The sequence below is a fragment of the Streptomyces sp. NPDC052396 genome (genome assembly GCF_044593195.1).
Lineage (GTDB): Bacteria > Actinomycetota > Actinomycetes > Streptomycetales > Streptomycetaceae > Streptomyces.
Map to the genome: position 1 here is coordinate 172,280 of NZ_JBIUAW010000010.1, position 56,753 is coordinate 229,032.

The following is a 56,753-nucleotide window of genomic DNA, read 5'->3' on the forward strand; positions in this document are numbered from 1 at the left end:
GGGTGCGGCCCCGACGTGTGTGCTGCCGGCCTCTTCCACGGTCTTTACGGGCCGCGTGGCACGGGAACCGCCCTCCTCTCCCTCAAGGACCGCGACACACTGCGCGAAGCCATCGGCCCGCGTGCCGAGGAACTCGTGTACCTCTACTCTGTGCTCGACCGCAGCAGTGATCGCCTTCGTCCCGGGGGCGTGCTCAGGGCAAAGCTGCTGGGCGGCGGGAAGCCCATCGACATGGAGGCGGGCCTCGCCACCACCGTCTTCCTGCTCGCGTGGGCAAGTCTCCGTGAACAGGTGCCGGAGGTGGCGCTTTCCCCCGGCGAGATCGAAGAACTCCTGGCGCGCCTCGAACTCTTCGACGCTTTCGTCCCCGAGAGCGCGGCACGGGACCTGCGGTCGACCTTTGCGCAGTGAAAGCACTCGTTCACCTCGCCCTCGGTGAGGAGTTCGCGCGTCTTGTCCATGGCGCCCATGGATGCCCTGGCGGGACCCGGGGCGTCACGCGCGGCCTGCGCCCGGCCTGGTAATGAGCTCGTGCAAGGTTGGCTGTGGCGTGTTGGCGGAACCGCTGAGCTGTTTCAGCGTGGCTACTGATCGGGTGAGAGCGGTGGTGTCCGCAACGCACGATGCTCCGGTGCCGTTAAGGGAGGTGCTCGAAGCCTCAACCCACCGGCACCGCCGCTGCGAGCTCCGCCGGCCCGGTCGGCCTTAGGCCCAGTAGGCCCAGTAGGCCCAGAAACGATGGCTCAGTCCGCCGTCGGTTCTCCGGGGGCCGTCAGGATCTCGCTGAGGTCCATCGGTTCCGTGAGGTACAGCTCCGAGGTGTCCAGCTCGTGCGGCGGGCGCAGGCCCCAGCGGGCCTCGGGTTCCGCCTCGCCGCGCTGTTTCAGCTGCGCCGAACCGATCAGGCCATCGCTGACGTATATCCCGCGCCACAGGACCGTGCTCGGCTCCCGCGACACCGGCCTCGCCGTGAAGCAGGCCCAGTGCCGGCTCAACAGCGTCCTGGACCGGCGCGTCACCGCTGACGGCATCATCGGTCCCAAGATCTGGGCCGCTCTCGACAACTGGTGATGGAACGACTTCAACTGCCACAAGTGAGCGATCGGTGCCGGGGCCGAAGGCCAACCGTGCTTTCGGCCCCGGCACCGGCCACCTCCGTGTCGGGGCCGCCATGCCCTATGCACGTCTCTCATCACCACTCGTACCCGAGGAGTCGGATCATGGCCTCACACCGACGCGCCCTGCTGCCCCTGACCCTGCTGCTTCTCCTCGGTGGAGTCGCCGGTACACCGTCGGCCGCCGCACCGGCCCCCATACCCGCTGCGGCAGTCACCCCCTCCTCCACCTGCAACTTCTACTCCGGCGACGAACCAGTGAAGCCCGGAAAGACCTACAACGACGGGCGGGTGCTCGAAGCGCAGTGCCTGATCAACACCAACACCAGCTACCTCCCACTTCTCACCATGGACGGTATCTACGGCCCTACGACCATCCACGCGGTGGAGGTGATCCAACAGCACGCCGGGCTCCCCTCCACCGGAATCGTGGACCACAAAACCTGGGCGGCCCTGCGAGCCGGCGTCGAGTGGTAGACCAAGTACGGCATCTGCGTTGGAGCGGCGGTCTACACCGCCTGATCCGCGGTGACACTTCCGGCCCCTAGGGGCCGGATTCCGCGCCCAGTGGTCTGATGGCGCGGATCAAGCAGGAGAGCTTTGCGGCGTCCATGGCCGACCGGCGCGTCACGGAGGCATTCGCCCGGTGGTCCACCTGCACGGCCGTGCACGGGTTCCGGGTAGCCGGTCCCGTCCATGCTGCCGACAAGCTTGCCTCCCCCACCGAACCGGCCCCTAGCGGGGCCGAGATCGACCAGGCGAAGGCTGATGTTGCGTGCAAGAACACACAACTACGCCTACGCATAAGCCCGTAGGTGGGCGCCTGGAGGCGAGGCGGCGCGCACACGGCAACCCGTCCTCTCCGGCGAGGCGGCCCGCCTCGCCTCGGTCCGTCCCCAAGTCCGAGCGAATTACGGGAAGTTGCAGTGACCTTCTCCCTTGTCGACTGCCATAATGCGCAACCGAGTAAGGGGGTCGACCATGCCGATCGCGCTTGCGGAGTTGATCGGACAACTGCGTACGGAACTGACCGAGGCGATGCACGCCGGACAGGACACGGACCTCCGGTTCGAGGTGGGCCGCGTCGAACTCGAACTGACCGTCGCGGTGGACAAGGAGGCCGCGCCAGGAGCGAAAGTCCGCTTCTGGGTCGTGGAGTTGGGCGCCGAGGCGAAGAGGTCCTCGAACACCACCCAGCGGATCACGCTCGAGCTGGTTCCCCGCAGCACCGACCGGCCCGGCCAGTCGCCGTTGATCTCCGGCGCGGGGCTGCCCGGCGAGCGCTGAGCACCGAGCGGCGTCAAACACCGCGCGGCGCACGGCAGGTGGCCCGCTCAGCATTCGCATCGCGAGGAGCCACCCATGCCCTGGCCAATGAGGGGCCTGCAGTGGAAGCAGGCCGTGGAAGTGATCGTCACCCGCGAGGACGGCGGCGACCGGCGCGGTTCCGGGTATCTCGTGCGTCCCGGCGTCGTCCTCACCGCCGCCCATGTCGTGGCGGCGGCCCGCCGGGTCCAGGTCCGCTCCGAGGAGGCGGGAACCCTCCGGTGGGCCGCGGACACCGAAGTCGCCTGGTCCGGCGAGGAGATCGACGTCGCCCTCCTCGCGCTGCACGAAACACCCGAGGCGGCCGGGCGCCTGTGCCCCGCCGCCTTCGGCGCGGTACGCAAACGCGACGCGGGCCTGGCGTGCAGCGCCCTCGGCTTCCCGCTGTTCAAGCTCCGCAAGGACCCCGGGGGCGCGTACCGGGACTCCTTCCACGCGATGGGCACCGTCGCCCTGCTCACCGGGCAGCGCGAGGGCGTCCTGGAACTGCGCGTTCAACAACCGGAACCGGCCGCGGACCACCGGCAGGTGCCCTGGCAGGGCATGTCCGGCGCGGCGGTCTGGGCGCACAGACGGATCATCGGCGTCATCGTCGCGCACCACCAGGCCGAGGGCCTTGGCACCCTCACCGTCAGCCGCGCCGACCGGTGGGCGCAGCGGGTGGACGCGGCAGGGCTCGCCGCACTGCGCGCCGTGGGGCTGCGTCCCCGGCTGCGGCCGGCGGCCCCGGCCTGGCGGAACCGCACGGTGGCGGTCGCCGCCTCGGGCGCGGTGCTGGCCGCCGGGGTGGCGATCGGCTGGCCGGAGAGCAGACCCGCACCGCTCCACTTCCGCATCACCGGCTCGTGCACCCGGACCGGTCAGGTGCTGACCAACCGGTCCAGCGGCTTCACCCCAGGCGGCGACTACACCGACGAGATCATCGGCCCCGACGGCAAAACACCACCGGGTGTCATCACCAAGGAGACCGCCAACGGCGACGGATCGCTGAAATGGTTCTGGCCCTGCTCCAGCACCGACCAGCAAGGCGTCTACCGGGTACGGGTGACCGACAACACCACCCACCGACGGACCGGCTGGGTCACCTTCCGGGTCGGTGACGTGGCGCCGTACACCTGCCGCTTCCGGCGCGACGGCGCCCTCTGGTACGCGGGGATCAGCGACACCCGCGACGCCGCCCTCGACATGGGATCCCGCGGCGCGGAGGTGGCCGAGGCCCAGTGCCTGCTCAAGCGCCTCGGATACCAGCTGGGCCCCGGCGACGTCGACGGCTGGTACGGCGCGCACACCCGACAGGCCGTCATGGCAGTGCAGCAGAAGAGCGGCCAGCCCGCCGACGGGCTGACCGGAGCAACCACCTGGCACCTGCTACGCACGGCAGCACCGGACCGAAACCCATCGATCACGCCGCCCGGAGACCGGGAGTGAGACCGCCTGCCGCTCCTCCCGCCGGCCGCTCGCCGCCTCACCACCGCGTTCCTGCAGACGGCGCTGATCCGGCTGGAGCAGGTGCACGGCACGGTGGTCGGCAAGGACGTCGCCCCGGTCAGCCAGCTCACCCCCGGTAGGCAGGAGCGACACGCCTGCATCTGACGGTTCCTCAGCCAAGTCGACATCGGCCCCGCCTCCCCCTGGGCCGACGTATCGCGCCTGCCACGACAGGCTCGCCGGATCCCCCGCAGCCGGGCCACCGCCGCCGAACAGGACTCTTCACCCCGGGCTGCAACGGCGCAATTGAGCCCATCGCGGGGTTCCCGTCAACATCGGCACCGGCCTCGCCGCTCGCCACACTCCAGGAGCGGGAGAGCGCTGTCGCATTACATCTCCAAGCTGGACCAGATCGGATGCATGGCTGGATGTCGCCCCATGTGACAGGTTGGCCGGTTTTAAAGCCATGATGTTGCCGGGGAGTTAACACGAGTACATGATCACTGCTCGTATCAGCCTGATCACTCATCCAGGAGCCGAGAAGTGATACGCAGAACCGCTCTCCGCGCCCTCACCACCGTCGCCGTGACCGCGGCCCTGGCCCTGCCCCTTACCCAGGGGGCCCAGGCGGCCACACCGAACACGGCCGCCCCGGCGACCACCACCCCGGCTGCCGCGGTCAACTCGGACAACGACAACCCCTTCCGCCGGATGGAACTGGACGGCCTGCGGGCCGACTTCCAGTTCATGTGCCCCACCGGCCACTGTGTGGGCTTCTGGTCCCTGGTCCTGACGAAGGACGTCGCCCAACAGGACTTCGATGGCGGCAAGTTCTTCGTCTACGCCCCGGCGACGGGTGAGTTCAGCTTCTTCCTCGACACGGACATCGCCGTGCGCACGGTCGACCACCCCGGCCAAGTCCGCCTGGTCGACACCGAGTTCCTGCGCTCCCACCCGCGCGTCGAGGTCCGCTACGGCAACCCCGGCCAACCGGACCGGGCCCGCGTCGTCGCCTCGGCGACGACCCTGATGTAGCCGATCACCGCCCCGCCCGACCCGGGCGACCGAGTCGCGCCCAGCACGCCCGGCGGCCACCACGGTCGTGACCGGCAACGGCCGCGCCGCCGACGCAGCGGCTCGCCGCACTCGCATGCCCTCGTTCACGAGATTTCATCACAAGGGAGCCATTGATTTTCATGCGCAAAAATCAGAGATTTTTCACCTTCGCCACTGCGAGTGCGGTCATATGCACCGCCGGATTAATGCCGTCGGTCAGCCAGGCCGCCGGCATCGGCAACGGGGAAGCGAAGCGGTCCTACGCCAAAACGCACGGCCTGACGGCGGACGATGTCGAGAACATCAATGCACTCAACGAAAGAGCCCTGGCTATGGGCCGGCCTGGCGTCGCGCCGTCCTTCCGGGCCCCCAGCTTTTCCGATGACAGGGAAACCCCTCCCGCCGAGCCGCTCGACAGGATGCCCGACGCATACCGGGCCTACGGGGGAAGGGCCACTACGGTCGTCAACAACTACATACGCAAGTGGCAGCAGGTCTACAGCCACCGCGACGGCAAGAAGCAGCAAATGACCGAGGAACAGCGAGAAAAGCTGTCCTACGGCTGCGTCGGCGTCACCTGGGTCAACTCGGGCCCCTACCCGACGAACAAGTTGGCGTTCTCGTTCTTCGACGAGAACAAGTACAAGAACGACCTGAGGAACACCAGGCCCCGGGACGGGGAAACGCAGGCGGAGTTCGAGGGACGCATCGCCAAGGACAGCTTCGACGAGCGGAAGGGTTTCAAGCGGGCACGTGAAGTGGCGTCCATCATGAACAAGGCCCTGGAAAACGCGCACGACGAGGACACGTACATCGACAACCTCAAGACAGAACTCACCAACAACAATGACGCTCTGCTCCACGAGGACAGCCGCTCGAACTTCTACTCGGCGCTGCGGAATACACCGTCCTTCAGGGAAAGGGACGGAGGCAACTACGACCCGTCCAGGATGAAGGCGGTGATCTACTCGAAGCACTTCTGGAGCGGGCAGGACCAGCGGGGCTCCTCCGACAAGAGGAAGTACGGCGACCCGAACGCCTTCCGCCCCGGCCAGGGGACCGGCCTGGTCGACATGTCGAAGGACAGAAACATTCCGCGCAGCCCCGCCAACCCCGGTGAAAGCTGGGTCAATTTCGACTACGGCTGGTTCGGTGCCCAAGCAGAGGCGGATGCCGACAACACCATCTGGACCCACGCCAACCACTATCACGCGCCCAATGGCGACCTGGGCCCTATGCATGTATACGAAAGCAAGTTCCGGAACTGGTCTGCCGGGTACGAGGACTTCGACCGCGGAACCTACATGATCGCGCTCATACCCAGGAGCTGGAACACCGCCCCCGCCAAGGTGGAGCAGGGCTGGCCCTGACAGAACCGGGTAGGGGGGACCGGCTCGCCCGGCCCCCCTACCCCTCCATCGGACAGGCCGTGGGCCGCGGCAGCCGCAGCATGACTCGCACCAGGCAGCGCCGACGGGCGTTCGCTGCCCGAAATCGGCGGCCCGGTCGGGTCATGCTGCAGTGGGACGACGAAGGAAACGACCGACAGGCCGCCCTGGACCTGTTCGACGCCTTCGGCTCCAAGGAGAAGACGCTGCACGCCAACATGGGCGGGCACACCGGCGTCCTGCGGTTCGCGGGGGAAGCCGTGGACCAGTTCTTGACCCGACATCTGAAGTGAGGCCGGGCCAACAGGCTGGCAACAGACGGTAGTTGATGTCGGCCGGCATGCGGCTCATCGACGACAGGCCCCGGCCCTCCGCAGCTCTCCACCCCGTGGGCCGACAGCAGCCAGTTCGCATTCCCCACGTACGGCCAGTTCCCCTTTCACGGACCGTAGTCAGCGGGAGAACGCCGATTGTGTTCCACAGGGCGGACGTCACCCTTGGGTTTGTGCCGAGTGGCGCATACTGCGTCGGGTGGGGTACAGGTCCGTCCCGCCCGACACCGTGCCTGCCCACGCGATGTCGTCCACCGCCAGTCCTGGGTCACCGGCCAGCGTCACCGGAGTCATTCCGGTGAACGCCCCAACCTCCCGGTGGAGATGGGACTGGTCGACGTAACCGCACTCTGCCGCGACCCGGACCGTGCTGTCGCCCGTGGTCAGGCGATGGGCAGCATGCCGGAAGCGGACCAGCGTCGCAGCGCGCTTGGGGGGGCAGGCCGATCTGCGACCGGAACCGGGACCACAGGCGCCTGCGGCTCCACCCGACCTCGGCCGCCAGATCCTCGACCCTGACCCAGCCCCGGCTGACCACGATCCGGTCCCAGGCCCGGGCCACCTCCGGATCCACCGCCGGGCCCGTTTCGCATCGGCGGGTGAGCAAGGCGTCCGTCAGCGTAAAACGGTCCTCCCACGACGGGGCAGCGGCCAATTGTTCCCGGAGCCGGGACACATCCCGGCCCCACAGGCCGTCGAGGGCGACCACGGTATGGTCCAGCTCCGCCGGGCAGACACCCAGCACGGAGTAAGCGACCACCGGGGACAGGCGCACTTCCACGCACATGACCTTCTCGCCCCGCATACGGGCTGCGCCGGGCGCGAGCCCGGCGACGAGGCTTCCGCGGTGCTGCCGGCCGGTGGCGTCGTCGATGGTGAACGGGCCGTCACCGAACTCCAGAACCAGCGTGACGGCCGGGTACGGGACCACCTGTACGGCAACCGGGCCCGCGCCGCGGTCACGGAATCCGGCCAGCCTGACGCCTGCTGTCCGACTGGGCCGCGGCGGCCTCGCAACGTCCCACCTGGCCACCGCCTCGCCCTCGCGCACAAGGGATCGCATCGCCCCATTTTAAGAGGGGGTTGACCGGAACATTTGTCCAAGACATCGGCGCGCGCTGACGGTGACAGTGGGTTCATGAACAGCATCGTCGAGAACGCCTTCCAGGCGTTCGCCAGCAATGACCCGGACCGGATCTCTGCGGTCCTCACCGAGGACGCCGAATGGCTGTCGCCCCCTGGGAACCCCAGTGCCGTCGCGCTCGGGGGGACCCACCACATGGTGGGCAGGGAGGCGATCGTGCGCTTCTTCGCCGAGGACTTCCCCCGTTTGTACGCGCGTGATGTCGCCGTCACCTTCCATGGCGTCTACGTCGACGGTGAGCGGATGGTCGTGGAGGCGACCATGACGGCAACGCTCGTCAACGGCCACCACTACGACAACGACTTCTGCTTCGTCTTCGAGCTCCAGGACGGGCTGATCCACCGGGCCCGTGAGTACGTCGACACAGCCCGTGGGCTCCGCATGGTCCTGGGCGAAGTTCCACAGTAGCCGGCCTCGATCCGGCCGTGAACCGGTCGGATCGACGAACAAATGGGCCGGCGAACCTGCCTCGACGACCCCTGCAAGTGGACGGCAGACCGCCCACTATCGGCAACCACAACGCTGAATGATCGCAGGCGGCCCGATAACTCCCCGCCGACTGGCCGCCTTTGGGGAATCCCAACTGGTCACCAACAGTGGGCCCTTGCTGAACTCTCGGCAGGGGCCTGTGTGGTCTCAGGACTTCCTGGACGGTTTGTCGTCAGGAGATGTTTGACCACCCACCGAAGCGAGCTCAGGCAGTGGTGAGTCCGTCCGGGCCTGGTTGGGGCAGCGCGTCCTGCCGGGTGACGACGACGTCCAGCAACTCTGCTGTTGGAGAAAGGAGTGGACCGTCGCCTTGTAGCCGAGTGCTCGCCCCGCAACCGACGATCCGCCACACGCGTCGCGTAACACGCGGAACGCGAATGGCTCTTCTCCCTCATCCCCCTGACGATCGGCGCGGTCTTTCTCGGCTCGGCGTGCATGGTCTCCGCCGTGCCGGCGCGCTGCGCCGCATAGGTATCGCCGCCGAGGCTCGGATCGTCCGCCACGATGTCCGGCGGGAGGACGACGGTGCCACGTTCTACCACCCGGTCGCGGCCTGGATGGCCCGGGACGGGCGCACATGCGAGTACTCCTCCAGGTTCGGCCGCCGAGTCATTGGAAGCGACTTCGGCGTGGGGGCACACGCCGTGGTCCAGTACGACCCTCAAGCCCCACACCGGTTTGCGATCGAGGGGTGGGACATGAATCGGGTCGACCTGCTGTTCACGGTGCTGGGGTCGATGTTCACCGTGGGCACGGTGACGATTTTGCTCGTCCGGCTGCTCACCCTCTGACCGTGGCCAACCCGCCGACGGCCGCGCAGTCCCTGCCTTCACAGCCGCCGGATCGGTCAACCTCGGCAACCCGCACGCGAGTTCTGTGCTCGACCTCGCGACACAGAGCGCTCGGCTCACCAACTCGACCTCACCCATCGTTTTCATCTGGAGCCGCCATGCAGCTACGCAGTCATTCGCGACGCGCGGAATTTTTCAACTGTTCGCCACGGCGCCGGCCGTTCATGGAGTCCGGTTTGGTCGCCGTCTCGGCGTCGCCCGATTTTCGGCCCTTTTCAATCGGAACTCCCGCCCGCAGAAACGGTTTTCGTTCATATTCCAGCCGCGGTCGAGGAGATTCCAGGTAAAGGTGAGATAGAGAATGTCTGTTCGGCTTCACCGCCCTGCGCGTTTCACCGGCACCCTTGGGCGGTGGGCCGCCATGTCCTGTTTCTCCTCTTCCGAGGTGGGTGGCTCGATAGGGCCGATGTGGTCGAGTTCGCGGTCGGCATACCTTTTGAGCACGGCGAGGAAGAAAACACTGCGGAGCGATAGCCCGACTATAGGACTTTCACGAACGTCTGTATCGGTGTTCTCCGCCCCGCACTTCCAAGCCGTTCATTCACCGCGCACCGGATCGTCAGAGAAACTCACCCGCCGTGACCAGGAGGAGTTCCCGATGACACAGCCCTATCCGCCGCCTCCACCGGGGCCGTACGGGTATCCCCAGCCCCAACCGCAGCCGGGAGCGTACGGGTACTACTACCCGCCCCAGCCACCGCCCGGCCCGTACGGGTACTACCAGCCGCAGCAACAGCCAGGTCCGTACGGGTACTACTATCCGCCGCAGGCACAGCCGGACCCGGAGAAGGAGTACCCGCAACTCACCGCGTCGACCGTAAAGGGCACCGTGCTCGGTCAGGCGCAGGCCCAGATCAGTGCGACGCTCCTCGACAACGACGGTCAGCCCATCAAGGGTCAGCCGATCACCTTCACGGTCTCAGACGGCCGTCAGATCGGTATGGCGGTCACCGACGCGGCCGGCGTCGCGCGCCTTGACAGCGGATCGAACCTGCTTGACCCGCTGCTGTGGGGCCACGCGCTCGGCTCCGGCTACGAGGCCCACTTCCAGGGCAACAAGAAGTTCATGCCCGCGAACGCCCGCGGCAAGATCGAGCCCGCCATCGGCTGAGCGCGACCGGTCCTTCACCGTGTCCCGCATGCGGGACGCGTTCTGCGCCGGCCTCGTGGAGGCCGCTCCCTCGGGAGCGGAGAGGCCGGCGCCCCGCCCCAGGTCTTGCCCGCACCCGCGCACCCGCACAGCCGTGCCAGGCCCCGAACGCGCACCGACGGTTCGTCAACAATCCCCTGGACTGCCCACTCAGCCCCGTGGCCGGTGCCGATACTGCGCCGGGGCTTCCTCCTGCACAGTCCAGGCGAGGGCGAGGCAGCCCCCCGCCGCGGCGAGGAGGAAGCCGATGAGGAGCCCACCGAGGTTGGCGAGGAACAGGCTGCACAGTGCCATGGCGATGGCGAGGGTCCCGGCGTAGTTGCGGTGGGCGGGCTGCGTCCAGGTGCTGAGGCCGGCGACGGTCAGCAGCGCGCTGATGGTCCAGGAGGAGGCACCGGCTCTGCCGGTGAGGCGGATCAGGCCCAGATCCACCCAGGAGATGCCGACCAGCGCCGCCGCTCCGGCGAGCATGAGCAGCCCGGCGTAGAAGGGCCGGGTTCGCCGCCAGTGCCGCCACCGTTGCAGGGTCACTGCTGGTCCTTCTCCCCGGACGACGTCCGCTTCGGTACGGCCATGGCCCAGTCAGGGGTGCAGCCACGGGTGCCGGTGCTCACTTTGATGTCGACGACGTGGACGGTGACCGTGCCGACGGCGAATGCCTGCGGTTCTGCGGTGACGCCCTCGGCCGTGACATGGCCGGCCGTGACCGTGAACAGGCCGATGTTCTTCTCCTCGCTCTGGTCAGGCGTGGTCAGGCCGGCACCGCCGGCGGTGACCTTGCGGGCTTTCACGGCGCCGGGCTGGACCGAGACCGATCCAATGTCGCCCCGGTCGAGCTTGATGGAGACGGTCGTGGCGCCGATCGCCGGTAAGTGGGCAGTGGAGGTGACGCAGGCACCGGTGACGACCGCCTTGTCGGCCTGGGCCACCAGGGCCGGCCGCGGCACGCCGCCCGGGGTGATGCCGGGGGTGACCGATACGCCGGTGACCTCCACCTTGTCGGCATAGACGGTCACGGGCAGCCCTCCGGCGAAGGCGACAGCCAGCGCACCGGTGCCGGCGGACATCAGGAGGATGACAGCGAGAAGGGCGGTGGGCAGGGCGGCGGCCAGCAGGCGCCGTCGGCTGGTGCGGCCCCATCCTCGGTCCGGAACGGGCCCGGTGTCCGGTGTCGTGATGGCGGTATCCCCTTCATTCCGTGGCAGATGTCCGCCTGATGCGAGGGCATCGTTGAACGACTGCCCACCGGAGTACGCCCTATGCGGGCTTCAGGGCATAACCGGCAGAGCGCATATACAGACGGTCGGTCCCCCGTTTGGGCTATAGGGGTATGTTGCCCCCATAGGGCTCTGCCTCTTGGGCAACCTCCACCCCAATGCGCCGATGGGCACGCGCTGTTGAGCCGACATCCGCATGCGCCGGGGGGATGATGAGCATGGCCGGGGAGCCGATCGCCATTTGCGGCATGTCGTGCCGACTGCCTGGCGGGATCCGGACACCCGACGAACTCTGGGAGTTGCTGGCGGCGGGCCGGCACGAAGCGTCTGGGCTCCCGGACGACCGCGGCTGGGACCTTCGCACGCTCTGCCATCCCGATCCGACGCGCCCGGGGGCCAGCCCCGTCCGCATGGGCGGATTCGTGCGAGACATTGCCCAGTTCGATCCCGCCTTCTTCGGCATTGGCCCCCGGGAGGCGCTGGGCATGGACCCCCAGCAGCGCCTGGCGCTCGAAGTGGCTTGGGAAGCGGTGGAGCATGCTCGCCTTGCCCCCCTCTCGCTGCGGGGCTCGCGGACCGGTGTCTATGTGGGGGTCTTCGAGGGCGGTTACCTCACTGGCCACACGACGGACCCCGCCGTCCCGGACATCACACCGGGTGGCCGGGTGCAGCTGTTCATGGGCAACACCCTGAGCGTGGTGGCAGGTCGTATCGCCTACTGCCTGGGGCTGTGCGGTCCGGCTCTCGCCGTGGACACGGCCTGCTCCTCGTCTCTGACCGCGTTGCATCTGGCGGTCCAAGCGCTGCGCAGCGGGGATTGCGAGACGGCGATCGCCGCTGGAGTCACGGTGATGTCCAGCCCGGCCGCCCTCATCGCGCTGGGTGCGGCGGGCGCGATGGCTCGTGACGGCCGGTCGAAGGCGTTCGGTGCGGAAGCCGACGGCTTCTGCCCGTCCGAAGGCGCAACCGCCCTGCTGCTGATGCCCCTGGAACGGGCGCATCGCCTGCGGCATCCGGTGCTGGCGGTGATCCGTGGCAGCGCCCTCAACGAGGACGGGACCGGCGAGGGGCTGGCCATTCCCCACGGCCCGGCGCAAGAAGCGGTGATCGGCGCCGCGTTGTATGACGCGGGGCTCGGGCCCGGGGACGTGGATCTGATCGAGGCGCACGGTACGGGCACGGTGGTCGGGGACCCCGTGGAAGGCGCATCGCTGCTGGCGGCCTACGGCAGCGCGCACACCCCCCAACGGCCGGCGTGGTTGGGATCGGTGAAGTCCAACATCGGGCACACCCAGGCTGCCGCCGGTATCTCAGGAGTGATCAAGGCAGTGCTCGCTCTTCAGCATGAGCGGATGCCGGCCACCCTTCATGTGGAGCGCCCTACGCCCCATGTCGACTGGTCCAGCGGCAGGTTGCGCCTGCTGGAGCGGTCCCGTCCCTGGCCGAGGGGCGAACTGCCGCGCCGCGCAGGGGTGTTGTCGTACGGCATCAGCGGCACCAACGCCCATGTGATCCTGGAGGAAGCCCCCGCGCCTCGAAACCTTCGCCCCACGAGAGGCTCGGACGGGCATGGCCCGTCGGTGACGCCTTGGCTGCTGTCGGCGAGGAGCCCGGTTGCCCTGCGGAACCAGGCAGCCCGGCTGGCCGCATATGTGCGCTCCCGGCCCGAGCTGGGTTTGGCCGATGTCGGCTGGTCGCTGAAGGCCACCCGGAGCGTGTTCGACCACCGAGCCGCCGTCGTCGCCACCGACCGCCAGGGACTGCTGGCCGGACTGGACGAACTGGCCGCAGGACGCCGCCATCCGGCGGCCGTCACCGGCAGGGCACCGGCCGGAGGGCCCCCGCGAACCGTGTTCGTCTTCCCCGGCCAAGGGGCCCAGTGGCCGGGGATGGCGGCCGGTCTGCTGGGCCACTTCCCCGCCTTCGACGAAGCGATGGACCGCTGTGCACGCGCGCTGCGACCCTTTATCGACTGGGACCTGCACCAGGTGGTGAGCGGTGCGCCCGGAGCCGCGGATCTCGAGCGCGTGGACGTGGTGCAGCCGGCGCTGTTCGCCATGTACGTCTCGCTGGCCGCCCTGTGGCGCGCCCATGGAGTGCGACCGGATGCGGTGATCGGGCACAGCCAGGGCGAGATCGCCGCCGCTCACTGCGCGGGAGCGCTCTCCCTTCAGGACGCCGCCAAGGTCGCGGCCCTGCGCAGCCGTGCACTGCGCGCGGTAGCCGGCCAAGGCGGCATGGCCGCGGTCGCCCTGCCGGTGGACCACGTCCATACGCTGCTCACGCGCTGGCCGGGACGGCTGGAGGTGGCAGTGGACAACGGACCCTCCTCCACCACCGTGGCCGGCGAACGAACGGCACTGGAGGAATTGCTGACGCACTGCGAGACCGAAGGGCTCTGGGCCCGGAGGCTTCCGGTGAACTACGCCTCCCACACCGCCTTGATGGAAACGGTCCGTGACGAAGTCCTCGCCGACCTCGCCGGCATCGCGCCACGGCCCGCCGAGATCCCCCTGTACTCGACGGTGACCGGCCAGGTCATCGACATGGCCGCCCTGGACGAGGCGTACTGGTACCGAAGCCTGCGCAATCCGGTCCGGTTCCGGGAGGCGGCCGTCCAGGCCCTCTCCGCGGGCTTCGGCATGTGTATCGAAGTGTCCCCGCGTCCCGTGCTTGCGCCGGTGTTGACCGAGCTGTGTGAGCGCAGCGAGTCCCCCGCCACGGTCGTCACCACGCGGCACAGCGATGACGCAACACCTGAAGGCGTGGTGCGGGCCCTGGCGACCGCCGGCGCACAGGGAGCCGAGGTGGACCTGAGTCCGTACTGGCGCGGCGGTCGTGAAGTCGACCTGTCCACCTACGCCTTCGACCGTCAGCGCTTCTGGGTTCCTCGCCCGCGGCGCCATGACGTGGAGAGCGCCGGAATGCGGCGGGCCGGCCACCCCCTGCTGGTCGCCGAGACCGAGCAGGCGAACACCGGCACACTCGTCCTCTCCGCCAGGCTCGGCCTGGACGAACACCCCTGGCTGGCCGACCACGCCGTCCACGACACCGTGGTCGTGCCCATGACGGCGGTCATCGAGTACGCGATCGCCTCGGCCGACCGAGTCGGCTGTGAAGTCGTGGAGAACCTCTCCCTGCACGCCCCGCTGATCCTCGACGACGAAGAAGACCTGCTCCTGCAGATCACCGTGGCGCCACCCGACTCCTCCGGCACGCACCTATGGCAGCTGCACGCCCGGCCAGCCGACGCACCCCCCGAACATCCCTGGACCTGCCACGCCGACGCACGCCTGCACCCAGCGGACCGAAAGACCGACAACGCCCCGGGGGAGACCACCACTTGGCCGCCCGAGCCGACCCGTCCGGTCCCACTCGACGATGTGTATGACGACTTGTGGAAGCGCGGTTATCAGTACGGCCCCGCTTTCCGCAATCTGCGGCAACTGCATCTGAGCGAGACCACCTGCTACACCGAGGCACGGCTCGACGAGCCCTTCGGCAGTGACGCCGCCGGCTTCGGGATCCACCCGGCTCTGCTGGACGCCGCCCTGCACGGTGTGCTGGCCGCCAGGACCGACACTCCCCTGCAACTGCCCTGTGTCATCGGCTCCGTGCAACTGCTGCTCTCCGGCGCCGGCCACGTCCGCGCCACCGTCACATCATCCGGCACCGACCGCATCGATGCGCTGATCACCGACACCGACGGGCGCACCGTGGCGGTGATCAAGGAACTGGTCAGCCTGCCCGCCACCCCGCAGCACCTGCGTGCCGCACTCAGCGGCACGACCACACTCGGCCACTTGCTGTCCTGGCAGCCACAGCCCCCATCCTCCCTTGAGGACGCCCCCAGGAACCTCGTGGTCATCGGTCCACCGCACGAGCCGGCTCTCGCACCGGCCCGCTATCCCGATGTCGCCGCCCTGTCGGCGGCGGTGGCCGGCGGAACCCCGCCTCCGGATGTGGCGCTGATCGACCACCGGCCCGTCACCCCGCCCCCGCACGATGACATCGACGATCTGCACCGGCGGATTCGCCAACTGACGGCGCAGGCCCAGCAGTTCCTCTCCGATCCCCGGCTGGCACATACCCGGGTGCTCGTGGTCACGCAGGGAGCCCAGGGCACGGCGGTGACCGATACCGTCCCCGACCCTGCCGGTGCGGCCGCCTGGGGCCTGATCCGCTCCGCCGGGCTGGAGTACCCCGGGCGCCTGGCCCTGCTCGATCTCGACGACCACCCCGACTCTCTGTGCGCCTTGCCCGCCGCCGCGGCGACCGTCACCGAACAGGCGGCATTGCGGCATGGGACTCTCCTCACACCGCGCCTGACCGCCGTGAACCCCCGTGACGCCCTACAGCTGCCGGCCGACGGCAAGCCTTGGCGGCTGGCTCCCGACGGCAGCAACACCCCCGACGGAGTGCGCATCGTCTCCACGCCGGAGGCCAGCGTTCCCCTCGGCCCCGGGCAAGTCCGCGTTCGCGTATGTGCGGCAGGCGTGAACTTCCGCGACCTGTTCGTCCTTCTCGGCGTGGTCCCAGAGCCTTTCGGCTGCGAGTTCGCCGGTGTCGTCACCGAGGTCGGCGATGCCGTGACCAGCCTTGAGCCGGGTCACCACGTCATGGGTCTGAGCACGTCGGGGGCCTTCGCATCATCGATCGTCGCCGACGCTCGCATGGTCGTGCCATACCCAAGGCACTGGTCTTTCGAGAGGGCCGCCAGCACTCCCGTGGCCTTCTCCACCGCCTGCCATGCGCTTCATCAGCTTGCGGCTCTCCAGCCAGGTGAACGCGTTCTGATCCACTCGGCGGCCAGCGGCACCGGCCTGGCCGCCGCCAAGCTCGCCGCCGCGATGGGGGCCGAAATCTATGCCACAGCCAGCCCTCACAAGTGGCCGGTCCTGAGATCGCTCGGGATCCCCGAAGAACGCATCGCCCCTTCACGCGGAACAGCGTTCGAGCACCGTATCCGCGCCGTCGCCGGCTCCCGCGGCATCGATGTCATCCTCGGCAGCCTCGCGGGCGAGGCGATCGACGCGTCCATGCGCTTGCTGGCACCCGGAGGCCGCTATGTCGAAATGGGTCACACCGACGTCCGCGACGACACGGCCATGGCCGAGCGCTATCCCGGCCTTTCCTACCACGTGGTGGGAAAGGCGGACTCTGAAGACCTTGAACGGTACATGTCCACGCTCATGGCCTCTCTGTCCCTGGGCGTGACAACCGTCAAGGAGAACGACAGCACCCTGGACCTTCCTCTCATCATCCGGGACATGCGCCAACTCGGCCATGTGATGGGTCAGTTCAAGCTCGGGCAGCACACCGGAAAGTTCGTCCTCACCCCTCCCCGGACCCTCAACCCCGACGGCACCGTCCTGATCACCGGCGGCACCGGCACCCTCGGCGCACTCCTCGCCCGTCATCTCGTCACCACCCACGGCATCCGTCATCTGCTCCTGCTCAGCCGCAGCGGTCCTGACGCCCCCGGCGCCCGCGAACTCACCGCCGAACTCACCGACTTGGGCGCGCACCCCCGCATCGAGTCCTGCGATGCGGCCGATCCCAAAGCCCTGGCCGACACCCTCGCCGGCGTGCCACACGCCCATCCCCTCACGGCTGTCATCCACGCCGCCGGAGTCCTGGACGACCACGCCTTCGAGGCCCTGACCCCCGAGCACCTCGATACGGTCCTGCGCGCCAAGGCCGACGCGGCACTCCACCTCCACCGGCAGACCCTCGGCCTCGACCTCGACGCCTTCGTCCTGTACTCGTCCCTGACCGGACCGCTCGGTTCGCCGGGACAGGCCAACTACGCCGCCGCCAACGCGTACCTCGACGCCCTCGCCCACCACCGCAACGCGCTGGGTCTGCCGGCCGTTTCCATCGCCTGGGGGCTCTGGGCCCCCGTCAGCAAGCTGACCGCCCGCATCGACGACCTCAGCCGTGCCCGCCTGAGCCGTTTCGGGCTGCGCCCCTTCACCGCCCGCAACGGACTCGCCGCCTTCGACGCCGCGCTGCGCCTGGGCGAACCCCACCTCATCGCGGCCGCCATCGACCGCGACCGGCTCCATGTCCACGCCGAGAACCTTCCCGGGCTCCTGCGCAGCCTCACCCGCCGCACCCTCCGCCCCCGGGCCCAGGCCGACACCGGCGACAGCACGGAAGTGCTCACCCGCCTTCGCGCTCTGCCTCCCACCGAACGCCCTCAGGCCGTCCTGGTCCTCGTCCAGACCCATAGCGCCGCCGTCCTGGGCTACCCCACACCCGACTCCATCGACCCCGACCGGTCCTTCCGGGACATGGGTTTCGACTCCCTGAACGCCGTCGAACTCCGTAGCCGCCTGCAACTCACCGCCGGTCTGCCCCTCGACCCCACCGCAGCCCTCAACAACCCCACCCCGCGGGCGCTGGCCCACCACCTCAGCGAGGCGATCGCCGCAGGGGACACCGCGCAAGGAGAGCCGACGGACGAAGTGGCACCGGTCACCGCACCGCCGGAGCCGACCCCCACGAGGCCGGAGGGTCAGCAGTGACCGTCGTCCTCACCGGCGCGACGGGATTCCTCGGCTCCCGGCTCCTGCGGGGCCTGCTGGCCACCGGCCGGTCCATCACCGCCCTGGGCAGGGACAAGGACGGGCAGACGCTGGCCGCTCGCCTCCACCACGCACTGCGCGCGGCAGGAGCCGACCACAACGAACTCGCACGTGCCCAGCAACACCTCACCGCCGTCCCCACCGACATCACCCAGCCCCACCTCGGTCTCACACCCACTCACCACCGGCAACTCGCCGAGCAGGCAAAAGCCATCTGGCACTGCGCCGCATCCGTCTCCCTGGTCGAAACAGCGCACCATCTGGCCCCCATCAATGTGGACGCCACCCGCCACATCACCGAACTCGCAGACCTCTCCCCCACCCAGGCCCCACTGATCCACATCAGCACCCTCTACCTCGCCCCCCACCCGCTCACCGCGCCCGCCACCACCCCACCACTCAGCACAGACACCACGGAACCCGCCGGCGGATACGCACAGACCAAGCGACAGGCCGAAGCCGTCGTGCATCACTGGGCCACCAGCCGCCGACGCACGGCCCTGCTTCTGCGCCCCGGGCTGCTGACCACCGACCGTCCCGTGCCCGCCGACGCACCCCAGCAGCCCTTGAGCACCATCAAAACCGCCGCGGAACACCTGCTCCAGCGGCTCCCGCTCCCCCTGCGGCACGCTCTGGCAGCACCCGGCAGCAGCCGGCACCGGCTACGCATCCGCCTGGCGCTCCCCCCGGAGTCACACGTCAATGTCCTCGACGTCGACTACGCGGTCGACGCCATGCTGCGCCTGTCGCGTATCCCACACGACGCCGGCCCCACCACGTACTCGGTGACGCACCCGGTCGACACACCCATCACTGCACTGGTCTCAGCCGCAAACACCCTCATCCCGGGCATCGCACTTGCCCTCCACCCCTTGACCACCAACCCCAACCCCCTCGAACAACAGGTCAACCAGCTCCTGACCCGGATCTTCCTGCACGGCCGGCGCACCCACGCAGACGATGCCGTGCCGCTCCCCCAGGCACTCCCTGGCGCGCCCCCACCGGCCCTGATCGATCACACCTACCTGGCAGCGGTCCTCAACAGCATCGCTGCCTCCGCATCAACCGTTGCCTGACCGTAAGAACCACGACACAAAGACCCCGCAGAAGACCCTCATTGGCTGAGCACCGGGCCGGATGGACGGCGCGTCCTTCGCCCGGAAGGATCGCGGCCATGGCATCTGACGCGAACCAAGCCCGTGCCCTGTCCTTCGACGCTGTTGCCGCGCAGTACGCGGCCGCGCGCCCGGGCTATCCGTCGGCCCTTTTCGACGTCGTGGAGGAGCTCGCTGGCCGGGCGCTGGCCGGCGCCGACGTACTGGACTGCGGGGCAGGCACCGGTATCGCCACCCGGGCACTGTGGGAACGCGGCGCCCGTGTCATCGCCCTGGAGCCGGGCGCCGGCATGGCCGCGCAGCTGCGCCGGGCCGAGCCGGAGGTTCCCTTGGTGCGGGGCGAGGGCAATCGCCTGCCCTTTGCCCCCGACAGCTTCGATGTGATCACCTACGCCCAGGCGTGGCACTGGACGGACCCGGCCCGCTCCGTCCCCGAGGCGCTGCGCGTGCTGCGCCCGCACGGTGCGCTGGCCCTGTGGAGGAACCACGCCGACGTCCGCATCGACTGGGTCGCGGCGGAGGAGGACCGCCTCGCGCCTTTCATCCACAGCCGCCCGGTGAACGCGCCCGAGGTGTTCGCCCCTTTCCCGGTCCAGGTGACCACCCGTGAGATCGCATGGTCGCGCCGGATCACCGTCGAGGAGCGCATCCGCAACCTCGGCACCCTCTCGCACTTCGTGGTCATGCCCCCCGCCGAACGGGACGGGCTCCTCGACCTGAACCGCACCGCGCTGGAGCGGCTCTTCCCCGACGGCGAGCTCGACGAGCCGTACCGCTGCGTCCTGACTGTCGTACGGCCGACTGGCATTCAGGCCTGATCAGAGCGCGAATACACACGGGCACTCGCCGCAAGAAGTCAAGAGGTGGGTGCCCTCTGGCAGTGGCGCCTGCCAGAGGGCACTGTTGATGGCAGTCGCATGAACCATGGACACGTACACGGCGCCGGGCCGTCCCTGGAGAAGGCGTTGAGGCACTCCGGATGTGGTTCAGGGAGCAGCGGCCATGACGTCACGGAGGCTGCGATGGAAACCGAGCGCCTGCTGATCACCTCGACTGCGCAGGGCTGGGTGCCGGAGGCAGAACGGCGCGCGCTGGCCAAGGCCATCGGCCAGGACGGGTACGCGGTGGTGAAGGTCGACGCCCATGCGCCGGGCCAGGACCCCTTGACCGTCCTGGGCGACGCGCTGGGACGCAGGCAACTGCATCCCCGAGGCGACAAGTTCGGCGTCATCGGAACGGTGACCGGCAACGGCGACCAACGGGTGCACGAACTCTCCGCGGCGTGGCGCGACCATCTCGATGAGTACCAGGCCGTGGGGCTCAAGGACGTGGGGTGCCATACCGACGGCGCGTTCATCGACGGCCCCGGCGTGGCTCCGCCGGCTCTGCTGATGCTTCATTGCGCTCAGCCGGCTGACACGGGTGGTGAAAGCATCCTGGTGGACGGCGCAACCCTGCTCGAAGCAGTACAGCAAGCAGATCCTCCTCTGCTGCGTGAACTCCTGCGCCCGCAGTTCACGTTCTGCCGGGACGAGCTGCTCGCCGTGAACCAGCCGGTCTTCCGACGGCGTGGCCCCACGGTCATGACCATCCGCTGGCGCTTCGACAAGGCCCTCTACGGCACCCAGCCCGCCCTTGAAGCAGCCCGGGCATTCCACGACCGGTACGTCCGAAGCGCACCCAGCACCCAAATCCTCCTGCGCCGCGGGGAGATCCTGGTCATCGACAACCTGCGAATCCTGCACGCCCGCAAGGAATCCCACGGAAAACGGATCCTGCGCCGCGCGTGGATCGCCGACGAAGCATGCGCACCCGTGGCCAACCTGACCCACAGAGCCACACACCCACGCGCCTACCAAGCCTTCGACTTCTACCAGCCCCTCCCCCACGGCACCGGCCAAGCCCCCGCGCCACTGTCGCTGGGCGCCGAGATCACTGTGAATGCAGACCCGCTCTCCTTCTCACCCATGTGATCACCCGATGGCGACCTTCGCCTTCGTTCCAAGGTTGCGATCAGCCGCTCCGGCCACTGGCCCGCAACGGCCGCTCCCGGCCCGACAGCCGGGACAACCAACCGCGCCCCGGATCACAGGGCGGTCCATCACCTGCTGGCGCTACTGGTTGCACTGCAACTGCTGGCCCACAACAGGAAGGTTCGCGAGGGCGGGGCCGAAAACGGGGAGGCCAGCGAGAGCACATCCCAAGCTCGGCGCTGCGGCTTTCTGAAACTGCGCAGGCTGTGCAGCGGCGGCGCTGGAACTGGAAGCCGCCAGGAGCACCGTGGCCAGTGCCCCCACAACGGCAACGGACAGCCTGGACCTCGAACGCATCGCGCTCTCATCCCTTCACATGGACGCTGTGCCGGACATGCACTACCCAGCAGCACGGCCACCACCCGCGCACTCCTCCTATCAAGGGATAAGCCGAACCCTCTTCCGAGGCTGAGTGAGGCTGCCTCAGCCGGCCCCGCTCAACTCGGCAAGTTCCCACCGCAGGGGGCCTGTAAATAGAACGGCTCTGTTTCGTAGTCGGTGGTGACGCTGGGTTCTGTTCATGGGAGGAGGATGCGGTGGCGGAGGAGATCGAATCCGGCACGGCCGTGCATCTGCCTCATGATCCTCCTGGTACGGGTGTTGGCGCCCTCGGTGCATCCGTTGTGGTAGGGCAGGGTGAGGCCAGCGTCCACGGCGGCGCGGTCGAATTCGAGGCCATTGCAGAAGGTCTGCAGGTGGGGCAGGTCGGCGGCCCGGACTGCGGTCATCCACTCGGTGAGCCGGGCGTCGTTGCCTGCGGCCGGGGCCAGCAGCTCGGCGAACTCGCGGACGAGTCTGACGAGTTCGGTCATCTCAGGGCAAGCGGCGGTGAGAGCTTCCAGGAGGGTGGTCTCCTTGGTGCGCAGGTGTTCGGGGTGGGTGAGCAGGAGCCGGGTGGCACGTCGCGGGGCGGTGACCGGGCGGTCGCCTTCGGCGCGGCCCTGGTTGAGGTAGCGGACCAGCAGGTTGGCGCTGCCGGTGTAGCCCAACTCCCGTATCTCCCGGAGTAGGTGGGTGACAGGGACTGCGGGATCGGCCGCGCGGCGGGCGCGCAGATGGTCGCGTTAGGGGTCGACCAGGGTAGGCCGGTACTGGGGAGCGATGCGCAGGGCCGTCGGCTCGGGGATGCGGGCGTAGCGTTTGACGGTGTTCAGGGCCAGTCCCAGGCGGCGGGAGCAGTCGAGCAGGCCGACGCCCTGGTCGAGGAGCTGGTGGATTTTGTGCCAGCGTTCGCGGGTGGTCTGCTCGCGGACCCCACCGGGGCGGGGCGGGTTGACGGTGGCCCAGCAGAGAGCATGGGCGCGGACCTCGGCCAGGACCTTGTCGCACAAGTTGCGGAATAGATGCCAGCGGTCGCTGACCTGCACCGCGTCCGGCAGTGCCCGCCGGATCGCCTCGGCGTCACCCGGCTGAGCCCCGAACCCCTCTGGCGCGCGGGACGCAGCACACGCCGGTTCCTGCATCCGCACCACCGACCTGCGTATGCAGACCCACAATCAGGCTGGATATCGTCACTGCTGGCCGGAAATCATCGGCGTGATAGAGGTTTCCGGGATCTGTGCACTCCTGGAGATCGACGAAGGGGTGCCATGCCTGCCGACCGGAGCAGCGGAATCCATACGGACGCCATCGGCTGCTTCGCCCAAGAAGCATCCGGCCGGTTCTCTCCGGACCGGCTGCTGAAGGTGTTACGCGAGGCGGGCATTCTGCCCGACGACCCCAGGATCGCCGAGACGATCGCCCAACTGGACCGCGTCCGGCCCGCGTTGTCGGAAGCCGAACCCTCGCTGCTGACCGTGGAGGAGTTCACCGCCGCAACCCGGCACAACCGGGGCATCATCGAGCGGACCGCCTGCGGGGAACTCGCCGTTCCCGACTTCCCCGCGCTGGTAGGCGACCTCCGGCGCATCTACCAGGAGGTCCACTCCAACCGGAGCGGCGCCGTCGCCACATACATCCCCCAGCTCGCGCGAGTGGACGCGGACCAGTTCGCGATCTCCGTGTGCACGGTGGACGGGCAACGGTTCTCCATCGGCGACGCGGACGTCAACTTCTGTCTGCAGTCGGTGTCCAAGACCGTCAGCTACTGCCTCACCCTGGAAGAGCACGGGACCGACACCGTCCACCGTCATGTGGGAAGGGAGCCCAGCGGCCAGGGCTTCAACGAGCTGACCTTCAACAAAGCGGGGCTGCCGCACAACCCGATGATAAATGCCGGTGCCATCATGAGCTGCGCACTCATCCAACGTGGCATGGCCGCCGCGGACCGCTTCGACTACGTGGCCGATACCTGGAATCGGCTCGCCGGCGGGCGCGGCGTCGGTTTCAACAATTCCGTCTACCTCTCCGAACGTAACACCGCGGACCGGAATTTCGCACTCGGCTACTCGATGCGGGAGCGCGGTGCGTTTCCTCCCGGCACGGATCTGCTGGCCACTCTGGAGTTCTACTTCCAGTGCTGTTCCATCGAGGTCGATACAGAACAACTGGCCATTGCGGCGGCCTCCCTGGCCAACGCCGGGGTGTGCCCCCTGACGGAGGACCCGGTGTTCTCCGCTCAAACGGTGCGTCACTGCCTGTCGTTGATGTCGTCGTGCGGGATGTACGACTTCTCCGGGGAGTTCGCCTTCACCATCGGCCTGCCCGCCAAGAGCGGCGTCTCGGGTGCTCTGATGCTGGTCGTACCCCAGTTGATGGGCATTGCCATCTGGTCGCCCCGGCTGGACAGTCATGGGAATTCGGTGCGCGGGATCGAGGTCTGCCGACGGCTGGTCGACTGCTACAACGTGCACACCTACGACCTGCTCACCGGCACCGGCGCCGAGACGGGCAAACGCGACCCCCGTCTCAAGCGCCACCAGAGTGCCACCGAAGGCATCGTGAGCCTGTGCTTCGCCGCCAGCAGGGGCGACCTCAACGAAATCCGCCGGCTGGCCGCCTGCAACGTCCCGCTCGACGCCACCGATTACGACGGACGCACCGCCCTGCATCTGGCCGCGGCCGAAGGGCACCGGGACACCGTGGAGTTCCTCCTGTCCAGAGGAGTCGACCCGCGGCCGGTGGACCGCTGGGGCGGTACGCCCCTGGACGACGCCAACAGATCCGGGCACCAGGAACTGGCCCGGCTGCTGGCCGAGGCCGGCGCTATGGGCGTGCATGACCCGTAGCGTGCGCCATGAGGGTGCATACGTGACCCGGCGCCCTGCCCGTGCCGCCTCCCGTGCCGCTCCGTCTGCGAGAGAAGCACTCGGGTGGCGCGAAGGAAGTGACAAAAGCCCCAAGGGCATTCCCACGCGCCCCCAGCCACCTCCGAGCACCCCGTACAACGATGGCCGGGCGACGCCCGGCGGATCCTACAAAGCGCCTGGCCCCCTCCTCGAATCCAGCGCCGCCAAGGCCCCCGACGGCTGATCTTCCTGGCCATGCCCCTCGGTGCCGGTGGCAGTTGCCCTCGACGGAGCCTCGGCAAAGCTCCGGAGGTGCAGCCGTTGTTGATGGCCGGGGACGATCCGGTCAGTCCCCGGGTGGGTTCCCCTCATGTAGTGCCGCTGCCATCCTTGCGCGGCGGCTTGCGTTCCCGGAGTTGTCATCTGTCGCGCGAACTCTTCCCGGCTTTTGCTCCAGCACTGGTAATCGTCGGCGTCCTGTGTTCGAGATCCCCTTGGCCTGATCGTGCGGAGGCCCCGGCCATGACGGCACGCGCCAGCGGGTGTTGGACGAGCGGTCGTCCGGGCTGCGGTTACCGCGGTTGCCCGTCGTGCGGCCTCGCAGGCGAAGGCCTGCCAGGCCGCACGTGGGGTCGGGGTGACCGATTCCGGCACGCCGATGACGAGCCGCCGTGATGGGGCTGTGAAGGTCCTCCGGGGGCTATCGGGTCCTGAAGTGGCGGAAGAGGTTTCGGGCCACGTACACGCCGGGGCCGCCGAAGCCGACGATGTCGGCGCGTCCGTCAGCGGTGATGTCGGCGAGGAAGCGGGGGTGGCGGTCGACTCGCCAGGCGCCTGCGTCCTCGTTGTATCCGAAGCCGCGGCACACCAGTTGGGCCTGTTCGAACTGGCCGTCGCCGCGGTTACGCGATACCCAGACCCCCTCGTCGCCGAAGCCGACGATGTCCGGTTTGCCGTCGCCGGTGACGTCGGCGAGGAGCCGAAGGTGCTTCTTGCCCGTCCATCCCTGGGCGAGCCCGAAGTCGTTCAGGACGAGCTTCGAGGGCTCGAACGTGCCGTCGCCGCGCCCGCGTGAGACGACAACGCCCTGCGGGCCGAACCCGACGATGTCCACGGCTCCGCCACTGGTGGTTTTGACCAGGAACCGGGGGTGCTCCTCGACCGAACTCCACCCTTGCTCGGTCCCGAAGTCGTCGAGGACGTACAGCGGTTCGGCGAACTTCCCTTCCTCGTCCTGGAGCGATACCCAGACGCCGTCGTCATGGCAGCCGACGATGTCCAGCCTGCCGTCACCTGTGGTGTCGGCGAGGAAGCGGGGGTGCTTGTCGGCACGCCAGCCACCCGCTGCCTTGTCGTGGCCGAACGCCCGGAGGACCGGTTCGTCGGCGGTCGGTGCGAACTTTCCTTCCTCGTCCTGGAGCGATACCCAGACGCCGTCGTCATGGCAGCCGACGATGTCCAGCCTGCCGTCACCTGTGGTGTCCGCGAGGAAGCGGGGGTGCTTGTCGGCACGCCACCCGCCGGCCTGCTGGCCGTGTCCGAACGCCTTGAGAACCAGCTTGCCGCCCACGGGCGCGAACTTCCCGCCATCGTCCTGAGCGGACACCCGGACACCGTCGGCGGCAAGCACGACGATGTCGGGCTTGCCGCCGCCCGTCGTGTCCACAACGGTCCACAGGTCCGCGGGATTTGGGGAGGGCGCGCCTTGGTGCAGGGGGCGCTCATCGCCGTCGTCGAACGTGCCGTCGCCTTTGCCGGAAGACGTCACAGCGCCCTGCGCGGGTTTGAGCCCTACGATGTCCGCCCGCCCTGTTCCCGTGGTGTCGGCGAGGAACCGCGCACCGGCCCCGGCCCACCAGCCCGGCTGCCCGCCGGGAGAGGGGCGGGCCCCGTCGCTCTGCCACCCGCCGGCGCCCTGGTCGCTCCCGAACCGCTTGAGGACCAGCAGCATGTCGCTGAAGCAGGGTGTCGCGCCGGGTACCGGCCGCAGCGCGGCCGAGCGGTCCAGCCGCCAGGACCGGCGGCTGTTCCAGTGACTCAGTGGTGCCCAGCGCAACACCGGGTCGCTGGTGCGCTCGGGCTCGGCCGGGACGAACCGCCACCGCTGGCTTTCCGCGCTGTCGTCGTACGGGCGCAGAACGACCCGGGTGTCGTCCGCGCCGGGGTCGGCGAGGTCGAGAACAGTGCCATCGGTCGCGCCCTCGATGAAGTAGAGGCCCGCTTCACCCTCGACGGGGACGATGTACCACTGCTGGCCCTTCTTGCCGGCGACGGCGTCCCACTGGCGGACACCTCGGTCCGCCGCGGCGGGGTTGTCGAGCACCTTGCCGCCGACCGCGTTGCGGATCACATATCCCTGACCGCCCTGCGCGGCCGGCATGGGGGTGAGCTGCCACTGCTCCGGGCTCGGGCCGCCATCGGGGAAGTCACGGACGACGAGCGCCCCGTCCGCGCTCGGCGGGGCCTTGGCACCGAGGGTCTTCCCTGTGGCGGCGTGGACGATCTCCAGCTTCAGTTCTTCCATGGGCACGGGCATCGTGGTGCCTCTTCCAGGCGGTTGGGGCGTTGACTCGGGACGGCTGTGGTGCGGCGGTGGCCATGGATCACGTGAAGACGTGGTGGTACGGCACGTTCCACTCGCTGGGCAGCCGCGGGTAGAACGTGTTGATGACCGTCCCCGTGAAGTCCCCGCCCCAGTTGTAGGTCAGACGAACCTCGCTGTCAGCGGTCACCGCGAAGTCCTTGAACCCGAGGATGGCGTCGGGATGGGTGATCGGCACAAAGGTGATCCCGCCCCACGGCGTCACCGTGACGACCCACAGCTGGGTGTCCTCGATCGCGCCGTTCTTCCCACGCCACTTGTCACCCACCTTGTCGGGCAGGCCGACCTGGACGGTGTCGGCCGTGCTCTTGGGAGCGTCCTGGTGGACGGTGATACGCCTGCGCTGCGGCTTTGGCGTGCCGTCGTCGCCACGCCCGGCGTCGACTCCGCCCACAGCGGCGGGTTTGGGCGGCACCGGGCCCGCGGCGCTTTCGATGAAGTACAGCGGTCGCTGCCCGAAGAAGCCGGCGGGGGTGATGTGCCAGAGGTGGCCCTGCGCGTCCTTGACGGTCGGGTCGAGTGTGGTGGCCAGTTTGACCCCCTTGTCGTGGCTGTCCTCCTTCAGTTCGACGGGCCGCAGATAGCCGCCGTTGAAGGCGTGGACGAGCATGACCGGCCGATTCTCGACCAGCGCTGCCACGATCGCGTTGTCATAGCTGTTGACCGCCACCGGGCCGCCGACCACCAAATTCGCCATGGCCGTGCGTTCTTGGGTGTACATCGCGGAAACCTCACCTGTTCCTGAATGTGGAGAACAACGGGTCGGACGCTCAATACAGTGGCTTGCCGCGCGGCATTGCCGCACACTCAACCGCATTCGATCGAAGAGACTTCGAAAGTGATGGGATACCTCACCCACGGCAACGCTCGAGGCTATGACATCCGCAGGCAGGGCGGTCCAGAAAGTCATCGATCGAGTAACCGTCAGGCTTCAACTTACCTTTAACTCGGGCGAGTTAGGCAACGGTCGAGCCTTTGTCACTCGATTGAGCACATAATACGGAGACGCCTTCCCAGGCGGCGGAGCCCGTGCTAGCTTCCCCTTTCGGAACGTGCGCAGATTCGTGTCTACATTTCACCGAGCACAATTCGGCCAGATTAGTCGAGGACGGGGAATGTCTTCCAACGCGTACAACCTGGGACGGGCCAAGCGCCAGCCGCTGACCAAGAAGAACCTGCGGGAGCTGAATATCGATCAGACCTGGCGGTCCATCCTGGACCACCCCAGCCTGGTCTACGTCGACGACTACGGTGTCCGGCACAAGCCCGTCGGGTTCTCCGTGAACAAGTCGAGCTTCGGCACTTTCCCCGGCACCGCCTTCCAGTTGGGCTGGATCGCCTATATGAACCTCGGGGAGCCGCTGATCGAGGTGCGGTGCGACATCAGTCAGCCCCCGCCCGACACATGCTCCTCGCGCACCTACGCCAACCGCAGCCAGACGTCCTCGATGAACTTCACCGACTCGGTCGATTTCACCGTGTCGAACGGCATCACATGGTCGCTCCAGGGAACGGCCCAGCTCACCTTCGGCGGCAACGTCAGCGCGCAGCTCCAGTTGCAGCTGCAGAACCTGCTCCGGCTGGACCTCCAGACGCAGCTTCAGACGCAGCTCCAGAACGAGATGTCGGGCAAGAACGCGAACACGGTGACCAACAAGAACAGCAAGGACAACGTCGGGGTGGACAACGCCAACGCCACCGAGCTGGGCATGCGGAACGCGATGACGAACACCGTGGTGAACGGGATGACGAACTCGGTGGGGTTCAATACCACGGGCAGCGCCACCGGCACCGCGCTGCTCAACGCGCAGTTGATGCTGGGGATCACGGCCTCCGTCGGCGGCTCCCTGACCACCAGCTGGACCTCGCGATCGCAGATCTCCGGCCAGGTCCCGCCGAGCTCCCGCGTGGAGACCATCGCCACGCAGCGGCGTTGCCGCAGGCAGTACTGCTACGAGATCCCGGTGACCTTCTCCGGGTTTATCGCGGTGATGTACGACGTGCCGGTGGCGGTCCTGTCTCCTCCGCAGTCCGGGGACCACCCCGGCCTCGACCGGGTGGTGTGCCGCGACATCGGCGACATCGACCTGGCGGGCGGCGGCTTCCGCATGAAAGGGCTGGCCGAGGTCGTCTCCGCCCTGGAGGTCCACCACACGATGTTCGAAGAAGAGAGTCTGACCGACAGCCAACGGACGCTGCACAAGCAGCCTTGACCAGGCGGACGACGACCAGGGGTGACGACCATGGTGTTCGACAACATCTTCAAGTTCGCGGGCAAGGGCGCGGGGCTCTTCTCGGTGACCACCGGCGGCGACAAGCCGCAGCCGGGGGCGGACGTCGACTTCGAGGACGCCGACGACCGCACATACGACGACAGGAGCGACAGCCTGTTCACCAGCGCCATCCACGGGGCTTCCTCCCGGGCAAAGGTCGTGCAGGAACAGTCCCCCGAAGCACGGGTCGTCCTGGGCTTCCTCGGCTCCTTCATCCAGACCACCCAGACGTCGGCCGGTGCGCAGGCGCAGTACGCCGGGGATCCCGGCTCGGTGTCCAAGGCGGCAGCCGACGGCATGAACAAGTCGAGTGCGACGGTGACGGGGCACGACGACCTTCGGAAGCCCGAGGATCTGGCGAGCATGCCGAAGAAGAGCGATTTCGCCAAGCCCCCCAAGGCCCCTGAAGCGCCCAAGGCACCCGAAGCCCAGGCGCCCAAGGCGACCGCCGAAAAACCGTCCCGTTCCGAGTAGGGCCCGAGTGCCGAGGGGGCAGAGGCGAGATCGCCCCTGCCCCCTCGTGCGTCACACGGGGAGCAGCTGCCACTGCCGGTCCCGGTGGTCGCCCTCCGCCCCGTGCTGCTTGATCGCCGTACGGGCGTTGGTGTCGACTTGCAGGAGCAGGCCGCTGTTCCGGTTCGCGATCTCGTACACCCGCGGGGTGTCCGTCACCGAGCCCACCGGGATCAGCCTCCACTGCTGATGGCGGGCGTCAGCACCCTCGTATGCGCGCTGCGCGACCACCGCCCCGGCCTTCTCCTGCGCGCCGACGATCTCCAGGACCTTGCCGCTGCGCACGTTCTCGATCCTGTACAGGACATCGCCGTTGTCCTGACCTGCCGCGATCAGCCGCCACCGCTGGTGATCCCTGGAGGCAGCGAGCAACTGGTGGACCTCGGCCCCGTCCTTGATGGACTCGCGTTCAACCCCCATCCGCAGCCTGCTCCGGACGTTGGCCCAGGAGACCACCGCGCCCGACTCGGGCAGCCCGGCCAGCCTCGCCGACGCGACCTTCCGAACTCGGTTGTTGACATGGTCGGTGATGTAGAGGGTATCGACGCAGTCCACAGCGAGCCCGAGCGGGCAGTTCAACTGGGCCGAAGCGGCCGGGCCGCCGTCACCGCCGAAGCCCGCGGTGCCCGTGCCCGCGACCGTGCTGATCTTGCCGTCCGCCGCGACCTTCCGGACCCGGTGGTTGGAGTGGTCGGCGATATAGAGGGTGCCGGTGCTGTCCACCATCACCCCGAGGGGGCAGTTCAGCTGGGCCGAGGTCGCCAGACGGTCGTCACCGTCGAAGCCCCCGATGCCCGTGCCCGCGACCGTGCTGATCTTCTTATCAGCCGTGACCTTCCGGACCCGGTGGTTGGCATAGTCGGCGATGTAGAGGTCGCCCGCACCATCCACCGCCACGGAGTGTGGATGATTCAGCTGGGCCGAGGTCGCCAGACGGTCGTCACCGTTGAAGCCCCAGGGGCCCGTACCCGCGACCGTGCTGATCTTCTTATCGGCTGTGACTTTCCGGACCCGGTGGTTGGCGTAGTCGGTGATGTAGAGGTCGCCCGCACCATCCACCGCCAACCCGATCGGATAGTTCAACTGGGCGGCGGTGGCGAGGCCGCCGTCACCGCTGAACCCCGCGGTGCCCGTCCCGGCGACCGTACTGATCTTCCCATCGGCCGTGATCTTCCGGATCCGGTGGTTACCCGCATCGGCGATATAGACAGCATCTGCACTGTCCACCGCCACCTCACGCGGGCCATTCAGCTGGGCTGAGTCGGCACGGACATTGTCCCCGTTGAATCCCGCGACCCCGGTCCCCGCGAACGTGCTGATCTTCCCGTCAGTTGTGATCTTCCGGACCCGGTGGTTGTTGAGGTCGGCGATGTAGACGACGCCGGTGCTGTCCACCGCAATCCCGTGCGGACGGTTCAACTGAGCAGAAACGGCGGGCTCGTTGTCCCCTCTGAACCCCGCCACCCCGGTCCCCGCGAACGTGCTGATCGGAGGGGCGGGGTACTCGCCACCTGCGGCTGCCGCCTGGGCAGTGCTCATCGTCATCCCCCTTCGCCGACCGTCCACTACAGACGGCTGTCGGTTAATCCCAGAAAGTCATAGAAGAGTTGGGGTTAGCAAGTCCACTTCCGAGTGACCCTTATGGATCGCATTGACGAGCCATCGCACCGGATGGATGGTCGAAGCCCGCCGGATGACCCATGAGTTCGGCCCGCCCGCAGTGCTGACGCCGTGTGGAGAGCCATGGGCGCGCAGCGCCGGCGTCACGGCGGCAGTGAGCGAAGTGCCAGTGAACATCGATCCGTTCGCAGTAGGCGGCGGCCTGATGGCGAGGGGGATCGCAAATACCCTCGGCAGCACACGGGTGTGGTTCACCGACACCACCAGATCTACGTCTCTGGCTGCCGGGCGGCGTACGGCTGTCGGCCTTGGGGCTCACAGTCACTGGTGGATCACCGCAAGGCGGATGGCCGCCTCCCATGGCAGCGGCCGGTGCATACCGCCGACAGTTGCGCTGACGCGACGGCGGCACGGGGTTGTTCGTCAACGTGCCCCGGATGCCCTCATCGGCCCGCTTTGGTCGGCATCCACCACGACGGCTGTCGTGCACGCAGTGCTCCAGGACAACCCAGCCTTGATCCCGCCGCGTCCTCGGCCGATGTCGTGGCTGTTGCGTACGCGGGTCAGTGCCACATAGTTGCCCACGCCGAATCTTCCGGCCAGCCTCTACCGCGACGCGAACAGGGTGGGCGATGGTCCAACTCCAGCGCGCGACACCCCCCATCGAGCAGCCGATCACAGCGGCCCAGCGGTGGATGCCCAGCGAGACCTGACGGCACGTCAAGGTTTCGCGCACATGCTGCGTCTGTCCGCAGACGACAACAGCGCTGCTGTTGAACTGCACTTCAGGCGCTGGCAGGCCGATGGCAGGCAATGGCTGACGGATCCCGTCCGGGTCTACGTCGTACGAACCCGCGCCGAGAGAATCGCCGCACAACAGCTAGGGCCGCCGCCTGTCTGATGGGTCCGGCGATTGGCCGCGGGTGTCCTGCCGTTGTGCGGTGCCCCATTCCCACATACTGCGCACCACCGGCTCCAGTGCCCGGCCCTGCGCCGTGAGTGTGTAGCGGACTCGTGGGGGCCAACCGGGCGTGCGGTGGCGCTCTATCACGCCCGCGCTGGTCAACTGGGCCAGCCGGTCGGAGAGGACCTTGTCCGAGAGGGTGGGCAGGGCGGCGGACAGTTCCGAGTACGTGGCCTGGCCGCGGCGCAGGAATTCGCGGAGCACCAGGGGCGTCCATCGGCCGGCCAGCGTGGCGAGGGTGATGTCCACGGGGCAGTGCGGCTGGTGGCCTGGTGGAACAAGGTCGCTGTCGGGACAGTCCGCCAGCGGGCCGCGGTCAACCGGCCCTGCGTGGCCAACGGTTTGGTGAGTCACGGCAGCCCTTCCTAACGTCCCGTGTGAACAACTCGCCCACTTCTCTCGGGGGTCCTTATGCGTATCCATCACCTGAACTGCGGTTCTCTCCGGACGATTCCCCTGCTCGGCGAGGAACGCCTCACAGACGCCGCGACCGGCCAACTGGCTACCGTGTGCCACTGCCTGCTCATTGAGACGGACTCGGACGGGCTGGTTCTGGTCGACACCGGCCTTGGTACTGCTGACCGGCATGACCCCGAAGGGACACTGGGCGCGGACTGAGTAGCCTACGCCCAGCCCGCACGGTACCCCGAGGAGAGCGCGCTGCGGCAGATCATCCAACTCGGCTACGCACCGGGGGATGTGCGGCACATCGTGCTCACGCACCTGCACCGCGACCACACCGGAGGACTGCCGGACTTCCCCCGCGCACGGGTGCACATGCACCCGGCCGAGTACTCGGCCGTCACCGACCCCTCGGACCCGCACCACCAGCACAGCCTCGATCGCTTCATGCCGGCGCACCGGGCGCATGGCCCGCTGCTGACGCCCGCCGTCGCGGACGAGGGAGAACAGTGGTTCGGCTTTCAGGGAGTGGCGCGTCCGCAGGGGCTTGCCTGCGAACTGCTGCTGGTGCCGCTGCCGGGTCACTCGGCGGGCCACTCGGGCGTCGCCGTACGCGACGACGCCGGAAGGTGGCTCCTGCACGCGGGCGACGCGTACATGTACCACGGCGAGATCGAGCAGACCCCGCCCCTGGCCCACCCCGCCTTCGCCCCGATCCAAGACGGAGCCCAGACCGACACCGGGGCCCGTGTCGCCACCCGCGACCGGCTGCATGCCCTCCGCCGCGACCACGGAGACCAGATCACCGTCTTCAGCGCGCACGACCCCTGGGAACTCGCTCGTTTCACCGCGCTCACCGGCGCGTGATCCCACAGGAGTACGCCCGGTCGCCACCCAGGTGGTCAGGCCGGGTGCGCGGATGGCCGCCGCCGAGGCGGGGAACGCGGATGCGGTTCAGGACCGGGATCATCTGGGGCGCGTCGCCCCACTGCCCCGGTTGATGAGCAGAGAGAGCGGGGAGCGGGCGGCAGCGCCCCTCGCCAGCCAGGTGGCCTGCACGGCACGCGAGTCGCACCTCATCACGCCGGCGCCCTCTCAAGCTGCCCGGTCGCTGCCGCGGGTGAGCCAGCCCTGGCGGCGGATGGTGAGGAGCCCGAAGACGTCGAGGGCATGGGAGAGGACATCGGTGGCAAGGAGCTTGAAGGCGAGGACCCGACGTCGGCCGGTGCGGTGCAACAAGCGGCTGGTGCGCAGGAGACGCCGGCCGCACCAGTAGGTCACCACCAGCGTCGGCGCGAGGAGTTCGCCGGAGGCGGCCAGCCAGAGGTAGTACGCCGTGCTGAGGATGAATCCCAGGCGCAGGATCACGGAGACGGTGACGCAGCGTGCCAGGTAGGGGTGTTGCCAGATCCATCCGCCGGTCAGTGCGCTCAGGTGTTCCCGCCAGCTGTTGCGCTGGTGTCGCAGTCTCTGGCGGACGAGGCCGGTGAAGGTGTCCGGGAAGCGGGACCATACGTGCGCGTTGGCCTGCAGGACCGTCCGGTAGCCCGCCTGAAGGGCCAGTGCGGACAGCCGTGTGTCGTCACCGGGACCGCAGCGCACTCCCAGGAACGACTGCTGGACCAGATCGGGGCCGACCTGTTCGAGCAGGGCTCGCCGGTAGACGGCGGTGCGGCCGGGAAGGCAGCCCAGGGCCTGTCCTCGGACGGTCTGGGCGGCCATCACCACGATCGGTCCCCGGCCGCGGCGGATTTCCTCCCAGAACGTGGCCGGTTCCAGGACGAACGACTGGGTCGCCACCCCGCCGACCGTCGGATCCACGAACGGTGCGCTGACCGTGGGCACGAGGTCGCGGGCCCAGACCGTGTCCGAGTCCGTGAGAGCGACCAGGCCCGCCGTGACCGCTTGCCAGCCGGTTCGCAGCGCCCGGCGCTTGTCCCGGTCCGCCGTGGTGATCACTCGTACGCCATGCGCCCGTGCCACCTCGGCGCACGCGGTGTCGTTTTCATGGATCACGCAGACGACTTCCGCCACGTCGTTGCGGAGCCATGAGCGCAGGGCCCGGCCGAAGAGGGCCGGGTCCTCCCGGTAGACGGGGCACACCACGGCCATCGGCTCCCGATGGCCGCGCCGGGCCGGCCGGTACCGCCTGGCGGCGCGTAGACGGCTGGCCCGTTCGAGGTGGCCCAGGACGGCCAGCACGATCGCCGGGGCCAGTTCGACCGGCACCAGCCACACCGCCGCAGCCGCCATGGCCATGGCGGCGTCAGGTCCGGGGAAGGTCGTCCGGGACGGGGTCCGCCGACCCCATCAGGTTCATGAAGCCGAAGGCGTCACTGTCGGCGATCTTCAGGTCGTCGGTGTCCAGGGCGGACGGATACTTCCCGTCGGCCACGGGGAACAGCGAATAACTCTCGTCCAGCTCGTATGTCACGGGGCGGTGACCACTCATCGGTTCCTCCTCCGGATCGCCCGCCTTCCATGGATTCCACGGATCCCGTGCGAAATCAACAGTTCCTTCAGGACGACTCAAGCGTCAGCGGAAGCTCAACCACGCTGAGCGGTACCGGAAAACCGACGAAGAGACCCGCCACGCGCGCGACCTGCACACCGCCCTGAGAACACCGTTGCATCCCCGAGCCGACGGGCGGCCGGAGCGCCTCTGAGGCAGGGGAACTTCCCGGAACTCACAGGCCGACTTGGCGGTCACCCACCTACTTCAGCGCCTGGCTCTCATCGAACGTCGGGATTACGGCCCGCTTCGGCGCGTACTTCGGCGGGACGACGTCAGAGGCATTTTGCCGCACGGCGAGGCCGGCCTCCGCTTCCTCCATCGCTTGGACAAAGTGCCCTCTGCCCAACGGTTCAGCGGGGGCGTCCACCTCGGAGACGCCCCGAAAACCCCGGCGAGCCGGCGGGAACCAGCCGCCTTCCCGCTCCGACTGGTGTCGATGGGCGAGGAGGTCGAATGGGCGGTCTGGATATGCGGCTGTGCCGGGTCACCTGCAGTCATAGCCGGGTCACGGCCGTGCGCGAGGTGGACCTCGACATCGTGGCCGGGCAGCGGGTGGCGCTGACGGGTACCAACGGATCGGGCAAGACGACGTTGTTGCGGGCGGTGCTGGGTCTGCATCGCCAGGTCGGCGGCCGGATCCTGGTGGGCGGGCGGGATGCCGGGACGGCGGTCGAGTGGGCGTGGCGGCGGCGCGCGTGTGCGTGGATACCGCAGAAGCCGGCGGTCGGCCGATTCCCTCTACTGGCCGGGGAGTTGCTGGCGAGCGGCGGCGCACGAGCCGAGGCCGTGGCAGCAGCGGAGAAGCTGGGGGTCGGGGCGTTGGTGGACCGGCCGTTGCACACCCTGTCCGGTGGCCAGTTGCAGCGCATGTACCTGGCTCGCGCGGTGGGCTGTGTCACGGCGGGTGCGGGCGTTCTGCTCGCCGACGAGCCCACCGCCGCACTGGACTTCGCCGGACAGGAAGAGGCGGGCGATGTGCTGATGTCGCTTCCCGTGACCGTGGTGGTCGTCACGCACGACCGGGCACTGGTGGCGCGCTGTGATCGGGTACTGGAGATGGCCGCGGGCCGGTTGCGGGAGGTGCGGTGAACGCCCTGGCCGCGGCGGATCTCGTAGGTCTGCTTCAGCTGGTGCCCGTCCAACGGGCCGGCGTGGCACTGCTGTTGGCGGCCATCGGGCTGCCCGTGATCGGCGTGGTGATCGTCGGGCTGGACATCATGCCCGTGCGGTTCGCGATGATGCATGTGGCGCTGCTGGGCATCGCCGTGGGCCTGCTGACCGGGCTCGATCCCATGCTGTGCGCGCTGGTGGCCTGTGCGCTCGCGGGGGCCGGGATCGCACCGCTGGCCCGGTCCCCGGACGGTCTCTCGGGTGCGATGGGCCTGCTGATGAGTCTGGCGATCGCGGCCGCGCTGCTGGTCCTGGCGGTCTCGGGAGTCAACGCCCAGGGCGCGTTCGCCCTGCTCTGGGGCTCGATCCTCTCGGTGGGCGGCGCGGACGTGTGGTTGCTGGGCGGGCTCGCCGTCGTCGTGCCGGCCGTGTTCCGGTGGCGGCACCGCGAGGTGGCGCTGCTGCTGTACGACCGTGAGCTCGCGCTGTCCTCTGGAGTGCCGGTGGACCGGCTCACCCTGTTGCTGCTCGTCCTGGTCGCGGTGGCGGTCGCCGGGGCGATCCGGCTGACCGGTGCGCTGCTGGTCGACGCGCTGACCCTGCTGCCCGCGCTCGCCGCGCGGCGCCTGGGCAGGTCGCTGACGTCCATCACCGTCTGGGCGATCGGCATCGGCGTGGCCGTCAATCTGTCCGGGTTCCTCGTCGCGCTCCGCTTCGACTTGCCGCCCGGCCCTGTCCTCGTCCTGACAGCGGGGGCCGTGGCCCTCGCCACCCACCTCCTGCCCGAACGGAGAGACAGCTCATGCAACACATACGCATCCCCATCTCCTCCCTCCTCGCACTGACCATGAGCGCGGGGCTCTCGCTGTCCGCCACCGGCTGTGGCAGCAGCGGCTCCGCCGCCGGTCACAAGAGCGGTGACGGTCCACCGGTGGTCGTGGCCACGACGACGTGGGAGGGTGCCTTCGCCAAGGCCGCCGGTGCCAAGGACGTCAAGGTGATCGTGCCGGCGTCGGTGCAGCACGCCCCCGACTACGACCCCAGGCCGTCCGACCTCACGGCGGTGGCGCACGCGGACTTCGTGCTGTACGCGTCGTTCGAGCCGTACGCGAAGAAGCTCAAGGAGGCGGCCGGGGCGCACGCGAAACCGGTCGAGGTCGACCTCGACAACGACGCCGACAAGGCCATGGCCGCGGTGACCCGGCTCGGCGGGGTGTTCGGCACGCAGCAGGCGGCCGCGAAGTGGATCGAGTCGTTCAGGAGCGAGTACGGCAGGCTCGGGAAAGAGCTGATGGACGCCCGGCCGGGTGGGAAGGCACCGTCCGTCGTGGCTCAGGTCTATTCCGTCTGGGCGGCGAAGATGGCGGGTGCGAACGTGGCGGGGACCTACGGCCCGGAGGCCGTGACGGCCCGGCAGTTGTCCGAACTGTCGCAGAAGAAGCCCGACTTGGTCCTGGACAACGTGCACATGACGACCGGCACGGTGCTTCCCGGCTCGGGTGCACATCAGGTGGAGGTCGTCAACTATCCGGGGAGGGACCTGGACCTCCTTGCGGTGTACCGAGATGCCGCGGCCATGGTGAAGAAGGCGATGGCCGCCTCCTGAGGGGGCCCGGAACAGGCAGGGCCCGCCGGGTTCACCGGCGGGCCCTGTTCCCGTTCGTCCGGGTCAGCCCGCGGACGTCCGCGGGGGCTCGGCGGCCCGGGCGGAGGCGAGCCGTTCACGCAGGCTGTCCCGGTCCGGCTTGCCGGCCGGAGTGAGCGGCAACTCATCGACCACCAGCAGCCGTTCGGGATGCTTGCGCCGTTCCAGACCTCGGGCGTCGAGGTGCGCGCACAACTCGTCGAGACCAGGGGCCCGCCCGCCGCGCGGCACGACACAGGCGGCAAGCCGCTCGCCCATCAGCGGATCGGGCACGCCCACACACACCACGTCCCGGACGAGGGGGTGAGGAGCGAGCTCGATCTCGACCTCGGCGGGGCTGATGTTGGCTCCGCCGCGGATCACGATGTCCTTCAGGCGCCCGACGATCCGCAGGGTGCCGTCCTTGTCCATCAGTCCGAGGTCTCCGGTGCGGACCCAGCCGTCGGGCGTACGGCAGCGCGCGTCGAGGTCGGGGGCGGCGACGTAGCACATCGGGGTCATCGGTCCCCGGGCGACGATCTCGCCGGCCGAGCCGCACGGCAGCTCGGCCGGCCCGGCGGCATCCGGTGCGGTGATGCGTATGTCGGCGACGCGGGAGTCCGGGCGGCCGACGAAGGTACCCGGCCCGTCGCCGGGCATGGGCTCGTTGCCCAGCCCGGTATGGCAGTTGACCCCGTCGGCCGAGCCGTAGAGATTCACGACGGGACAGCCGAAGACCCGCCGCGCCTCCTCGGCGGTGGCCGCATCCAGCGGGGACCCACCGACGACGAGCGCCGTCGGTGGCGTGAAGGCTGTACGCGGTTCGTCGGCGAGGTGGTCCAGCATCATGCGGAACATGGTCGGCACGGCCATGACATGGGTCGGTTCATGTGCGACGAGGGCGTCCAGCGCGGCCCCGGGGGTGAAGCGGTCGAGCACGATGAGTGTCCCGCCGTGCCGGGCGAGCACGACCGGGGTGCCGTTGCTGCCGAACGCGGACGCGAGCGGCACCAGGAACAGGCAGCGCGGCGGCCTGCGGTCCGGCACCAGCGAGGCGAGAAAGTTGCCGCGCCCGCCGGCCAGCGCGTTGTGCGAGTAGGCCACCATCTTGGGCTCGGCCTCCGAGCCGGACGAGACCAGGATGCGGGCGGCGGAGTCGGGGTCGGCCCGGGCCGGAACGAAGTCCGTCACATCGGTGCGCAGCAGCTCGGACAGGGCGACCGCGCCCTCGGGTGTGGCGCCGGGCCCGGCTGCGATCACCGTGCGCAGGGCGGGCAGTTCGCCTGTCCTCGCGAGGAGGTCGGCGGCGTGGTGGTTGCCGCGGTGCTCGATGGCGGCGATCACCGCGACGGCCTCGGAGCGGCCCAGCAGCGAGACGGCTTCCCGCCGGCCGCGACCGACCGGGAAGGGCAGTGCGACGGCGCCCAGGGCGGCCAGTGCCAGGTCGGCGATGACGGCGCTCCGCCCGCTGGGGAGTTGTATGCCGACCACGTCGCCGGCGCGTATGCCGAGTCCGGCCAGTCCTCCGGCGAGACATCGCACCTTGCGGTCGAGTGCCGCGTAGCAGAGCTTCCCGTGGGCGTCGACGAGTGCCGTGCGGTGCGGGTCGGCGATCCGGTGGGCGCGGTAGAGGCTGTAGAGGTCGAGGTCGGGGCAAGTGCCGTCGGCCGCCCAGGACCGGCGGAGGGCGACGGGCACCAGGTCGTGCAGCAGGACGGTCATGTGAAGCTCCATGGGTCGGGGACGGCGGGGGCACCATGTGTGTCGCGGGTGACGGAGCCGGTGGAGAGCAGATCGGCGAGGTCCGTGACGACCGGGACAGCCGTCAGGCCGCGGGAGTGCAGCAGGTCGAGGGCCTGCGCGGTGGGCAGGTGGCTCAGGTTGTGCGAGGCCGCCCCGGCGGCGTCGGCGTCCGTGGGGGCGAGCCAACCGTCGGCGGTGCGCAGCGGGCGGCGGAACCCGGCCGGGCGGCGGGTGCCCCGCCCCTGGACCGCCCTGGCCCGGGCCGGGGCGGTGAGCACGTCGGCGGCACCGAGCAACGATGAGTCGACGCGGATTCCGTGCCCGGTGCGCTCCCGCAGCAGCAGGCCGGCCAGGATCGCTTCGGCGCCCAGCAGCCCGCCGAGCACGTCGAGCAGGGTCATCAGGGACGGCACGGGGGGTTCGTCGGCAGGCCGTACGGCTTCGCCGACCCCGGTGCGGGCCTGGACCATGAAGTCGGTACCCATGGGGGCACCGGGCAGCCGTCCGGCCCAGCCGCTGGTGTGGGCGTAGACGAGCGCGGGGTTGGCGGCGGCCAGGTGCTCCCGGTCCAGGCCCAGCCGGGCGGCCTTGCCCGGCGCCCAGTTGTGCAGGAAGACATCCGCCTCCGCCGCCATGGCGCGCAGCCACTCGCGGCCCGCCGGAGACTTGATGTCCAACTCCACCGCCTTCTTGCCCCGGTTGATTGCCAGCCACCGCGCGGAGATCCCCGAGCAGGTGGGTGGCATACCCCGCAGCGGGTCACCACCCGGCGGCTCGATGCGGACGACCTCGGCGCCGAGCAGCCGGAGCAGATGGGCGGTGAGCGGAGCCTGAATGCGGCGCCCCGCCTCCAGTACGACGAGTCCGGACAGCGGCCCGCCATCGGCGGGACGGGAAGCGTAGGCCGCGTCATGCCCGCTGAACGACCAGGGCGGGGCCTCGTCGCGCTCGGTGGCCCACTCCTTGAGCGAGCGCACCCGGCACACATCGGCGCCGGAGGCACCGGCGGCGGCACGGATCCGCTGCCAGGTGCTCACCCGGACGACCTCGTGCAGCACGGCGGGGAAAGGCGCGCAGGCGGTGGCGTACCGGAACTGGAACGGCCGCCAACCCTGGCGGAGCGCCTCCTCCGGCGCGCCCAGCCCGCGCCAGAACGCCGCCCATGTTCCCGGGTCGAGGGCCTCCAGCTCGAAGACCGTGCCGTCCATGGATGTGAACGGCGGTCCGCCTGGGGCGAGTTCGGCCGCCTCCTGCTCCTCGGCGCCGATGGCGGCCAGGTACTGCGAGACGGTCAGCAGTGCGGCCCGTTGCGCGGTCACCTCCACTCCCCCGACGCGCCCGCCCCGTGCTTGCGCGATCAGCCCGGCGAGCAGGCCCTGCACCACGAGGACGCCTGTCGCGGTGGCCGCGTAGTCGACGGCGAGGCCGCGCGGGCTGCCGTCACGGCGACCGTGGACCGCCATGACGCCCGTGGCGGCCTGTACGGTGGCCTCGTCGCTGATGCCGGCTGTGTCTCCCCAGGTCATGCGGGCGTTGATCTCGCCGATGCCGGCTCCGGTCAGGGCGATGCGATTACCCAGGGGACGGATTCCCTCAGCGCCCAGGAGCCGAAGGTGTTCGGCGACGAGCCCGCCGTCGAGACCGTGCGGACCGGAACCGTGCATACGCAGACCGCGGAGCGGCCCGGCCTTCCACGCAGAGGTTGTTGCGGCAGATGTCACCAATGACCTCTCCCCTCCTGCTCATTGACACTCGGGAACCCGGGAGCGGCGACCTCCGACCGGTTCCTCGAAGGCAGTCGCGCGGCCGTTCGTCGGGGTTCCCGTGCGGCCGGAGGAAGGCGGTGGATGGTGCGGAAGATCAGCGGCGACCCCCAATGCCCGCCGGATCTGCGGGAGTTGAGGGAAAGGGTGGCGGCCTTCGTGTGCGACCGGGTCATGCCGTGCGAACCTGTTCTCGAAGGCGGCGGCAAGCGGGCGGCGGCCGCTCTGTGCGGGCTCCGGCAGGAGGCGAAGAGGCAGGGCTTATGGGCGCTGCCGCTCCCCGCCGAACTCGGCGGGCAGGGGCTTCCCTTGACGTCCTACGCCCATGTCGCCGAGGCCGAAGGTGCCAGCGACTACGGCCCTGCCGCGCTCGGCTCGGCCTCGCTCCTGGACGTTCTGATGCTGTGGCGACACGGCAGCCCACGGGTCCGCGCACGGTACCCCGAACGGCTGGTCTCCGGGGAACTGCGGGCCTGCTACGCGATGACCGAGCCCGACACCCCAGGGACCGAGCCCGCCCTGACCGCCACCCGCGCCGAGTCCGGTGCCGACGGAACCTGGCGGGTGAGCGGCCGCAAATGGTTCACCAGCGCCGCGGCGGGAGCCGACCTGGTCACCGTGCTCGCCCGCACCGACGGTGAACCCCCGGACCGGGAAGGACTCTCCCTGCTGCTGGTACCCACCGACGCACCCGGCTTCCACGTGGTGCGCGACCTGCCCGTGCTCGGCGCGGGCGGGCAGGCGGAGATCGCACTTGACCATGTGCCGGTCGACGCCGACCACCTCATCGGCGAGCGCGGCAAGGCCCTGGCCATCGCCGGCGAACGGCTGCGACTGGGCCGCACGCTGCGCTGCCTGCGCTGGCTCGGCCAGGCCCAGCGCGCGTTCGAGCTGATGTGCCGGCGAGCCGTCACCCGCACCGGCTCCCACGGCCCGCTCGCCGACCTCCAGTTGGTGCAGCGCCATGTCTTCGAGTCCCTGCTCGCCCTGCGCGCCACTCGGCCGCTGGTGTACGAGGCCGTGGCCCGGCTGGACGCGGGACTCGACGCCCGTCTGGAAGTGGGCCTGGCCAAGGTCGCCGCCGCGCGCACGCTGCACCAGGTGGCCGACGCGGCCATCCAGGTGCACGGGGCGGCCGGGCTCGGCCCGGACACCCCGCTGCCCGCGCTCTTCCGCACCGGCCGCCTGGCACGCATCCTCGACGGTCCCGACGAACTGCACATGGTGTCCGTCGCGCGGCGCGTCCTGCGGGCCACCCCTGCCGAAGGGTGATGCATCAGCTCGATGCGGGGGTCCGCCGGCCGGAAAGCCATCCGAGGAACGCGACGACGAAGAGACCCTCGGCAATCAAGGCGAGAGGGCCGTACGGCAGCTCCCAGCTCTCCTCGTAGTAGCCATGCGGCAGACCGACGGTGCGCGACAGCAGAAAACCGGCGATCATGCCGAGGCTGACGAGCGCTCCGGTCAGCCAGGCGACGGTGACCCACCGCGAGACGGCCAGGCACACGGCGACGAACAGTGTGGCGGCGCTGCCCACCGCGAAGAGAACACCGATGTAGAGCTTCTCCTCAAGGTGATCAGGGGTGAGGAGACTGTGCAACACCGCGTTGGCGAGGGCACAGCACACTCCCAGCCCCCGCAAGGCGGCTTCGGTGGACTTGGCGGAGTTCATCGCGACTCCAGTGTTCTGCCGGCGAGATGCCCGCCAGGATGAAGGGTGCAAAACAACTCTAGTCAGACACTCCCTCCCGGGGCACGGACATCGACCAGGCCGGTGAGCGCGGCAAGCGCATAGGCGAGGAAGAAGTCCCCCCAGATCAGCTCGTGCCGGGGCGCCACGCCGGAACCGAGGTCGTAACAGCCGTCCAACAGGCGGCCGTCGCCCGTCATATGGGAGCGGACCAGTTCCTCCAGGACGGTCGCCGCGCGACCCCGGTGACCGAGCCCGAGCAGCGCTGTCGCCGTGATGGCAGCGGCGGAGGTGTCACGGGGGCCGGAGGCGGACGACTCGTCCGCCGGAGGCACGAGGGAGACCGGCCTCAACGCTTCCGCCGCCGTGGCCAGTTCGGTTGCGCCGAGCAGGCGGGAGCCCTCGGCCACCCCCAGGAGAAGCCAGGCCCTGCCCCGGCTCCAGCCCGACGGCGGGTCGGCACAGGCCGTCCAGCCCTCGCCGCGGTCATGTCGCCACGCCCATCGGAAAGGCCGCCGCCCGAGGCACAGTTCCAGGTGTCTCCGCAGATGCGACTCGGCCGCCCGCGCGTTCACCGTGGCGAGCAGCGGCACCAGGCCCGGCACCCCGTCCGCGCGGGCGAGCAGCCGGGGACCGCCGAAGGCCGACCCCCAGGGCACCAGGCCCAGTTCGTCGTCGTACGCGTCCAGGCAGGCGCGGGCCGCGCGCTCCCGTATCGCGGCGATTCCGGGTTCGCCGGAGGCCGGCAGGGTGCCGTACCAGAAGATCAGTCCGCGGGCCGCGGTGTCGGCCCGTGCCCAGCCCACAAGCCGGTCCGTGCAGGCGCGTGCGACCCGCCGGTCCATCGGGTCGCCGGTGTACCGGGCACGCAGCCACAGCAGTCCTGCCCAGAACCCACCGGCCCACGAGCCGCGCCGGGTCGTCGTCCATGTCCCGCTGTCCGGGTCCGCGAACAGGGGGAAGTGATCACCGGTCTCCGCGGCGGTGACCTTGACGCGGTCGAGGACCGCGCCCAGCGCCGGGACGGCCCAGGAGGGAGCGTTCACTGGCTCGCGGTGGATCGCCGCTCGCGTACGGCCCACAGCAGGGACACCACGGCCGCCCCGGTGAACTCGCCTGCCACCAGCAGCCACCCGGCCCCGTACCGGCCGGCCTCCGCCAGCATCCCGAACAGTGGCGGGCCGAGCGCGAATCCGGCGAAGAATCCGGCCGACACCAGTGCCGAGTCCTGCCCGGCCCGGCCGGGCGCCGCCCGCTCGATCACCAGCACCATGGACACCGCGTTGGCCGCCACCGCGAACACCCCGACTCCCACCGCCGCCACCCACACCAGCGGGTGCGCATACGCCGAGTACGCCAGCAGCAGCGCGGTTCCCACCGCGCCCATGGCCAGTACACCCGGCAGCCACCGGGCCCGGCCGGGCCACCCGGCCATCCTCGACCAGCCCACTCGTCCCACGATCCCGGCCACCCCCAGCACCGCCAGCAACCCGGCCGCCGCCGTGGACCCGAGCCCCAGCCGCCGGACCCCGTAGAGCGCCAAATAGGTGTTCACCGAGGCGATGCCGCACCCCAGCAGCAGCGAGAAGACCGCCAGCCAGGCGACCATCCCGTTCGGTATTCGGACGGCTGCCCCATGCCTCGTCGGCGGATCCGCGGGCAGCGCGCTCGCCGCCCACCCGGCGGTCGCCAACGCCGCACCGGCAGCCGTCCATACCGCCCACCGCCAGCCCGCGAGTCCGGCCAGCGCCGCCAGCGGAAGCCCGGCGGCGAAGGTCCCCAGTTGGACCCCCGACTGTTTCATCCCCGTCACCGCACCGCGCCGCGCCGCGGGCACAACTGCCAGAATCGCTTTGTTGGTGGCCGGGTTGGCCAGCGCCTGTGGCAACCCGCCGAGCGCCACCGCCCCCAGCAGAAGGCCGACGCTGCCCGCCGCACCGATGAGAGCCAGTGCCACGCCCGACGTCATCAGCAGCGCGGCCAGGCAGCGGCGCGGACCCACCCGGTCCACCACCAGACCCCCGACCGGGGACAGCACAGCCGCCGCACCGAAGCCGACCGTCGTCGTCAGCCCCAGCACGGCCGGCGAGACACCCAACTCGTCGACAAGCCGCGGGGCCAGCGCTCCCAGCAGGAACAGCTGCAGCATCGAGAAGGCCATGGCGCAGGTCAACAGCGCCGTGACCGCGCCGGTCGACCGCTGCCCGCCGCTCTCGTCCGCCCGCACCGCATTCGGCTCCGTCACCACGGACGCCCCTCCTTCCCGTCGCTCTGTACCGGGGCAAGGCGCCCCACGACACACGTCGGACCGCGCACCGGACAAGTTCCCGGGCGTGCATGTGCAGTTGGCCGATTTCCGTACCCTTGCGTTCCGGGTCCCCTTGGCGCCCCTCGGGATGCGACGATGAGTCGGCCATGGCTGCCGGATGGGTTTGCCGCACAGTACGGGCCGCGGTCTTCGCGGCCGCCTGTGTGCTGCTCACCGCCCTGGGCCACGCCATGATGTCCGGCGCGCCGGTGCCCTGGTGGGCCCTGACCAGCGGAACCACGGCGGCCGGCGGCATGGCGTGGTTCCTGGCCGGCCGTGAACGCGGCCTCCGCGCGGTGGCATCCGCCGCGGTCACCACCCAAGCGGTGCTCCACTCGTGGTTCTCACTGGGGCAGGCACTGGTACGTCCCGCACTGCCTCGTGGCGTTTCGCTCGCTCGGCAATGGGCGTGGTACCTCCGCTGCGGCCCATCCGGCAACGGCGATTTCAAGCCGGTACCGGGTATGGGTATCCGGCACGACGCGGTGGCCGCCCCGGGACACACGGCAAACATGGGTGACATGGGCGGCATGGGACCCATGCATTCCGCAAGCCACCCAGGCCACTTGGACCGCATGAGCCACGCGGCACCCATGGACCATCACATCGCCGGCATGTCGTCGGAGGGCATGCTGATCACCCACGCGCTGGCCGCACTGGTGTGCGCGCTATGGCTCGCGCGCGGAGAACGCGCCGCCTTCCGTATCCTCCGGGCCCTCGCCGGCCGGCTCACCGCACCACTGCGACCGGTGCCCGCCCCGGCCGCTCCTCCGTCACAGCCTCGCCTCCGCATCCACCGGGATCACTCCCACCGCCCCCTGCACCGAGTCCTCCTCATCCACGCCATCACCTCTCGGGGACCGCCCGCCGGGGCCACTGTCGTCTGACGGCAGCCGGTCCCCCGAGGCGACACCGCAGTGGTGCCGACGGCACCCCACGCCTCGGGGCAACGGCCGTGCCCTCGCGCGCACGGCCGTATCCCCAGCACGGGCCCGTCACCGGTTTCCGGCGTGCCCGCACCCGGATCATCCGAGAGGACATCAGGTGATCACTCCTGCCCTGCCCGCGTCACGCGACGCAGCGACAACCGCCTGGGCCCTCGCCGCCCAGGGCGGCGATCCAGAAGCCTTCGAGCAGTTCGTCCGCGCCCTGCACCGCGACGTCCGCTACTACGTCACCTACCTCGGCGCCGACCCCCAGACCGCCGACGACCTCACCCAGGACACCTTCCTTCGCGCGCTGGGCAGCCTGCACCGCTTCGAAGGCCGCTCCTCCGCCCGCACCTGGCTCCTGTCCATAGCCCGCAGGGCCGTGATCGACAGCCACCGTTACGCATCCGCCCGGCCCCGCCTGTCACTCACCGGCGACTGGCAGAGCGCCGCCGAACGCGCCCAGCCCAAAGGCCTGCCCGGCTTCGACGACGGCGTCGCACTCGACGACCTCCTGACCACCCTGCCCGACGAACGCCGCCAGGCGTTCGTCCTCACCCAACTGCTGGGCCTTCCCTACGCGGAAGCGGCGCGCCTCAGCGACTGCCCCATCGGCACGGTCCGTTCCCGGGTGTCCCGCGCCCGCGCGCACCTGATCAAGTCGCTGCACGACGCCGAACGATGCGAGACCCAAGGGGCCCTGCCCGACAGGGCTCCTGACAGGCCCTGATCAGGACGCAGGGGCTCTGGCTGGGCTGCGGCCACAGCCCGGCCAGAGCCCCTCAACATCGTCCCCTCCCCGGACCCACCACCGGTGGCGATGACGGCCTTGGGGCCTAATCGAGCGACAGGCCCAGGGGCATCTCCGCGCACCCCAGCCACCTCCGAGCACCCCGTGCAACGATGACCGGGCGACGCCCGACTGCCCGAGGGGAAGATCTTCAAGCCCTCCGGCGTTGACGCATCGCACATCCCTTCGGCGCACGTGACAGGAGTGGAACACCGCACATGCCCAGCACCCCCACCGCCCACATCGGCGTCACCGGACTCGCCGTCATGGGCAGCAACCTCGCCCGCAACTTCGCCCGCCACGGCCACACCGTCGCCGTCCACAACCGCACAACGGCCCGCACCAAGGCCCTTATTGACGAGCACGGCCACGAAGGCGACTTCGTCCCCGCCGAAACCCCGGAGGAGTTCGTCGCCTCCCTCGTCAAACCCCGCCGCCTCATCATCATGGTCAAGGCCGGCGACCCCACCGACGCCGTCATCGACGAGTTCGCGCCGCTCCTCGACGAAGGCGACATGATCGTCGACGGCGGCAACGCCCACTTCCACGACACCCTCCGCCGCGAAAAGGCCCTGCGCGCCAAGGGAATCCACTTCGTCGGCACCGGCATCTCCGGCGGCGAGGAAGGCGCCCTCAACGGGCCGTCCATCATGCCCGGAGGATCCGCCGAATCCTACAAAGCACTTGGCCCGCTGCTCGAATCGATCGCGGCCAAGGCCCCGGACGGCAGCCCCTGTTGCACCCACATCGGCCCCGACGCCGCCGGACACTTCGTCAAGATGGTGCACAACGGCATCGAGTACGCCGACATGCAGCTGATCGCCGAGGCGTACCACCTGCTGCGCGCCGTGGCGGGCTATGAACCGGCCCGGATCGCCGAGACGTTCCGGGGCTGGAACTCCGGGCGGCTGGACTCGTATCTGATCGAGATCACCGCCGAGGTGCTGGCCCACACCGACGCCGCCACCGGGCGTCCGTTTGTGGACGTGGTGGCCGACGCGGCGGAGCAGAAGGGGACCGGGCGGTGGACGGTGCAGACGGCGCTTGATCTCGGGGTGCCGGTGTCGGGCATCGCGGAGGCGGTGTTCGCGCGGTCGCTGTCGGGGCATGACGATCTGCGGCGGGCCGCGGCCGGGCTGCCGGGTCCGCGGGCCGGCGGGCTGTCGGCGGACGCGGCCGAGGAGTTCGCGGCGCGGGTCGAGGCGGCGCTCTACGCGTCGAAGGTGGTCTCCTACGCGCAGGGCTGGAACATGATCGCCGCCGCCGGCGCCGAGTACGGCTGGGACATCGACCTGGGGGCGGTGGCCGCCATCTGGCGCGGGGGCTGCATCATCCGGGCCGCCTTCCTGGACCGGATCCGTGGTGCCTTCGACGCCGACCCCGCCCTGCCCTCGCTGCTGGCGGACCGGCAGTTCGCGGACGAGCTGGGCCGGGCACAGGACGCCTGGCGGGCGGTGGTGGCCACGGCGGTGGAGCATGGCGTGCCCACCCCGGGCTTCTCCGCTGCCCTGGCCTACTACGACTCGCTGCGCGCCGAGCGGCTGCCGGCCGCGCTCACCCAGGCCCAGCGTGACTTCTTCGGGGCGCACACCTACCGCCGGGTGGATGCCGAGGGTTCGTTCCACACCCGCTGGAGCGGGGACCGCGGCGAGGAGCGTACCGGCTGAGCCGGGCCGGGCTGGCCGGCGCGGCGCACACTGGGTGCCATGTCCTACGACGAGCACCAGGAGCACGAGGAGCATGACGAGAGGGCGCCGCTGCGCCGGCTGTCGCTGGCGGAGCTGCGCCGCCGCACCAGCGCCAAGTGGCGTCAATACCCGCCGGACGTACTGCCGTTGTGGGTGGCGGAGATGGATGTACCGCTGCCCGGCCCGGTGGTACAGGCGGTGACGGAGGCGGTGGCGCGCGGCGACACCGGCTATGCGACCGGCGAGGGTTACGCGGCGGCGCTGGACGGCTTCGCCCGTCGCCGCTGGGGCTGGGACGGGGTGGTGGCCGAGCGCACCGCGGTGGTGCCGGATGTGATGCTGGGCATCGTCGAGGTGCTCAAGCTGGTGACCGGGCCGGGCGACGCGGTGGTGGTCAACTCCCCGGTCTATCCGCCGTTCTACGCGTTTGTGGAACATCTGGACCGGCGAGTGGTGGAGGCTCCGCTGGGCGATGACCACCGGATCGATCCGGTGGCCCTGGAGGCCGCCTTCCGGCGCGCGGTGGCCCGTGGGCGCCGGGCGGCCCACCTGCTGTGCAGTCCGCACAATCCCACCGGCACCGTGCACACCCGGCAGGAGCTCACCGAGGTGGCCGCCCTGGCCAACACCTATGGGGTGCGGGTGGTCGCCGATGAGATACATGCCCCGCTGGTGCTGCCCGGCACCGAGTATGTGCCCTTTCTCTCGGTGCCGGGAACGGAACGTGCCTTCGCCCTGCTGTCCGCGTCCAAGGCCTGGCATCTGGCCGGGCTGAAGGCGGCGCTGGCGGTGGCCGGGCCGGGCGCGGCCGAGGAGTTGCGCCGGATGCCGCCCGAAGTGAGCCATGGGCCGAGCCACTTGGGGGTGATCGCGCACACCGCGGCGCTGCGGCACTGCGACGGCTGGCTGGACGGGGTGCTGGCCGGGCTGGACGAGAACCGGCGGCTGCTGGCCGATCTGGTGCGCCGGCATCTGCCGGGCGTCCGGTACCGCCCGCCGCAGGGCACCTATCTGGCCTGGCTGGACTGCCGGGCCGCCGGGCTGGCAGCGGATCCGGCGGCGGCGTTCCTGGAGCGCGGCCGGGTGGCGCTGACCGATGGGGCCGCCTTCGGCACCGGTGGCGCCGGACACGTCCGGCTGAACCTGGCGACCTCGCCCGAGGTGCTGGATGAGGCGGTACGGCGGATGGCGGCGGCCCTCGGCCCGTACCCAGGCCCCGTCTGACGGGCCGGACCCGTGGTGCCGCCATTGCTCTGTACGGCGCAACATCAGGATCGCGGCGCTCCCCGGCCGGTTACACCAGGTCTGTGAGGGCCGGCCCACGGCCACTGGACCTGGAAGGACGAGGAGTGCAGCCATGGCCGAGGTCAAGCTGGTAGCCGAGGTACGCAAGGAGTTCGGCAAGGGCGCCGCGCGCCGTATCCGCCGGGCCGACAAGGTGCCCGCCGTCATCTACGGGCACGGCGCCGAGCCCAAGCATGTGACCGTCGACGGCCATGCCCTGTGGATGGCCCTGAAGACGCCGAATGTGCTGATCAGGATGGACATCCACGGCGGGAAGAACGAGCTGTGCATTCCCAAGGAGGTGCAGCGCGACCCGCTGAAGGGCTTCCTGATCCACGCGGACCTGCTAGCCGTGAAGCGGGGCGAGAAGGTGACCGTGGAGATCCCGGTGCACACCGAGGGGGAACTGGCACCCGGCGGCAACCTGCTGGAGTACATCCTCAACGCCCTGCCCGTGGAGGCGGAGGCCACCCACATCCCGGAGGGCGTCACGGTGTCCATCGAGGGCCTGGAGGCCGGGCACACGGTGCACGCCGGGGACATCCCGCTGCCGCGTGGCACCGCGCTGGCCGTGGACGAGGAGACGGCAGTGCTGCAGGTGGTGGCCGCACAGGCCGAGGAAGTGCCCGAGGAGGAGGAAGAGGAGGAAGCCGCGGCGGAGGCGGCGGGCGGGGCCGCTCCGGCCGAGGAAGCCGCGCCGGAGTCCTGAGCTCCCGCCCCCGGCCGTAGGGGCCGGTGAACCCGGACAGGGGTTCGCCGGCCCCTATGCACACGGCCCCTACGCACACGGCCCCTACGCACGCGGCACCCGACCCATGCGGCCCCTGCGCACACGGCTCAGGCCGACAGCCCCAGCCGGTGTTCCTCGGGCTCCTGGTGGCATGCGGCGGCCAGCTCGTCCATGGACAGGCCGAGCACCGACGCCAGGGCGGCCACCGTGAAGAAGGCCGGGGTGGGCGCCCGCCCGGTCTCGATCTTGCGCAGGGTCTCCGCGGACACTCCCGCCGCCGCGGCGATCTCCACCATGCTGCGCTCGCCCCGCGCCTGCCGCAGCAGGGCGCCGAACAGCTCGCCGCGTTGCCGTTCCTCGGGGGTCAAAGGGGTTCTCACCATACGGGCAATACTAATCCCGTGATACAAATACCGGTATAAGAATGGGACCGAGCAGGGGGTACCGGCATGGTGGAACTCAAGACGGCCGCACAGATCGAGGCGATGCGCGAGGCCGGGCGGATTGTGGCCCAGGCCCTGGCCGAGGTGGAGAAGGCGGCCCAAGTGGGCGTAACGCTGCGGGAATTGGACGAGGTGGCACGCGGGGTGCTGGACCGGGCCGGGGCCGGCTCACCCTTCCTCGGCTACCGGCCCTCCTTCGCCCCCACCCCGTTCCCCGGTGTCATCTGTACCTCGGTCAATGACGCCGTGGTGCATGGGATACCGGACGGGTACCGGCTGCGCGACGGCGATCTGCTGAGCGTCGACTGCGGCGCCCGCCTGGACGGCTGGACCGGCGACGCGGCCGTCAGCTTTGTGGTCGGCGCACCGCGGCCCGGCGACCCGGAGCTGATCGAGGCGACCCGGCGCGCCCTGGAGGCGGGCATCGCCGCCGCCGTGCCCGGCAACCGGATGGGCGATATCTCCGCCGCCATCGGCAAGGTGGCCCGCGCGGCCCGCTGCGGGATGCCCGCCGACTTCGGCGGGCACGGCATCGGCCGCCAGATGCACGAGGACCCTTCGGTGCCCAACCGGGGCCGCCCGGGCCGGGGTTACCCCCTGCGGCCCGGACTGGTCCTGGCCATCGAGCCGATGCTGATGGCCGGCGGCGGTGACGACTACCGCACGGCGGCGGACGGCTGGACGCTGCTCACCCGGGACGGCAGCCGGGCGGCCCATATCGAGCACACCGTGGCCATCACCGAGGACGGACCCCGGATCCTCACCCTGCCCTGAGCGGCACCGGGGGCCGGGGGGTGTCCCGCCCGGACGGCCCTGGACTACGCCGCCGCGCCGCCGAACTCCCGTACCGCCTCGGCCACGATCGCCTCCAGCCGGGCATGGTGGGCGCCGCGCCAGTACACCCGGTCGCAGGCGGTGCACTGGGCGAAGACCTCATAGCTGCGGCGAGTGCCGTGCTCCAGCAGCTCACCCACCGAGTCCTTGTCGGCGTCACGGAGTTCGCCGTTGCAGGCCGTGCAGCGGGTCCAGGGGGCCAGCTGCGGGGCGAACCGGCCCAGCACATCGCGCAGTTGGTCATCGGGCCGGTCGCTGTAGACATATGCGCCCGCCCAGATCTCCCGGCGCCGCAGCAGTCCCCGGTCGCGGGAGAGCAGCACCCGGCGCTCGGCCGCCGACCGGGCGGCCAGCGCGGGGTCGCCGATGTCCTCGCTCTCATAGGCCGCGTCCACGCCCAGCAGCCGCAACCGCCGGGCGAGCGTGCCGAGATGGACGTCCAGCAGGAACCGCAGGGGCGCCCCCGGCACCCGCTGCGGACGCGCGACCTCACGGACCTCCACCGTCTCCCCGGCCCCCGGCACATGGGACACCGGCACCTCCCGGCCGTCCACCAGCAGCGCGCCGGCCTCGGTGAGCGGCACGCCCAGCGACTCCACCACATGCCCCAGCGAGGAGGCGCCGTCGGTGATGACGGTCATCCGTCCGGTGCGCCGGTCGGGGGCGGCGAAGAGCCGCAGCGCGGGTGCCAACACAACGTGGATCTTCGGTCCGTTCACCCCTTCAGCATGCCATGTGCCCAGGCCAGGCCGCTGATCTATTCGATGATGCGGACCCGCTCGGCGTGCACCTCGTCGTCCTCCCCCACCGCCACATAGGTGACCCGCATGCCCTCGGTGACAAAGGTGCCTCCCTCGATGGCCTCCCGGCGCACCAGGACATCCCGCCCGTCGTCGCCATTGATATAGCCATAGCCCCTGGCCTGGTTGAACCAGCGGACCACGCCGCCGACCCGGTCACTCATCCCGACCCCTCCCGATGTCCGTACCGGACTCAACTCCCTTGCCGTCCCCGGGCATTCCCCCTTGCCGGGAGGCGCACGCCACCGGCGCGTCCACCGTGGGTCACACTTGCCCGTTTGCGCAAGTCTGCAACCCGGGGCGCGGTGGGCGCGTCTCCCGGCAGGGGACAGCCGCGCCATGGGCGGGCGGGCGTACCGCCGGAGTGACCGACGGAGCAAAGCGAGGGCTTGGGGATGACAGCACCACCGGGCGCCGTCACCGCCGCGATCGTGCTGGTTCCACCGGCACTGGGCGGCGGCCTGGATCTGCTGACCGGATCGGCGCATGGCTGGGGGCTGGCCGTGGGCGCGGTCCTGGCGGCGGTGTGGGGCACCGTCTTCGCGGCCGCGCACTCCGGGCTGAGCTGGGTGATTCCGCTGCCGCCGCTGGTGGTGTTCGCGGTGACGGCCGCGGTCTCGCTGCCGTCCGCCGGCACCTCTCCGCTGTATGGCAGGCCGCTGGCGACGGCCCTGGCCCGCTGGGCGATTGACAGCTTCCCGGTGATGGTGGCGGCCGAGTGCGCGGTGCTCGCCGTCCTGGTCCTGCGGGGCATCCGGGCGCTGGGCGGCGGGAGGAACGGGCATGGCTGACCGGATGCCGCCCGCACCGGCCGTCAGAGCGGCGCGCCTCCTGTTGTGGGCCGCCTCCGCGATGGTGCTGATCGCCTGCGGGGTGACCTGGTTCACCTATCACGCCCTCACCGACGGGCTGACCACCTCGGATGCGCTGAACGCCGCGCGCCGGCACGCCCCCCGGCATCTGGACAGCTCGGCCAATCTGCTGCTGATCGGCCTGGATTCCCGCAAGGACATGGACGGCAACGACCTGCCCAGGGAGTTCGTCCAGGACCAACTGCACGCCGGGTCGAGCGAGATCGGCTACTACAACACCAACACCCTGATCCTGATGCACATTCCGGCGGACGGCGGGCGGGCGACCGCCTTCTCCATCCCCCGGGACGACTATGTGCAGACCCTCAACGGCGATGGCTCCCCCCTGGGCCACTACAAGATCAAGGAGGCGTACTCCTACGCCTACACCGCCGCCCATGACCGGCTGGCCGCCCAGGGGGTCAGCGGCGCCGAACTGGAACACCGCAGCCGGGAGGCGGGACGGGCGGCGACCCTGCAGACCGTGCAGCAGTTCCTGGGGGTGCCGGTCGATCACTTCGCCGAGGTCAATCTGCTGGGGTTCTATGACATCGCCAAGGTGCTGCAGCCCGTGACGGTGTGCCTCAAGCACCCGGTGCACGACCGGTATTCGGGGGCCGACTTCCCGGCGGGCGTACAGGACCTCGACCCGCGGCAGGCGCTGGCCTTCGTCCGCCAGCGGCACGGCCTGGACAACGGCGACCTGGACCGCACCCACCGCCAGCAGGCGTTCCTCTCCTCGGTCACCCATAAGCTCAAGCGCCAGGGCGCCTTCGACGACCTGGGCAGGCTGCGGGAGCTGTTCGGCGTGCTGCGCAAGGACCTGGTGCTCGACAGCGGCTGGGACGTGCTGGACTTCGCCCAGCAGGCGCCCGGTCTCACCGGCGGCAAGGCCGACTTCCACACCCTGCCCATCACCGGTTTCGCCACCATCGGCGGGGAGGATGTCAACCTGGTCGACCCGGACCGGATCAAGGCGACCGTGCAGGCGATGATCGGCCCTGGTGTGCCGCCGTCACCGGGCCCCGCCACGGACGCCAAGGCGCCCCCCGCCGGCCCGCCCGCGCCGGGCGGACCGGCGGCCGGGGGCTTCGCCGGGCCCTCGGTGACCATGGGCGGGGTGCCCTGTGTGGACTGACGTCGGGGATGATGGATCACGGCACCCCTCGGTGAAAGGTCAGGAGGAACGCAGGTGAGCAAGTCCCCGGGTACGGCCCGCCGGTTCGCGGTGGCGGCCGCGCTGACCGCCTGCTGTGTCACCGGGTGTTCCGGCGGCACCGCCCGCTCCGGACACCCGGACGAACGGCCGTCGGCCTCCGCCCATGCCTCCGCCCCGGCCTCCGCCGGCGTGCCGGACAGCACCGGCAACCAGGACCCCGCCCACTACGCACCCCAGGTGATCAAGCACGCCCGGGAGGCCGGGGTCAGTCCCCGTCTGATGATGGCGATCCTCTACAACGAGGACTACAAGCCGCACGATCCCGCTTTCGAGCGGTCCTGGCAGAAGATCAAGCCGGACTCCGCGTTTGGCATCGCCAATATGCACAAGGCGGCCTTCGACCAGACCAAACAGGGCCGGCCCTTCGCCCATCGCGACTGGCAGGACCTGCCCGGCGACCCCGATCTGGCCATCACCGCCGAGGCCTGGTTCCTGCATGACCTCGCCGCCCAGCTGCCCGCCCACTGGGCCGGTTCCTACACCAAGGACCAGCTGCTGGCGCTGGGTTACAACGCCGGTGGCGGGAACATGGCGGCCTTCGCCCGGGGCGCCACCCCGGGCAGCACGGCCGGGTCCTATCTGGACCGGCTCAAGGAGAACTGGGACAAGGCCGGGAAAGCCGTGGCCCGGGCCGGCTGACCGGCCACCCATGTCCTGTCCGCCCGCCTCGCGTTGATCCTGCTGAACGCCGGATCCAGCGAAGGAGGAGGGCGGATGCGCCCACGTGTACGCGCGCCCCGGCGCCCGGTGCCGGCCGGGCAGAGTACGGGTCCCGTCGCGCGCGCCCAGGACGGGAGCAGCCTGTGGTCGTACCTGGTGGGAAATGGCAACCGACGCCGGGAAGCACAACACGCCTTTGACTGGGCTACTCCGCATCACAAGCGGCTCTCCAAGACCCATCCCACCGACTGGCTCACCCATCACAGCACCACCGGTGGCACCTTGAGGGTCAATCTGACCTGGCGGATGCTGGGCGGCCCGGGCGCGCCACGCGACTACGGGCTGCTGCGCACCCTGTTCTCCCCGTCGGCCGCCCAACTCCAGGCCCATGGCCAGGCGCTGGTCTCGGTCGATCTCGACCTGGCCTGCCTGTATGAACTGGCGGACGGCAGCAAGGGCGTGGTCCAGCCGCTGGGCGAGTTCCATGGCGACCTGTTCCATCCGCCGTATATCTCGCTCAGCGGGGACAACCGTTTCGGCGGGCCGACCGGGGAGACCCTGTACATCAACCTCGACCAGCAGGACGCGTTCCGCCGCATCCTGGTCTTTGTCTACAACTACGACTGCACACCGGTGTTCGGCCGTATCGACAGCACCATCACCTTCTATCTGCCCGACGGCCATCAGTTCGCGATAGAGCTGGACGGGCATGATCCGCAGGCACGTTCCTGCGCGGTGGCCCTGATCGAGAACCGGGACGGCCATCTGACCGTGCACCGGGAGGCCGCCTATGTCTATGGCTTCCAGTCGGATCTGGACCGGCTCTACGGCTGGGGTCTGCAGTGGGCGCGGGGCTACAAGAGCAACTGATCACCCCTGGAAACGATGTAACGCCTTGCGCGTTACGCCGAATCGTGTAACGGTTAGCCCGTTACTCGATCATTCCAGGAGCCCCGATGAGCGCCGTGCGCACCGTACTTGGCGATGTCCCCGCCAC

The 56,753-nt window shown here is 69.8% G+C and carries 51 protein-coding genes and 3 pseudogenes (2 of these 54 running past the window's edge); 34 read left to right on the forward strand and 20 right to left on the reverse strand.

Features of this window, described 5'->3' with window-relative positions; translation table 11 throughout:
• A protein-coding gene (locus ACIHFE_RS25445) for a 2OG-Fe(II) oxygenase (RefSeq protein ID WP_400109947.1) crosses the window boundary here: on the forward strand, positions 1-411 show its end. 765 nt of this gene lie to the left of the window's left edge; the window shows 411 of its 1,176 coding nt (coding positions 766-1,176); its start codon lies off the left edge, out of view; its stop codon occupies positions 409-411.
• Positions 412-743: 332 nt separating this feature from the next.
• Here ACIHFE_RS25445 and ACIHFE_RS25450 read toward each other — a convergent pair whose 3' ends face one another.
• A complete protein-coding gene (locus ACIHFE_RS25450; protein ID WP_400109949.1) occupies positions 744-959 on the reverse strand; it encodes a hypothetical protein in 216 nt (71 codons plus the stop codon).
• 261 nt (positions 960-1,220) lie between these two features.
• Here ACIHFE_RS25450 and ACIHFE_RS25455 point away from each other — a divergent pair, with 261 nt between their 5' ends.
• From ACIHFE_RS25455 to ACIHFE_RS25480, 6 genes and pseudogenes are all read left to right on the forward strand, one after another.
• Complete coding sequence (locus ACIHFE_RS25455; RefSeq protein ID WP_400109951.1) at positions 1,221-1,592, forward strand: peptidoglycan-binding protein; 372 nt, start codon at positions 1,221-1,223, stop codon at positions 1,590-1,592.
• Positions 1,593-2,096: 504 nt separating this feature from the next.
• A complete protein-coding gene (locus ACIHFE_RS25460) occupies positions 2,097-2,402 on the forward strand; it encodes a trypco2 family protein (RefSeq protein ID WP_227728123.1) in 306 nt (101 codons plus the stop codon).
• A gap of 75 nt (positions 2,403-2,477) precedes the next feature.
• On the forward strand, positions 2,478-3,869 hold the full coding sequence (locus ACIHFE_RS25465; protein WP_400109954.1) for a peptidoglycan-binding protein: 1,392 nt from the start codon (positions 2,478-2,480) through the stop codon (positions 3,867-3,869).
• A gap of 543 nt (positions 3,870-4,412) precedes the next feature.
• Complete coding sequence (locus ACIHFE_RS25470) at positions 4,413-4,904, forward strand: hypothetical protein (RefSeq protein WP_400109956.1); 492 nt, start codon at positions 4,413-4,415, stop codon at positions 4,902-4,904.
• Between the two features lie 161 nt (positions 4,905-5,065).
• A complete protein-coding gene (locus tag ACIHFE_RS25475) occupies positions 5,066-6,295 on the forward strand; it encodes a protein-glutamine gamma-glutamyltransferase (RefSeq protein WP_400109958.1) in 1,230 nt (409 codons plus the stop codon).
• Positions 6,296-6,426: 131 nt separating this feature from the next.
• Positions 6,427-6,606: pseudogene (locus ACIHFE_RS25480) on the forward strand (alpha/beta hydrolase); the annotation flags it as partial.
• A 198-nt stretch (positions 6,607-6,804) separates the two neighbouring features.
• Here ACIHFE_RS25480 and ACIHFE_RS25485 read toward each other — a convergent pair.
• Positions 6,805-7,708: pseudogene (locus ACIHFE_RS25485) on the reverse strand (helix-turn-helix domain-containing protein).
• A 75-nt stretch (positions 7,709-7,783) separates the two neighbouring features.
• Here ACIHFE_RS25485 and ACIHFE_RS25490 point away from each other — a divergent pair.
• The 3 genes from ACIHFE_RS25490 (at position 7,784) to ACIHFE_RS25500 (ending at position 10,240) form a co-directional block, all read left to right on the forward strand.
• The gene (locus ACIHFE_RS25490) at positions 7,784-8,197 is read left to right on the forward strand and encodes a nuclear transport factor 2 family protein (protein ID WP_400109960.1); all 414 of its coding nucleotides are present in this window, start codon (positions 7,784-7,786) and stop codon (positions 8,195-8,197) included.
• A gap of 512 nt (positions 8,198-8,709) precedes the next feature.
• Positions 8,710-9,069, forward strand: a complete 360-nt coding sequence (locus ACIHFE_RS25495; protein ID WP_400109962.1) for a DUF3592 domain-containing protein — start codon at positions 8,710-8,712, stop codon at positions 9,067-9,069.
• A 658-nt stretch (positions 9,070-9,727) separates the two neighbouring features.
• Positions 9,728-10,240 carry an Ig-like domain-containing protein gene (locus ACIHFE_RS25500; protein ID WP_400109964.1) on the forward strand — a complete coding sequence of 171 codons (513 nt, stop codon included), beginning with the start codon at positions 9,728-9,730 and terminating at the stop codon, positions 10,238-10,240.
• 189 nt (positions 10,241-10,429) lie between these two features.
• On the opposite strand, the gene ACIHFE_RS25505 is transcribed toward ACIHFE_RS25500, so the two are convergent.
• Both ACIHFE_RS25505 and ACIHFE_RS25510 read right to left on the reverse strand, forming a co-directional pair.
• Positions 10,430-10,810 carry a DUF6114 domain-containing protein gene (locus ACIHFE_RS25505; RefSeq protein WP_400109966.1) on the reverse strand — a complete coding sequence of 127 codons (381 nt, stop codon included), beginning with the start codon at positions 10,808-10,810 and terminating at the stop codon, positions 10,430-10,432.
• Positions 10,807-11,346, reverse strand: coding sequence for a DUF6230 family protein (locus tag ACIHFE_RS25510; RefSeq protein WP_400109968.1), 540 nt, complete (start codon positions 11,344-11,346; stop codon positions 10,807-10,809). Before ACIHFE_RS25510 ends, ACIHFE_RS25505 begins: the two co-directional genes overlap by 4 nt.
• 368 nt (positions 11,347-11,714) lie before the next feature.
• Between ACIHFE_RS25510 and ACIHFE_RS25515 the strand changes: the two genes are divergently transcribed.
• The 4 genes from ACIHFE_RS25515 (at position 11,715) to ACIHFE_RS25530 (ending at position 21,174) form a co-directional block, all read left to right on the forward strand.
• Positions 11,715-18,026, forward strand: a complete 6,312-nt coding sequence (locus ACIHFE_RS25515; protein WP_400109970.1) for a type I polyketide synthase — start codon at positions 11,715-11,717, stop codon at positions 18,024-18,026.
• Positions 18,023-19,162 carry an SDR family oxidoreductase gene (locus ACIHFE_RS25520; protein WP_400109972.1) on the forward strand — a complete coding sequence of 380 codons (1,140 nt, stop codon included), beginning with the start codon at positions 18,023-18,025 and terminating at the stop codon, positions 19,160-19,162. The genes ACIHFE_RS25515 and ACIHFE_RS25520 overlap by 4 nt, the downstream gene beginning before the upstream one ends.
• A gap of 98 nt (positions 19,163-19,260) precedes the next feature.
• On the forward strand, positions 19,261-20,019 hold the full coding sequence (locus ACIHFE_RS25525; protein ID WP_400109974.1) for a class I SAM-dependent methyltransferase: 759 nt from the start codon (positions 19,261-19,263) through the stop codon (positions 20,017-20,019).
• Between the two features lie 204 nt (positions 20,020-20,223).
• Positions 20,224-21,174: a TauD/TfdA family dioxygenase gene (locus tag ACIHFE_RS25530; RefSeq protein ID WP_400109977.1), complete on the forward strand. Its 951-nt coding sequence runs from the start codon at positions 20,224-20,226 to the stop codon at positions 21,172-21,174.
• A gap of 578 nt (positions 21,175-21,752) precedes the next feature.
• On the opposite strand, the pseudogene ACIHFE_RS25535 reads toward ACIHFE_RS25530, so the two are convergent.
• Positions 21,753-22,634, reverse strand: a pseudogene (locus tag ACIHFE_RS25535) (transposase); the annotation flags it as partial.
• Positions 22,635-22,823: 189 nt separating this feature from the next.
• Between ACIHFE_RS25535 and glsA the strand changes: the two are divergent.
• Positions 22,824-24,401 (forward strand): glutaminase A, encoded by a 1,578-nt coding sequence (glsA, locus tag ACIHFE_RS25540; RefSeq protein ID WP_400109979.1) that lies wholly within the window; start codon positions 22,824-22,826, stop codon positions 24,399-24,401.
• A 186-nt stretch (positions 24,402-24,587) separates the two neighbouring features.
• Here glsA and ACIHFE_RS25545 read toward each other — a convergent pair whose 3' ends face one another.
• The 3 genes from ACIHFE_RS25545 to ACIHFE_RS25555 form a co-directional block, all read right to left on the reverse strand.
• The gene (locus ACIHFE_RS25545) at positions 24,588-25,055 is read right to left on the reverse strand and encodes a DUF6065 family protein (protein WP_400109981.1); all 468 of its coding nucleotides are present in this window, start codon (positions 25,053-25,055) and stop codon (positions 24,588-24,590) included.
• A gap of 46 nt (positions 25,056-25,101) precedes the next feature.
• Complete coding sequence (locus tag ACIHFE_RS25550; RefSeq protein ID WP_400109983.1) at positions 25,102-26,937, reverse strand: FG-GAP-like repeat-containing protein; 1,836 nt, start codon at positions 26,935-26,937, stop codon at positions 25,102-25,104.
• Positions 26,938-27,004: 67 nt separating this feature from the next.
• The gene (locus ACIHFE_RS25555; protein WP_400110207.1) at positions 27,005-27,724 is read right to left on the reverse strand and encodes a hypothetical protein; all 720 of its coding nucleotides are present in this window, start codon (positions 27,722-27,724) and stop codon (positions 27,005-27,007) included.
• A 394-nt stretch (positions 27,725-28,118) separates the two neighbouring features.
• Between ACIHFE_RS25555 and ACIHFE_RS25560 the strand changes: the two genes are divergently transcribed.
• Positions 28,119-29,216 (forward strand): hypothetical protein, encoded by a 1,098-nt coding sequence (locus ACIHFE_RS25560; protein WP_400109985.1) that lies wholly within the window; start codon positions 28,119-28,121, stop codon positions 29,214-29,216.
• A gap of 30 nt (positions 29,217-29,246) precedes the next feature.
• A complete protein-coding gene (locus ACIHFE_RS25565) occupies positions 29,247-29,750 on the forward strand; it encodes a hypothetical protein (protein WP_400109988.1) in 504 nt (167 codons plus the stop codon).
• Between the two features lie 51 nt (positions 29,751-29,801).
• On the opposite strand, the gene ACIHFE_RS25570 is transcribed toward ACIHFE_RS25565, so the two are convergent.
• Both ACIHFE_RS25570 and ACIHFE_RS25575 read right to left on the reverse strand, forming a co-directional pair.
• Positions 29,802-31,328 (reverse strand): RICIN domain-containing protein, encoded by a 1,527-nt coding sequence (locus ACIHFE_RS25570; protein ID WP_400109990.1) that lies wholly within the window; start codon positions 31,326-31,328, stop codon positions 29,802-29,804.
• A gap of 961 nt (positions 31,329-32,289) precedes the next feature.
• Entirely contained in the window at positions 32,290-32,622 is a 333-nt protein-coding gene (locus tag ACIHFE_RS25575; protein ID WP_400109992.1) for a winged helix-turn-helix transcriptional regulator, read from the reverse strand.
• A 162-nt stretch (positions 32,623-32,784) separates the two neighbouring features.
• Here ACIHFE_RS25575 and ACIHFE_RS25580 point away from each other — a divergent pair, with 162 nt between their 5' ends.
• Positions 32,785-32,991 (forward strand): hypothetical protein, encoded by a 207-nt coding sequence (locus ACIHFE_RS25580; RefSeq protein ID WP_400109994.1) that lies wholly within the window; start codon positions 32,785-32,787, stop codon positions 32,989-32,991.
• A gap of 54 nt (positions 32,992-33,045) precedes the next feature.
• Positions 33,046-33,642, forward strand: coding sequence for an MBL fold metallo-hydrolase (locus ACIHFE_RS25585; protein WP_400110208.1), 597 nt, complete (start codon positions 33,046-33,048; stop codon positions 33,640-33,642).
• Positions 33,643-33,870: 228 nt separating this feature from the next.
• Here the strand turns inward: ACIHFE_RS25585 and ACIHFE_RS25590 are convergent, their stop codons facing one another.
• Complete coding sequence (locus ACIHFE_RS25590) at positions 33,871-35,034, reverse strand: glycosyltransferase (protein ID WP_400109996.1); 1,164 nt, start codon at positions 35,032-35,034, stop codon at positions 33,871-33,873.
• A gap of 7 nt (positions 35,035-35,041) precedes the next feature.
• A complete protein-coding gene (locus tag ACIHFE_RS25595) occupies positions 35,042-35,227 on the reverse strand; it encodes a hypothetical protein (RefSeq protein WP_400109998.1) in 186 nt (61 codons plus the stop codon).
• Between the two features lie 516 nt (positions 35,228-35,743).
• Between ACIHFE_RS25595 and ACIHFE_RS25600 the strand changes: the two genes are divergently transcribed.
• The 3 genes from ACIHFE_RS25600 to ACIHFE_RS25610 are packed head-to-tail and all read left to right on the forward strand — an operon-like array spanning position 35,744 to position 38,006.
• Entirely contained in the window at positions 35,744-36,379 is a 636-nt protein-coding gene (locus ACIHFE_RS25600; protein WP_400110001.1) for an ATP-binding cassette domain-containing protein, read from the forward strand.
• Positions 36,376-37,245: a metal ABC transporter permease gene (locus ACIHFE_RS25605; protein ID WP_400110003.1), complete on the forward strand. Its 870-nt coding sequence runs from the start codon at positions 36,376-36,378 to the stop codon at positions 37,243-37,245. The genes ACIHFE_RS25600 and ACIHFE_RS25605 overlap by 4 nt, the downstream gene beginning before the upstream one ends.
• The gene (locus tag ACIHFE_RS25610) at positions 37,203-38,006 is read left to right on the forward strand and encodes a metal ABC transporter solute-binding protein, Zn/Mn family (RefSeq protein ID WP_400110005.1); all 804 of its coding nucleotides are present in this window, start codon (positions 37,203-37,205) and stop codon (positions 38,004-38,006) included. The genes ACIHFE_RS25605 and ACIHFE_RS25610 overlap by 43 nt, the downstream gene beginning before the upstream one ends.
• Before the next feature lie 63 nt (positions 38,007-38,069).
• On the opposite strand, the gene ACIHFE_RS25615 is transcribed toward ACIHFE_RS25610, so the two are convergent.
• Together ACIHFE_RS25615 and ACIHFE_RS25620 are read right to left on the reverse strand one after the other, a co-directional pair.
• Positions 38,070-39,746, reverse strand: coding sequence for a class I adenylate-forming enzyme family protein (locus tag ACIHFE_RS25615; RefSeq protein WP_400110007.1), 1,677 nt, complete (start codon positions 39,744-39,746; stop codon positions 38,070-38,072).
• Entirely contained in the window at positions 39,743-41,431 is a 1,689-nt protein-coding gene (locus tag ACIHFE_RS25620) for a CoA transferase (protein WP_400110009.1), read from the reverse strand. Before ACIHFE_RS25620 ends, ACIHFE_RS25615 begins: the two co-directional genes overlap by 4 nt.
• 183 nt (positions 41,432-41,614) lie before the next feature.
• Between ACIHFE_RS25620 and ACIHFE_RS25625 the strand changes: the two genes are divergently transcribed.
• Positions 41,615-42,802, forward strand: coding sequence for an acyl-CoA dehydrogenase family protein (locus ACIHFE_RS25625; protein ID WP_400110011.1), 1,188 nt, complete (start codon positions 41,615-41,617; stop codon positions 42,800-42,802).
• Between the two features lie 4 nt (positions 42,803-42,806).
• On the opposite strand, the gene ACIHFE_RS25630 is transcribed toward ACIHFE_RS25625, so the two are convergent.
• The 3 genes from ACIHFE_RS25630 to ACIHFE_RS25640 all read right to left on the reverse strand — a co-directional run bounded on the left by ACIHFE_RS25630 (position 42,807) and on the right by ACIHFE_RS25640 (position 45,465).
• Positions 42,807-43,202 (reverse strand): hypothetical protein, encoded by a 396-nt coding sequence (locus ACIHFE_RS25630; protein WP_400110013.1) that lies wholly within the window; start codon positions 43,200-43,202, stop codon positions 42,807-42,809.
• 62 nt (positions 43,203-43,264) lie between these two features.
• Positions 43,265-44,266: a sugar ABC transporter permease gene (locus ACIHFE_RS25635; protein ID WP_400110015.1), complete on the reverse strand. Its 1,002-nt coding sequence runs from the start codon at positions 44,264-44,266 to the stop codon at positions 43,265-43,267.
• The gene (locus tag ACIHFE_RS25640) at positions 44,263-45,465 is read right to left on the reverse strand and encodes an MFS transporter (RefSeq protein ID WP_400110017.1); all 1,203 of its coding nucleotides are present in this window, start codon (positions 45,463-45,465) and stop codon (positions 44,263-44,265) included. The genes ACIHFE_RS25635 and ACIHFE_RS25640 overlap by 4 nt, the downstream gene beginning before the upstream one ends.
• Positions 45,466-45,635: 170 nt before the next feature.
• Between ACIHFE_RS25640 and ACIHFE_RS25645 the strand changes: the two genes are divergently transcribed.
• From ACIHFE_RS25645 to ACIHFE_RS25665, 5 genes are all read left to right on the forward strand, one after another.
• Positions 45,636-46,415 carry a hypothetical protein gene (locus ACIHFE_RS25645; protein WP_400110019.1) on the forward strand — a complete coding sequence of 260 codons (780 nt, stop codon included), beginning with the start codon at positions 45,636-45,638 and terminating at the stop codon, positions 46,413-46,415.
• A 157-nt stretch (positions 46,416-46,572) separates the two neighbouring features.
• Complete coding sequence (locus ACIHFE_RS25650; RefSeq protein WP_400110021.1) at positions 46,573-47,187, forward strand: sigma-70 family RNA polymerase sigma factor; 615 nt, start codon at positions 46,573-46,575, stop codon at positions 47,185-47,187.
• Positions 47,188-47,465: 278 nt separating this feature from the next.
• The gene (gndA, locus tag ACIHFE_RS25655; RefSeq protein ID WP_400110023.1) at positions 47,466-48,914 is read left to right on the forward strand and encodes an NADP-dependent phosphogluconate dehydrogenase; all 1,449 of its coding nucleotides are present in this window, start codon (positions 47,466-47,468) and stop codon (positions 48,912-48,914) included.
• A gap of 39 nt (positions 48,915-48,953) precedes the next feature.
• A complete protein-coding gene (locus ACIHFE_RS25660; protein ID WP_400110025.1) occupies positions 48,954-50,159 on the forward strand; it encodes a MalY/PatB family protein in 1,206 nt (401 codons plus the stop codon).
• 133 nt (positions 50,160-50,292) lie between these two features.
• On the forward strand, positions 50,293-50,928 hold the full coding sequence (locus ACIHFE_RS25665) for a 50S ribosomal protein L25/general stress protein Ctc (RefSeq protein ID WP_400110027.1): 636 nt from the start codon (positions 50,293-50,295) through the stop codon (positions 50,926-50,928).
• A gap of 128 nt (positions 50,929-51,056) precedes the next feature.
• On the opposite strand, the gene ACIHFE_RS25670 is transcribed toward ACIHFE_RS25665, so the two are convergent.
• Entirely contained in the window at positions 51,057-51,332 is a 276-nt protein-coding gene (locus tag ACIHFE_RS25670; protein ID WP_400110029.1) for a helix-turn-helix domain-containing protein, read from the reverse strand.
• Between the two features lie 66 nt (positions 51,333-51,398).
• On the opposite strand from ACIHFE_RS25670, the gene map reads away from it, so the two are divergent.
• Entirely contained in the window at positions 51,399-52,166 is a 768-nt protein-coding gene (map, locus tag ACIHFE_RS25675) for a type I methionyl aminopeptidase (RefSeq protein WP_400110031.1), read from the forward strand.
• Between the two features lie 44 nt (positions 52,167-52,210).
• Here map and ACIHFE_RS25680 read toward each other — a convergent pair whose 3' ends face one another.
• Positions 52,211-52,945 (reverse strand): Mut7-C RNAse domain-containing protein, encoded by a 735-nt coding sequence (locus ACIHFE_RS25680; RefSeq protein WP_400110034.1) that lies wholly within the window; start codon positions 52,943-52,945, stop codon positions 52,211-52,213.
• A 38-nt stretch (positions 52,946-52,983) separates the two neighbouring features.
• Positions 52,984-53,190, reverse strand: coding sequence for a cold shock domain-containing protein (locus ACIHFE_RS25685; protein WP_400110036.1), 207 nt, complete (start codon positions 53,188-53,190; stop codon positions 52,984-52,986).
• Positions 53,191-53,421: 231 nt separating this feature from the next.
• On the opposite strand from ACIHFE_RS25685, the gene ACIHFE_RS25690 reads away from it, so the two are divergent.
• The 5 genes from ACIHFE_RS25690 to ACIHFE_RS25710 all read left to right on the forward strand — a co-directional run.
• A complete protein-coding gene (locus ACIHFE_RS25690) occupies positions 53,422-53,817 on the forward strand; it encodes a hypothetical protein (protein WP_400110038.1) in 396 nt (131 codons plus the stop codon).
• Entirely contained in the window at positions 53,810-55,015 is a 1,206-nt protein-coding gene (locus ACIHFE_RS25695) for an LCP family protein (RefSeq protein ID WP_400110040.1), read from the forward strand. Before ACIHFE_RS25690 ends, ACIHFE_RS25695 begins: the two co-directional genes overlap by 8 nt.
• 54 nt (positions 55,016-55,069) lie before the next feature.
• Positions 55,070-55,735 (forward strand): lytic transglycosylase domain-containing protein, encoded by a 666-nt coding sequence (locus tag ACIHFE_RS25700; protein ID WP_400110042.1) that lies wholly within the window; start codon positions 55,070-55,072, stop codon positions 55,733-55,735.
• A 75-nt stretch (positions 55,736-55,810) separates the two neighbouring features.
• A complete protein-coding gene (locus tag ACIHFE_RS25705; RefSeq protein ID WP_400110044.1) occupies positions 55,811-56,626 on the forward strand; it encodes a Tellurium resistance in 816 nt (271 codons plus the stop codon).
• 86 nt (positions 56,627-56,712) lie between these two features.
• Positions 56,713-56,753, forward strand: the start of a protein-coding gene (locus ACIHFE_RS25710) for a phosphotriesterase (protein WP_400110046.1). It continues 859 nt past the right edge of the window; only the first 41 of its 900 coding nucleotides appear in the window; the start codon lies at positions 56,713-56,715; the stop codon falls past the right edge of the window.

Coding starts and splice junctions, on each gene's coding strand:
- gndA (WP_400110023.1), top strand. CDS start 47,466: ATGCCCAGCACCCCCACCGCCCACATCGGCGTCACCGGACTCGCCGTC.
- ACIHFE_RS25590 (WP_400109996.1), bottom strand. CDS start 35,034: ATGGCCATGGCGGCTGCGGCGGTGTGGCTGGTGCCGGTCGAACTGGCC.
- ACIHFE_RS25530 (WP_400109977.1), top strand. CDS start 20,224: ATGGAAACCGAGCGCCTGCTGATCACCTCGACTGCGCAGGGCTGGGTG.
- ACIHFE_RS25515 (WP_400109970.1), top strand. CDS start 11,715: ATGGCCGGGGAGCCGATCGCCATTTGCGGCATGTCGTGCCGACTGCCT.
- ACIHFE_RS25695 (WP_400110040.1), top strand. CDS start 53,810: ATGGCTGACCGGATGCCGCCCGCACCGGCCGTCAGAGCGGCGCGCCTC.
- ACIHFE_RS25525 (WP_400109974.1), top strand. CDS start 19,261: ATGGCATCTGACGCGAACCAAGCCCGTGCCCTGTCCTTCGACGCTGTT.
- ACIHFE_RS25660 (WP_400110025.1), top strand. CDS start 48,954: ATGTCCTACGACGAGCACCAGGAGCACGAGGAGCATGACGAGAGGGCG.
- ACIHFE_RS25705 (WP_400110044.1), top strand. CDS start 55,811: ATGCGCCCACGTGTACGCGCGCCCCGGCGCCCGGTGCCGGCCGGGCAG.
- glsA (WP_400109979.1), top strand. CDS start 22,824: ATGCCTGCCGACCGGAGCAGCGGAATCCATACGGACGCCATCGGCTGC.
- map (WP_400110031.1), top strand. CDS start 51,399: ATGGTGGAACTCAAGACGGCCGCACAGATCGAGGCGATGCGCGAGGCC.
- ACIHFE_RS25455 (WP_400109951.1), top strand. CDS start 1,221: ATGGCCTCACACCGACGCGCCCTGCTGCCCCTGACCCTGCTGCTTCTC.
- ACIHFE_RS25630 (WP_400110013.1), bottom strand. CDS start 43,202: ATGAACTCCGCCAAGTCCACCGAAGCCGCCTTGCGGGGGCTGGGAGTG.
- ACIHFE_RS25490 (WP_400109960.1), top strand. CDS start 7,784: ATGAACAGCATCGTCGAGAACGCCTTCCAGGCGTTCGCCAGCAATGAC.
- ACIHFE_RS25465 (WP_400109954.1), top strand. CDS start 2,478: ATGCCCTGGCCAATGAGGGGCCTGCAGTGGAAGCAGGCCGTGGAAGTG.
- ACIHFE_RS25460 (WP_227728123.1), top strand. CDS start 2,097: ATGCCGATCGCGCTTGCGGAGTTGATCGGACAACTGCGTACGGAACTG.
- ACIHFE_RS25570 (WP_400109990.1), bottom strand. CDS start 31,328: ATGAGCACTGCCCAGGCGGCAGCCGCAGGTGGCGAGTACCCCGCCCCT.
- ACIHFE_RS25620 (WP_400110009.1), bottom strand. CDS start 41,431: ATGCACGGTTCCGGTCCGCACGGTCTCGACGGCGGGCTCGTCGCCGAA.
- ACIHFE_RS25645 (WP_400110019.1), top strand. CDS start 45,636: ATGGCTGCCGGATGGGTTTGCCGCACAGTACGGGCCGCGGTCTTCGCG.
- ACIHFE_RS25565 (WP_400109988.1), top strand. CDS start 29,247: ATGGTGTTCGACAACATCTTCAAGTTCGCGGGCAAGGGCGCGGGGCTC.
- ACIHFE_RS25685 (WP_400110036.1), bottom strand. CDS start 53,190: ATGAGTGACCGGGTCGGCGGCGTGGTCCGCTGGTTCAACCAGGCCAGG.
- ACIHFE_RS25500 (WP_400109964.1), top strand. CDS start 9,728: ATGACACAGCCCTATCCGCCGCCTCCACCGGGGCCGTACGGGTATCCC.
- ACIHFE_RS25615 (WP_400110007.1), bottom strand. CDS start 39,746: ATGACCGTCCTGCTGCACGACCTGGTGCCCGTCGCCCTCCGCCGGTCC.
- ACIHFE_RS25625 (WP_400110011.1), top strand. CDS start 41,615: ATGGTGCGGAAGATCAGCGGCGACCCCCAATGCCCGCCGGATCTGCGG.
- ACIHFE_RS25595 (WP_400109998.1), bottom strand. CDS start 35,227: ATGAGTGGTCACCGCCCCGTGACATACGAGCTGGACGAGAGTTATTCG.
- ACIHFE_RS25690 (WP_400110038.1), top strand. CDS start 53,422: ATGACAGCACCACCGGGCGCCGTCACCGCCGCGATCGTGCTGGTTCCA.
- ACIHFE_RS25560 (WP_400109985.1), top strand. CDS start 28,119: ATGTCTTCCAACGCGTACAACCTGGGACGGGCCAAGCGCCAGCCGCTG.
- ACIHFE_RS25550 (WP_400109983.1), bottom strand. CDS start 26,937: ATGCCCGTGCCCATGGAAGAACTGAAGCTGGAGATCGTCCACGCCGCC.
- ACIHFE_RS25510 (WP_400109968.1), bottom strand. CDS start 11,346: ATGTCCGCCGGCACCGGTGCGCTGGCTGTCGCCTTCGCCGGAGGGCTG.
- ACIHFE_RS25610 (WP_400110005.1), top strand. CDS start 37,203: ATGCAACACATACGCATCCCCATCTCCTCCCTCCTCGCACTGACCATG.
- ACIHFE_RS25580 (WP_400109994.1), top strand. CDS start 32,785: ATGCGTATCCATCACCTGAACTGCGGTTCTCTCCGGACGATTCCCCTG.
- ACIHFE_RS25475 (WP_400109958.1), top strand. CDS start 5,066: ATGCGCAAAAATCAGAGATTTTTCACCTTCGCCACTGCGAGTGCGGTC.
- ACIHFE_RS25600 (WP_400110001.1), top strand. CDS start 35,744: ATGGGCGGTCTGGATATGCGGCTGTGCCGGGTCACCTGCAGTCATAGC.
- ACIHFE_RS25555 (WP_400110207.1), bottom strand. CDS start 27,724: ATGTACACCCAAGAACGCACGGCCATGGCGAATTTGGTGGTCGGCGGC.
- ACIHFE_RS25665 (WP_400110027.1), top strand. CDS start 50,293: ATGGCCGAGGTCAAGCTGGTAGCCGAGGTACGCAAGGAGTTCGGCAAG.
- ACIHFE_RS25670 (WP_400110029.1), bottom strand. CDS start 51,332: ATGGTGAGAACCCCTTTGACCCCCGAGGAACGGCAACGCGGCGAGCTG.